Raw genomic sequence first — 57,671 nt, forward strand, 5'->3', positions numbered from 1 at the left:
GGACCCGATCGCCGACTCCGCGCGCGCCATTCTCGATGGCCACATTGTGCTGTCGCGCCGCCTGGCAGAATCCGGCCACTACCCGGCTATTGATATTGAAGCCTCGATCAGCCGCGTCATGGCACACCTGATCGATGAGACGCACTACGCCCGCGTGCGCCAGTTTAAACAGCTGCTTTCCAGCTACCAGCGCAACCGCGATCTGGTCAGCGTGGGGGCGTATGCCGCCGGGACCGACCCGACGCTGGATAAAGCGATCAAACTCTACCCAGAGCTGGAGGCCTTCCTGCAGCAGGGGATGTTTGAGCGCAGTACGTTTGATGATGCCAGCCTGCATCTGCAGGCGATCTTTGGTTAAGTCTGAACAGCGGAGAACTTATGGCTAAGACAGCTTCCCCGATCGATACCCTGCGCGATCTGGCACATAAAGATGTGGAAAAAGCCGCCATTCAGTTAGGCGACGTACGCCGGGCGCAAAAGCAGGCAGACGATCAGCTGACAATGCTGCTCAACTACCAGGACGAATACCGCAGGAATCTCAACACCACCATGAGCGAAGGGATTGCCAGTACGCGCTGGTACAACTACCACCAGTTTATTCAGACGCTGGAAAAGGCGATTGAACAGCATCGCGCCCAGCTGATGCACTGGAACACCCGGGTGGAAAATGCCCTGCGCTTCTGGCGCGACAAACAGCAGCGGCTGCACGCCTATGAAACGCTTCAGGCGCGGGCGCTGGCAACCGCACTCTTACAGGAAAACCGTCTCGATCAGAAACGGATGGACGAATTTGCCCAACGGGCATCATTGAGGAAAGGCGAATGATTACCTTACCAACCGCAGTGGCGACCACCAGCGCCAGTAGCAAAACCGGTGCGGCTGCCACCACCCCTGACAGCACGCTGGACGCGACTCCCGGCGGCGACAGCGCCGCCAGCGGTGAAAATTTGCCGCAGGGGTTTCTCACTCTGCTGGGGAACCGACTGCTATCGCTGGCGCAGCAGGGTGCCAGCGCCGCCCCTCAGGATGACACGGCGCAAAATGTTACCGCCGATGGGAAAGCACCGGCAAAAACCAGCATCAGCGATCTGCTGGCCGCGCTGGATAAGCCCGAGACGCTGACCGCGCTGCTGCAACCGCAAAAAGCCAGCACGGAAAAAAGCCCGGACAGCGAGGAGAAAGCCGCGCCGGTGGAGCTGAGCAGCAGCGATTTGCAGGCGTTACAGGCGCTGTACGCCATGCTGCCCAACGCTGCCGCAGTGCCCGTCGCCAGCGGTAACAGCAGCAGCAAAAACAGTGACCTGCTGAGCAGCGATCTGAGCAAGAGCAGCAAAGGCTCGACGCTGAACGCGTTAAGCGCGGCGTTGGGTAAAGTGAGCAGCGACGACGCTGACGCCGCGGGCACAGCCACCACGAAAACCGGCAGCGCTGGCGTACTGCTGCCGGGCAACTCCGACAGCGCGACTGCTGCGGCAAAATTCAGCGCTAACCCGGGTGCGCAGACGCTTGACTCAGCTTTTCAGCAGGTTATGAGCCACGTCAGCAAAGATAACGACAAAGAAAATTCAAGTTCTGCCCTCAACGCGACGATAACCAATAATGTGATCAGCGCCGCTTCTTCCGCGCAGACCCCGACTTCAACCTCGGCGGTCAGCGCGCCGGCAACGCCACTGCTGAATTCTCAGCTTGGCAGCCCGGAATGGCAGCAGGCACTGGGACAACAGATCCTGATGTTCAGCCGCAACGGGCAGCAGACCGCCGAGTTGCATCTGCATCCGCAGGACCTGGGCAGCATCCAGATCTCTTTGAAGCTGGATAATGACCAGGCCCAGCTGAGTATGGTGTCGAACCATAGCCAGGTCAGGGCCGCGCTTGAGGCCGCTATCCCTCAACTGCGTACCTCACTGGCTGAAAGCGGCATCAGCCTGGGTCAAAGTAATGTCAGTAGCGATGCATTCCAGCAGGGTCAGTCCTTTAATGGCCAGCAGGAACAGCAGCGTAATAACAACGGAAACCCGTTTAGTCTTGCTAATGAAAATGACAGTGATGTGACGCAAATTGCCGTACCTGCCGCCCTGCAGGCGCGTGCAGCTGGCTCCAATGCTGTTGATATTTTCGCCTGACGGCAACAAACGCGCAAGCTGATGGCAAAACTCGCGTCTTTTCTGCCTATTGTTTGGCGCAAGACGCGGGATAATTCGCTCATAAAGCCGTGGGACAGTGAGAAATATGACGTGGCACCGCCCCTCGAAAATAATCACAGGAAGTTACAGCTAATATGACTGATAACGCTAAAGCCAAAAGCGGCAAACGTAAGCTCCTGATACCCGTGTTACTGATCGTGACTCTGGTCGCTTGCAGCGTGGCGGGATATACAGTCTGGCACATGATGAAGGCGCCGAAAGATGCCGCTGCGGCTGCAAAGCCTGAGCCGCCACCTGCCCCGGTCTTTTTTGCTCTGGATACGTTTACGGTCAACTTGATCAACCCAGACAACGACCCGGATCGCGTGCTTTATGTCGGCTTCACCCTGCGCTTGCCGGATGAAGAGACCCGTCGTCGCATGAACGATTATCTGCCGGAAGTACGCAGCCGTTTACTGCTGCTGCTGTCGCGTCAGAATGCTACGGGCCTCGCCAATGAGCAGGGCAAGCAGCAGTTAGTGACACAGATTAAACAGGTACTGGCACCTCCGCTGGTGCAGGGACAACCACAGCAGGTCGTGACAGATGTACTGTTTACGGCCTTCATTCTGCGGTGATGGATATACATGGGCGATAACATTCTTTCTCAGGCAGAAATTGACGCACTACTCAATGGCGACAGCGATAGTGCGGCAGAAGATAAGGTCAGTACCGGGGGCGAAAGCGATATTCGCCCTTACGATCCCAATACTCAGCGCCGCGTGGTACGCGAGCGTCTGCAGGCACTGGAGATCATCAACGAACGTTTTGCGCGTTCTTACCGTATGGCGCTGTTTAATCTGCTGCGTCGCAGCCCGGATATTTCCGTCGGTGCGATAAAGATCCAGCCATACCATGAGTTTGCCCGCAATCTGCCGGTACCTACCAACCTTAACCTTATCCACCTCAAGCCGCTGCGTGGCACGGCGCTGGTGGTATTTTCGCCGAGTCTGGTGTTTATCGCCGTTGATAACCTGTTTGGTGGTGACGGCCGTTTTCCGACCAAGGTCGAAGGACGCGAGTTTACCCACACCGAACAGCGGGTGATCCGCCGTATGTTAAAGCTGGCGCTGGAAGCCTACAGCGAAGCGTGGAAGCCGATCTATCCGCTGGACGTAGAGTACGTGCGTTCGGAAATGCAGGTGAAGTTCACCAACATTACTACCTCACCGAATGACATCGTGGTCACCACGCCGTTCCAGGTGGAGATTGGTAACCTGACCGGTGAGTTCAACATCTGTATCCCATTCAGCATGATCGAGCCGCTGCGTGAAACGCTGGTGAACCCACCGCTGGAGAACTCGCGTACCGAAGATGAGAACTGGCGTGACACGCTGGTGAAACAGGTTCAGCACTCGGAGCTGGAGCTGGTGGCGAATTTTGCCGATGTCTCAATGAGAATTTCCCGTCTGCTGGAGTTAAAGCCCGGCGACGTCTTACCGATTGAAAAACCGGACCGCATTATCGCCCATGTCGATGGCGTGCCGGTGTTGACCAGCCAGTACGGAACACTGAATAAACAGTATGCACTGCGCGTGGAACACCTGATCAACCCGATTTTGAATTCGCTGAATGAGGAACAGCCCGATGAGTGATACCAATAAGCCGTCCGACGACGACATCTCTGCGGACGACCTGTGGGCTGACGCAATGAACGAACAGGTAAAATCCTCTTCAACCGGCGGCGTGTTTAAATCGCTGGAAAATGGCGATATTGCTGCTGGTTCGCAGGATATCGACATGATTATGGATATCCCGGTGAAGCTCACCGTGGAGCTGGGCCGTACCAAAATGACCATTAAAGAGCTGCTGCGCCTGTCGCAGGGTTCGGTAGTGGCGCTGGACGGCTTAGCCGGGGAGCCGCTGGATATCCTGATCAACGGCTATCTGATTGCCCAGGGTGAAGTGGTGGTGGTCGCCGATAAATATGGCGTGCGCATTACCGACATTATCACCCCGACCGAACGTATGCGTCGTCTGAGCCGCTAAATGAATACCACCCAGCAGCAGCCAGCCATCGGGCAGCCGGCCATTTCTACCGGTTCAATGCTGACTCAGGTGAGCGGGGTACTGGCGGCGATTATTATTCTGATCCTCGCCTGCGCCTGGGTGGCAAAGCGCTTCGGCTTTGCCACTAAGCGCAGCGGCAGTGAGAAACTGAATATCAGCGCCAGCTGCCAGCTGGGACAGCGTGAACGCGTGGTCGTGGTTGATGTGGATGATGTGCGTCTGGTTCTGGGCGTCACCGCTCAGCAGATCACCCATCTGCATACCCTGCCGGCGAAACCGCAGCAGGAACTCCCGGAAGCACCGGCTGTGACGGCAGATTTCCGTCAGGTTCTGCAGTCGTTAATGAAAGGTTCCGGGAAGAAAAAATGAAACGTCTCCTTCCACTGTTAGCACTGGTTTTGCTGATGCTGACTCCGAACGTCTACGCGCAGCTGCCTGGGCTTATCAGTAAGCCGATGGCTAACGGCGGCCAGAGCTGGTCGCTGCCGGTGCAGACGCTGGTATTTATTACCTCGCTGACCTTCCTGCCGGCAATATTGCTGATGATGACCAGCTTTACGCGCATCATCATCGTTTTCGGCCTGCTGCGTAACGCGCTGGGTACCCCCTCTGCGCCACCTAACCAGGTGCTGCTTGGCCTGTCGCTGTTCCTGACCTTCTTTATTATGGGCCCGGTGTTCGACAAAATTTATACTGATGCCTATCTGCCGTTCAGCGAAGATAAGATCAGCATGCAGGAAGCCATTGATAAAGGTGCGCAGCCGCTGCGTGAGTTTATGCTGCGCCAGACGCGTGAAGCGGACCTTGCGCTGTTTGCCCGCCTGGCTAACACGCCACCGATTGCCGGGCCGGAAGCGGTGCCGATGCGTATTCTGCTGCCGGCTTACGTCACCAGTGAACTGAAAACGGCTTTCCAGATCGGCTTCACGGTATTTATTCCATTCCTGATTATCGACCTGGTGGTCGCCAGCGTGCTGATGGCGCTGGGGATGATGATGGTGCCCCCCGCCACCATCTCCCTGCCCTTTAAGCTGATGCTGTTTGTGCTGGTGGATGGCTGGCAGCTGCTCATCGGCTCACTGGCCCAAAGTTTCTACTCTTAAGCGAGGCCACAAAAATGACTCCTGAATCGGTAATGGTTTTGGGCCACGACGCGATGCAGATTGCGCTGGCGCTGGCCGCCCCGCTGCTGCTGGCAGCGCTGGTAAGCGGCCTGTTAATCAGCCTGCTGCAGGCGGCTACCCAGATTAACGAACAAACGCTCTCCTTTATTCCGAAGATCCTTTCCGTGGTGGCAACCATCGTTGTGGCCGGTCCGTGGATGCTCAATCTGATCCTCGACTATATGCGTACCCTGTTCTCCAACCTGCCTTATCTGATCGGATAATGATTCTTTTTGACAGCAGTCAACTTTTATTCTGGATAAGTCAGCTATTCTGGCCGCTTGCTCGCGTGCTGGCTTTGATCATGACGGCGCCGCTGCTGAGCGAAAAATCGATTAGCCGCAAGGTGAAAATTGGTCTGGGCCTGATGATTACCTGGGTATTGATCCCGTCGTTACCCCCGACCAACGTTACGCTGTTTTCGGTTGGCGGCTTCTGGTTGCTGATTCAGCAGATACTGATTGGCGTAGCGATTGGTTTTACCATGCAGTTTGCCTTTGCGGCGGTGCGTACCGCGGGGGAAGTGATTGGTTTGCAGATGGGCTTATCCTTTGCCACCTTCTTTGACCCGGCCAGCCGACTGAACATGCCGGTTCTGGCGCGCTTTCTCGATATGCTGGCGATGTTGCTGTTTCTCTCCTTCAACGGTCACCTGTGGCTGATTTCGATGGTTGCGGACAGTTTTCATACTTTGCCTATTGGTGGCGAGCCGCTGAACAGCAATGCGTTCCTGGCGCTGACCAAAGCCGCCAATTTAATTTTCCTTAACGGCATGAGATTAGCGCTACCGTTAATCACCCTGTTACTCACCTTAAACCTGGCCCTGGGTTTGTTAAACCGCGTTTCACCACAGCTGTCGGTTTTCGCTATCGGCTTCCCGGTCACCTTATCGATAGGTATGGTGTTCATGAGCCTGATGATGCCCCTGCTGGCGCCCTTCTGCGAGCATTTATTCAGTGAAGTGTTCGACTTACTGTCGACATTACTCAGTGAACTACCCGGCAAGTAAACTTTAGTATTCCCCCTCTTATACAAAAGCATTGTTAAGCCATCGAAATATATCAGAGCATTTTTCGCGCCATTATTTGCAGAATAACCTTAAGGAAATTCTGATAAATGGGCTAGCACGATGAAAATAATTCTTATTAAAACCCAGTTAGCGTATTTTAAATCCTCAAACCGGTGATTTGTTGCGAAACAGTTAACGGTTAAAAAATGGGCAAATGTCTGTTTTTAATGAAGATTTTATTTTTCTCGGTTTTTCTTGTTTTAAAATTCATTTTACGGCATTGTCAATACTCCCCGCATGCCTACACTTTCGGGGAATGAATGTTTTTAGGATTCGTCCTATCAGAGTTTTCCTGATTCTGCGCGATAGTGTCGACGTCAGCGGAAAACTGTGTCAGGTGCTGTACTAACTCAGATGTCTAAGCAGTCTCGCTGCCAGCCCTCTGAAGTGGGTGACTTGTCAGAGCATCGCTCTGTCAAAAGCCAAATTAGCAGTCAGCAAGGACGCATGAGTACTCTCGCCGTAGATGGCAAAGCTTTATTCAGGCTGGGTAAAAATAACAAGATCGTGATTAAGAACTCTTTGCTCTCGTACCGCAAGCACGTAATTCATCGTTGATTTAAACGGAAAACAAATTTGGTGAGGGTAGCTATTATGCCAACGATTATTATGGATTCATGTAACTACACACGACTAGGCTTAAGCGATTATATGGCGGTAAAAGGGGTTAAAAAGAAAAATATAACCTCCGTTAACGACATGGACCAATTGCAAATTAAATGCCAGCAGCTTCAACCTGGCGTGGTTTTTATTAATGAAGACTGTTTCATTCATGAGTCCGATGCAAGTCAGCGTATCAGAGACATTATCATGCAGCACCCTGATACCCTGTTCTTCATCTTCATGGCTATCTCCAATATCCATTTTGAGGAATACCTCTACGTTCGTAAGAACTTGATTATTACATCAAAATCGATAAAGCCGGCGACTCTTGATACGCTGCTTAGCAGCTACTTTCAAAAGAAAGTCAGTATGTCACCCCGCTACAATTCAGGCTTCGACGTCCATCCATTAACGCTCAGCCAGACTGAGTCTAATATGCTTAAGATGTGGATGTCAGGTCACGATACAATACAAATCTCAGATAAAATGCAGATTAAAGCCAAAACGGTTTCATCGCATAAAGGCAATATAAAACGTAAAATTAAAACGCATAATAAGCAGGTTATTTATCATGTGGTTCGTTTAACTGATAATGTCACCAGCGGTATTTACGTCAACGTAAGATAACGCACCGGGCAGGTCCGCCTTCGCTGACCTGCCCGTTCTCCATTTGCAGAATGCTCATTCTGTGAGCCTGCTCCCACTTCAAGACCTAATCCTTTTCACTTCTTTGCCGATGGTTTGTAGACGACCGGAGCGTTCCTTCGTCCCTACTGACAGAGAGCAAGGATATGAAATCACCATTACAATCTCACGAGCAGCCGACCATCAGCTTTTGGCAACATTTGCGCCTGGTCCCCCTGTTCGCCGCCATTCTTGGCGGAATTCTGCTGTTGTTTGCCCTGTGTATCGGCCTCGCCAGTTATTTTTTAGTCCAGAGTAATAAGTCGCTGAATGATATTACGCAAGAAATTGCTATCCGCATGGCGATCTCAAACAGTTCTAATAATCTGCGCGCTGCGCGTTTGACGGTGATCCATGCCGGTGCCGCTGCACGTATCGGTGAGATGGATGAATTCAAAGCCAATCTCACCAGTTCAGAAAAGCGCATCACATCGGCACGCGACAATTTCAATATCTATCTCAACCGCCCGGTCAAAACCCCGGCAGGGATAGCGCTGGATGTGGAGCTGAAAAAACGCTTCGACGCTTATATTAAGCAGGGGCTTGAGCCGATGCTGAAAAGCGCGGGGGATGGCAGCTTTGAAGGGGTTATCGCCCAGGAGACGGATTACACCCGCAAACTGGATGACGCTTATAACGACGTGCTGTTTAAAGCGATCAAGCTGCGTACTGAGCGTGCCGACGGGCTCAATCAGCAGGCCGCTGCACAAACCCGCCTCGGCTTTATTATGATGGCGGCGGCATTCGGCCTCGCCCTGCTGCTGACGCTGGCGACCTTTATCTTCCTGCGCCGGGTGGTGATTACGCCGCTGCGCCAGGCGGTAGAAAGAATTGAGCAGATCTCCCACGGCGATCTGACCGCGCCGCCGCAGGTCTGGGGACGCAGTGAGATCGGCAGCCTGGGGAATAACCTGCAGCTGATGCAGCAGGCGCTGGTTAAAACCGTAGGAACCGTGCGCGAGGGGGCGGTGGCGATCTATCAGGGATCGAGCGAGATCTCCGCAGGCAATACCGACCTCTCCTCACGCACCGAACAGCAGGCTTCCGCGCTGGAGCAGACCGCTGCCAGCATGGAACAGCTGACCGCCACCGTGAAACAGAACGCCGAAAATGCCCATCACGCCAGCCAGCTGGCTGCCGATGCGTCGGGTAAAGCGCGCCAGGGCGGAGAGATTGTCACCGGCGTAGTGAATACCATGAACAACATCTCCAGCAGCTCGAAGAAAATTGCCGAGATCACCACGGTGATCAATAGCATTGCCTTCCAGACCAATATCCTGGCGCTGAATGCCGCGGTGGAAGCCGCGCGAGCCGGTGAACAGGGGCGCGGCTTTGCCGTGGTCGCCAGCGAGGTGCGCAACCTGGCGCAGCGCAGCGCCGGAGCCGCGAAAGAGATTGAGGGGCTGATTGCCGAGTCGGTAGACCTGATTGGTAAGGGGTCGTCGCAGGTGGGGCACGCGGGCAATACCATGGGTGAAATCGTCGATGCGGTGCGCCGCGTGACCGATATCATGGCCGAGATTGCCGCCGCATCCGACGAGCAAAGCAAAGGGATCCAGCAGGTCAGCCATGCGGTCACCGAGATGGACAACGTCACCCAGCAGAACGCTTCACTGGTGGAGGAAGCCTCATCTGCCGCAGCGTCGCTGGAAGATCAGGCGGCGCGCCTGACTCAGGCGGTGTCGGCATTTAAACTGAGTGGTGGCGCGGTTGCTGCGGTGAAAAACAGCAGCGTCAGCAGCAAACCCGCCGCGTTAGCCGCCACGCGCCCGGCGCTGGTCAGTCATGAGAATTGGGAAACGTTTTAAGCGGGGTTGAGATGGATAATCAGGGCGAGGCAGGCCTCGCCCTGACGAGAGTTGAGGGGTTCGTTGTCGGGTCGACCTGTTACCGGTCGGCCCGTTGTAACAACTCTGTAGCCTTATCCAACGCTATGCCCTCTTTATTACGGATAATCACTTCGCCAATCTCCTCTGCACATTGCAGAATATTATGGTGGTGGCACGCCAGCGGGATCACCGTCAAATCTTCGCAAACTTGCTGCAATCCATTATCCTGCACTGCCAGAAGCTCTCGCATTACGTCATCCGGCAGCTGTGGGTTGGGCTGGGTCGCTTTGAACAATGTCACGCGTGTGGTCATCAGCCTGCGCGAAATAACACCTTGTGCAAGCCGCTGTTCCGTTCCTGCAATGGCCATTGCCCGCTGTGCCGCCTCCGCAGTAATGCCCAGGGCGGACAGCAGATCGGATGATGGCTGTTCTCCCACGGCTTGCTGATAGAAACTGTCGAGCAGATACAGTGACACCTGGCCGACGCCCCTTGCTTCCAGCAGCGCGGCAACCTCCAACGCGATCAGTCCCCCCAACGACCATCCGACAATCTGTACTGGCGAACTTCCGCTTAACAGCCCGTGTGCCGTCATCTCATCAAGATAGCGAGCGGCAAGCGTGGGCAGAGAATCAATCGGCGGCCGATGATAAAGATTGTAGTTGTCGATACCGAAGCAGTTTATGCGGCCCTGGAAGGCCTGCGCAAACGGATAAAACGCTTCAGCGCCAACCAGTGCCGGATGGATCATCCATAACGCAGATGCACCGGGCGCAGGAGTGTTGAGCGCTATCACCAGGCTGTTGTGCTGGCTGGCTAACAGATTTTTCAGGGTACGGCACTGGAACAGTTTCACCACCGGGACCGGTGACCCCAGAATGTCAGCAAGCCTGATGCACAAAGAGATCGCGATAATTGACGTTCCCCCGGCGCGGAAAAAATCATCGGTCATACCGATGCGTTCGCAGTGCAGCGTTTCCTGCCACAGCGCACACAGCTGGGCCTCCAGCGCATTTTTCGGGGCAACATAATCAGTTTCGCTACTGCTGGCCGGGGCAGGCAGTGCTTTGCGATCCAGCTTACCGCTGGAGCTAAGCGGCAACGCATCCAGCCTTACCAACGCGGTCGGGATCATATATAGCGGCAGTTGCTGACTCATGAATTCCAGCAGCTCAACTTCCACCAGCGGCTCCTCACAGACGTAGTAAAGGACCAGCCGTTGCTGGCTGTCGTCATTTCTGACAATCGCGCAGCAGGACTTGATGGGACTGAATGCCATTGCGCAGTCTTCGACTTCCCCCAGCTCAACGCGATAGCCATTCAGCTTCACCTGAAAATCCATACGGCCTAAAAATTCAAGGTTGCCATCAGGCAGATAACGCCCAGCATCCCCGGTACGGTAAAGCCTCTCCCCCAGCACCGGATGCCAGATAAAACGCTCATCGGTAAGGGTGCGATTACGGTAATATTCGCGCGCCACGCCTGCCCCACCGATATACTGCTCACCCGGCAGACAAGGCGGTAGGATACGCATATGGCGGTCAAGCACGTAAAAGCGCTGGTGCGCCATCGCTTTGCCGTAAGGCACGCTGGGAGCAAGTATCGGTCCGTCAGGAATCTCATAGATGATCGACCATATAGAACTCTCGGTGGCCCCCCCCGTACTGCTAATACGACAGTGCGGCTGCCACTGGCGAATACGCGCGGGAAGCTGTCGGGAGATCACTTCCCCCACCAGCACCACATTGCGCAAGGCGGGCCAGCTGGCGCCGGGCTGCACGCCGGACTCAAGATACTCAACCAGCAATGTCATCACTGACGGGGCAGAGTTCCAGAACGTCACGTCGTGCTCAATCATCAGGCGATGCCAGGCATCTGGCTGATAACGCTGGGCTTCCGACGGTATCACCATCGTTGCACCAGCCGACAGAATGCCAAAGATATCAAATGCAGAAATATCAAAGCTCAACGCGCTCAGCGCCAGCCCTCGATCGTGCGGGCCAATGCTCAGCTGCCGCAGCGTATCAACAATACTGTTCACAGCGCCGCGATGCTCAACTGCCACCCCTTTGGGTGCCCCAGTAGAACCGGAAGTGAAGATGACATACGCCAGTTCACCCGACGCCGCGAATACCGGTTCGCCCGGCTGCGGCTGCGGAAGTTCCGCGACGCAGCCGTGACTATCTATCGCCAGCAGGCGAGCATTGTCGGTGGACTGCCAGGGGGCACTGCTAATAATGACCCGTGTTTGTGACTGGCTGATGATGGCGCGCCGTCTGCGCTCCGGCCAGGAGCCATCAAGCGGCAGATACGCCCGGCCGGCCATCAGGATAGCCATTACGGCAATAATCTGCGCGCGCCCTTTATCCACCATCACTGCAATAGTCTCCGCCTCCATATCGGTAAACTGCCGTAGTTGCAGAGAGAGATGCAGCGCCGCCTGATACAGTTCGCCGTAGCTCAGTGCCCCGTCGCTGTCTATCAGCGCCACCCTCTGCGGCTGCCGCCGGGCATGCTGGATAAAGTCATGATGAATGGCACGCTCAAAGTCATACTGCGGCAGGCTGGACTGCCACTCTGCTCGCTGACGCAACACGTCGGCTGGGTCGATCAGATGCATCTCTTTAATCTGCAGGCGGCTATGATTCACCAGCTGTTGCAGGATGCGCAGATAGTAACGCGCCAGGTATTCAATGGTTTCAGCACTGAACAACGCCGTGGCGTAGTTAAATATCAGCTGCGTCCCCTCCGTTTTTTTCTGTACGCTCAAGGTCATATCAAACTTGGCTACCTGATAATTTTTGTTCAGGCTTTGTGGGATAAGCCAGTCAGGGAATGACGGATTAACGTCCTCATCTTCCAACAGGAACATCACCTGGAACAAAGGGTGAGAAGCCAGGTCGCGCGGCACCTTCATCATATCGATCAGCTGGTCCAGAGGCAGGCCCTGATACTGCTGAATTTCCATCACCTGGTCGAACACACCCTGTATGTACGCGGCAAGCGTGATGTCATCATCGATCTGCGAGCGTAGCGGCAAGGTATTAACAAAGAAGCCAATAACATTATGCACCTCCTCCGTCGGGCGGTTAGCGACAGGCGTACCGACCAAAATATCCTGCTGACCGCTGAAGTAGCTCAGCAGCAGGTTAAAACTGGCGAGAAACAGCGCGAATGGCGTTACGCCATGCTGCTGAACAAAATGCTCACATTGAGCACCCAGTTCTGTTGGTAACCTGATGCAATAATTGGCCCCCCGATGATCAACCTTTGCCGGGCGGGGGTAGTCGAGCGGCAGCTCAAGAGGTTGCCAGTTGTGCAGCTCATCCCGCCAAAAGTTTTTCAGCGCCTGCGCCCGCCCGGAGTCAAGATACTCTCGCTGCCAGCAGGCATAGTCACCATACTGTAACGCGGGTGCGGACAATGGCAGCGTGCTGCCTAAACAGCAAGCGGGATACAGCTCGGCCAGCTCGCGGATAAACAACGCTTGCGACCAGCCATCGAAAGCCAGGTGATGGATAACAACCAGGCAGTAAACGTCCAGCGTATTCCCCTCATACACCTGGTAAATCGTGGCGCGGGTCGGAATTTCTGTGCTGAGATTAAATGGACGGTCGATATCCTGCTGCAGCTGCCGCGGCCACTCACCCGCAGCCAGCATCATGCGAGCCACCTCGAGCGCTGCATCAGTTCGCACTGACTCGGCTAGCTGCGCCTGCTGCTGATGGATCACGCTGCGCAGCACTTCATGACGGGCAACAATCGCCTGCAAACTGTGGCAACAGGCGTCAATATCTGTGCCTGGCGCCAGCCGGAACAGCATCGGAACATGGTACAGATTGCTGCCACCGTTAAGATTTTCAATAAACCACAGCTGCATCTGTGAGTAAGAGAGGGGCCAGCGGTCGCGTTGCTGGGCCGGGATAGAAATACCCGCTGTCTGCGGCCCACTCTGCGCCAGGTAAGCGCACAGCGATCTGATCGTGGGGTACTGCCCTATTTCGCTCAGCGTAACCTGCTTTTTCAGCCTTCGGCTAAGCTGGTAGCTGGCCTGGATAGCCAGCAGGGAATTGCCCCCCAGCGCAAAGAAGTTGTCCTCTACGCCGATTGGCTCCACGTTAAGCAATTCGCGCCAGATATCGCAACAAATCGTCTCTTCATGACTCGCTGCCTCCACAAAAGCCTGCGCCTGAGGCACTGCTGGCGGCAGTAAATCGCGCGCGACTTTGCCATTCAGCGTCAGGGGGATCTGCTCAAGCTGCATAATGGTTTTTGGCACCATGTACTGCGGCAGCTGGGCGCGTAACTGCTGAAGCAATAAGACAATATCAATCTCTTCACTGGCAGTGATATAGGCGACCAGAACCCTTTGGGGAGCGGAAGTCAATATCACGCAACAGCCCGTTATCCGCGGATAAGCCAGCACCACGTTTTCAATTTCACCCAGTTCAACCCGGTAGCCATTGATTTTGACTTGCTGGTCAATGCGCCCCATGAATTCGATATTGCCATCGCTGAGGAAACGCCCGTAATCGCCAGTACGATACACGCGCTGCTGCAGCTGGTGATGCCAGAAGAAACTGGCGTTGGTTCGCTCTTCATCATGATAGTAACCGCGCGCTAATCCCTCTCCGGCAATAAAGAGCTCGCCTTTAACCCCTTCGGGCACGGGCCGCAGCCAGCGATCCAGGACGTAAAATTGTTCATGGGGCAGCGCCCGACCATACGGGATACTGACCGTCAGCACCTTTTCAGGTGGAACTTCGTACAGAATTGAGAAAATGGCGGCTTCTGTCGCGCCGCCTGCACTGCAGAACTGGCAGTCAGGTGCCCACTGGCGACAGCGCTCGGGTAAGGATGTGGCAATCCAGTCCCCTCCCACCATGACCAGCCGCAACGCCGGACGTGGGCGATCGAGGGATCCGGCATTAATAACGTAATCCAGCAACAGCTCCAGCAAGGCCGGAGCACTGAGCCAGAGGGTCACCCGATGCGACATCATCAGCTGATACCATGCCTGCGGACTGGCGCGATGTTGCTCGGCAGGCATCACTACGGCGCCACCGACGGAAAGCGGGGCAAAAATGTCCCAAATGGCAAGGTCAAAACTCATTGCGCTGAGCGCCAGGCTGCGATCGTGCTTATCAATGCTGAAGCGACGCTGTACCCCTTCCAGGGTATTCACCGCGCTACGATGTTCAATCGCGACCCCTTTCGGCGTACCGCCAGAGCCGGAAGTGAAAATAATATAGGCCAGGTCATTCGCGGCCACCTCCACCGGCGGCAGTAGCTGCTCTGCCAGCGGCAGTTCCGATGCCAGCCCCCTGCGGTCCAGCAGAATGACCTTGACGGCTTCAGTGGCCCACGCTTCGCTGCTCAAAACGGTGTTAATCCCGGCCTGCGCCATGACCGCCAGTCTGCGCTGCAGCGGCCAGGCCTTATCCATTGGCAAAAAGGCTTTACCACACATCAGCACCGCGAGTATCGCAACAGGCTGCTGTCGCCCCTTATCCGCAAGGATAGCGACAGCTTCTCCAGTCACTTCCCCCTGTAATCGTAACTGGGTCGCCAACATTTGTGCGGCCTGATACAGCTCACCGTAGCTCATCTCGCCCCGATCATCGAACAGCGCTGCTGCCTGCGGGTTTTGCTGGGCATGACGAATAAAGTCCTGATGTAGCGGACGTTCAAAGTGATAGTCAAATGCTGCTTTCGGCGGCGATAGGGCGATACCCGCCCCCAACCCGGCTGCCGCTAGCGGCCGTTCCTCATGCTCTATCAGCTGTTGCAGCATCTGCAGATAGTAGTGGGCGAGCCGGGAAATCGTTGATTTTCTGAAGAGTGCACTGGCAAAGTTGAAGCGCGCACGCATCCCCTCCTGGCAAGGCTTGAGCGTCAGAGTCAGATCAAATTTCGCCGTTCTCTCTTTCTCACTCAGATCCACCAAAGACAGCCACTGCGGCACAGCGTCAGAGTGCTCCTCGCTTTCCAGGCTGAACATCACCTGAAACAGCGGATGATGGGAAAAGTCACGCGCAATGGCAAGATGGTCCACCAGCTGCTTCAGGGACATATCCTGATGCTGCTGCACCTGACGGGTGTTGTCCGCCACCTGACGGATAAATTCAGCGACAGAAAGTTGATTGTCCAGCTGGTGGCGCAGCGGCAGGGTATTCACAAAAAAGCCGATAAGATTTTCCAGCTCCGCCTGTCCGCGATTAGCCAGCGGCGAACCCACCACCACGTCGTCCTGCCCGGTATAACGGGATAACAGCAGCACAAAACCGGCCAGGGTCACGGCATGCAGCGTCACGCCCTGCCTGCGGGCCAACGCGCGTAACGCCTCGATAAGCGCCGCCGGCAGCAGCACTTCAACATTGTCACCCCGCACATCGGCAAAGGCTGGCCGGGAAAAATCCATCGGGATATCAAGTGGCTGAAGCCCGTCAAGCGCCCGAAGCCAGAAGTCCAAAGCGCTTTGCTGATTCGCCGCCTGCTGCTGCTGCCACAGGGCGTAATCCAGATATTGCCGTTCAGGTACGACGGGATCCGCTGACGCTGTCTTAGCGAAGTGCTGATATAAATCGTCGAGCTCCCGCATCACCACATTCAGCGACCAGCCATCAAAGGCAATATGATGAAATACCAGCAGGCAGGCGATACGTGCAGTGCCCGACACATCCTGATAATGATAAATCGTGGCCCGTATCGGAATCTCACGTTTCAGATCAAAGGGTTGCTGCAGTGCCTGCTCGACGCTGGCTGTAACATGGTCTTCCGTTGGCAGATGTTTCTGCGCCACTGTCAGAGTCTGTTGGGTAACTTGCTGGCTCGCTTCGCCCTGCTCATCCTGCACTATCAGGCTGCGTAATACCTGATGTCGCGCAACCAGCGCCTGCAGGCTGATAGCCAGCCGTTCGCAGTCAATTGTCGGGTCAAGCTGGAGCATCAGCGGCGTCAGATAATGTGTTGCCTGCGCAGACAGCTGCGCCATAAACCAGAGCTGAGACTGCTGGAAAGAGAGCGGTCCGCTGTCACGTCCCATGGCTGGAATAGTGACCTGTGGCACCGTTTCGTTGCTCAATGCCAGCTGATGGCTCAGCGTGGCAACGGTAGGATACTCACTCAGGGTTAAGGGCGACACATGCAGGCCAGTCCGCTTGTAAATCTCATGGCAGTATCTGATCGCCAGAATGGAGTCGCCTCCGAGAGCGAAGAAGTGATCGTCAGTGCCCGCCTGGCATTTTAATAGCTGATTAAGCAGCGCCAGAAGCTGGCTTTCCAGGGCATTGGCAGGCGCCCGATAGTGAGTATAGCTGTCAACGCTCTGCGGTTCGGGCAGCGCCTTATAGTCCACTTTGCTGTTGAGCGTCAGCGGGATCGCCGCAATCGCCCTCATTGCGCCAGGAATCATATACAGCGGCAGCTGAAGTTTAAGCACCTGTAAGATCTTTTCTGCCGTGAGAGTGCTGCCTGGCGACAACACGTACCAGGCTCGCAGCTGGAGCACAGGTTCGCTCTGCACGGCCGCGACCGCCCCCTGCACGCCTGGGATAGCGCGCATCACACTTTCGATCTCACCCAGTTCAATGCGATGACCGTGAATTTTTACCTGCTGATCTTGACGCCCGCAATACTCCATACTGCCGTCAGGCAGGCGGCGCGCCTTATCGCCGGAACGGTAAAAACGTTGATAATTTTCACCCTCCTCCAGCAGATTGTCCGTAAAGGTGCTCGCCGTCAGCTCCGGTAGGTTGAGATAACCGCGGGCCAGCCCAATCCCCGACAGGCAAAGATCGCCAACCACGCCAGTCGGCAATATGTGCCCCCGTTCGTTAACGACATAGCAGCGCATATTGTCTATGCTGCAGCCAATATTACGCGCGCCATTATGCTGATAGAGGTTCACACTCACGCTGACCGAGGCTTCCGTGGGGCCATAGAGATTTGAGACGCGCATTCCCTGCGCCAGATAGTGGTTCAGTACCTCCTCCGCCACCGACTCGCCGCCCATACCGATGTAGCGCACAGATTCAGGGAACGCCGGGCAGGTACTGAGCAGGGCCGGTGGCAGGAAGCAGAAATGAATCTGCCAGGCGGCCATTTGCTGCGTCAGCTGCTGTAAATCTTTGCGCTGCTGTTCGCTGGCGATGTGCAGGCTGTGCCCGTTATGCAAAGCGATAAAGACTTCATAGACATGCGCGTCAAAAGCCAGGGTGGCAAACTGCAGGCAATTCAGCACGCCGCGCTCATCCGCAAGAATGCGGCGGGTGTGGCCGAGAATGGTATTGATCGCCCCACGGTGCTCACAGAGGGTCCCTTTGGGGCGCCCGGTGGTGCCGGAGGTGTAGATGACATAAGCCAGCTGTCGGTTATCAATCCGCGGCAGGTGTACCACTGGCTCATCGTCGTTGCACGGCGCCAGCGCATCTATCAGCAGGCAGTGTATGTTTTCTGCCCCTGTGCGAGCACGGTCCTGCAGGCTGGTTTGTGTCAGGATGATTGGGCTAGCCACATCCTGCAGGATCCAGCTCAGCCGCTGCTGCGGGGTGTGAGGATCAAGCGGCACATAGGCTCCTCCTGCTTTCATGATCGCCAGCATACCGATGACCGCATCGTTGGTTCGCTCAATAAACAGCGGGATCAGGGTCTCCGACAGCATCGGCTCCCCCGTCAGCTGCCGGAAGGCGGTGTGCAGCTGGCTGGCCAGACGGTCAACCCGCTGTGACAGTTCGCCATAGCTAAGGGAACCCTGTTCGTCGCGCAGGGCAATCCGCTCGGGATGGCGGCTGGCGTGCAGTTCAAAACCGGATAGCAGTGTGGTAGAGCTCTGTATGACCACCTCGGGCTCGCTGCTCCACTGGTCGCGCAGTCGTGATTCCTGCTGGGCCGTGATCAAAGGGAAATCGGACAGCGGCCTGTCCGGCTGCTGCAAAGCCGCGTTCAGCAGATCGCAATACTGTTCCGACATCTCAATCATCTGATGCTCATCGAACAGATCTGTACGATATCTCAAGCGAAAATCGAAGCCATCATCAGCGGGTTGATACTCCAGAAGCAGCTCTGAACCGGATAGATCAATATTAAAACGATTGTTGATGCTGAGCTGGCAACCTTCCAATGAGAAAGGCGCATCCTTGAGATAAGCCTGGGAAAAGTTAACATTCAAATGTTGAATGCCAGTCTGTCTGATAACTTCATAAATCGGCAACTGAGTATGGCGCAATTTTCCCGACGCTTTAATTTTTCGGATATAATTGATGCTTAGCTGATATATATCACGAAACGTCGACTCAGCAGAGAGGCTCAGAGGAAAAATCCCCATATTCACCTGAGCACCGTAATACATCTCACTGCCGCCATCAATAGACACCGGATAGCCAATACAGACCGATTTTTCCTCTGACATTCTGGCAAGAAGAGTTGCCCATAATGTTTTAAAAATCAGGAAATGGCTCGCGTATTTCACACCGGACTTAAGACTATTCCACTGAGTATAAGAGATGTGAAAACGGACCTCAGACGAGTGTATCTGACCTTGCAGGGGGTTCTGATGGATTTTTGGAATATCATTAACTTTTTGACAACCCGCCAGCATCTCTTGCCAAAAATCTACTGAATTAAATTCAGTGCGCAGGCGTGATATCTCTTGCCTGAAACGGGCATTCTGTTCATCGAGGGTTTCTCTGTTTTTGCGGCCGAACGGCTGTTGGCCCCGGTGATTATAATAGTGAGATAACGCGTCAATGAACTCCTGCCCCGAAAGGCCATCGAGGAGGGTATGATGCAGGATGACAATCAAATCATGGTGATGCGCATCATGCCTTACCAGCAAGAAGCGGCAGAGTGGGCCACTACGCAGGTCAAAGGGGGCCTTTACTTGCGCGGACAGATCGCTCGACGGGTCAAGCTGCTCAAGTATGATACTTTTATTACCCGGCACCCAACGGAGTTGGTCGCCGCTATCACTCAGCACGTGACTAAACAGAATATTTTCTTCGACTAACTTTGCAATCGCATTTTCCAGACGTGCGATATCTAATGGCCCATTTATCGCCTGGTCGACGACTAAATTATACTCACAGGATTTTGGATTGATTAAGAATTCATTCCAGAAAGTTTCAGTATATGGCGATACCGAAAAACCAATCATATTAACTCCATTTAAATAAACACAAACTTTTACTCTCGAATTGCTACCGGAGTATATTTAGAAATTAACAATAAATACGCCTAATTTCACACGAACAACTTATCTCAAAAAACGATGATAAATAAAATTATTTTTTAAAAAAATGAAGAAAAGAGCAGAGTTCACCAATGCCATAAAATTGATTAACATAAAATGACGTAGGTTATGGTGATTTTTCCGATTTACAGAGAGGGGGGTGATCATTTTCGGTCAAAGTAGTGAGCTAAAAAACCTTCGTCAGGGTATCAACGGGCACGGCAAGCCCCGCCCCTGCACTCGTTGAGGGGGTCAATAGCAGAGGTCGGGCATGCCCGACCCGCTGTTAAAATTCAACCTGCGTATGGCGAGCGATCAGCGAGCGTAGCGGCACGCTGCTTTTCATAATCGGTGACTTGATCACGATATAGCTGAAGTACTTGTCGATGCCGACCTTGGCATCCAGCAGCCCTTCAATAACTTCCTGATAGTGCTCAATACTGCGGGTGATAAAGCGCAGCAGATAGTCGTAGCCGCCGGTGATCAGATGGCACTCCATCAGCTCGTCCACTTCGCGGATCGCATTTTCGAACTTGAGGAAATCTTCGCGTCGGTGGCCGGAGAGCGTCACTTCGGTGAACACCGTGACTGAATCGGTGATTTTAGTCAGATTAATATGCGCTTCATAACCGGTGATAAAGCCCGCAGTTTCCAGACGCTTCACGCGTTGCAGGCAGGGGCTGGGCGAAAGCCCGACGGCGTCGGCAAGATTGACATTGCTGATACGGCCATCTTTCTGTAGCTGTACCAGAATGTTGATGTCGATACGGTCCAGTTTCATTAAGCCGTTCATAAAACCCCTCATTGGTTCACGTCACCCAGATGGTATAGCACGCTTAATCACTGCTACGCCAGTGATTTAACATCGCGTGCTATCCGGGCGTAATTATCAATAAAAGCAATAATATCAATGAGGAAGAGTGGTCAACCCAGGCGTCCGGTGGCGCGTGCCAGAGCGATATCAAAGATATGCAGCGCCTCTTCCAGCTGTGAGTCGCTGGTCACCAGCGGGGCAAGGAAGCGCACGGTATTACGCTGCAGGCCACACTTGATCAGCAGCAGCCCCTCCTGGCAGGCGCAGTCGAGGATCTTCTGCGTCAGCGCCGCATCGGGCTGCTTGCTTTCGAAGTCGATAATCTCCACCGCCTGCATAAAGCCAATGCCGCGCACCTCGCCGATGCAGGCATATTTATCCGCCAGCTGCTGCAGGCGCGCACTCATCTGCTCGCCGAGCTGGTTCGCACGCTCCAGCAGGTTGTCGTGCTCAAACAGATCGAGCACCGCCAGCGCAGCCGCGCAGCCCAGCGCGTTACCGCCGTAGGTGCCGCCGAGGCCGCCAGGGGTTGGCGCATCCATAATTGCCGCTTTACCCACCACACCGGAGATCGGCAGCCCGCCGCCGAGGCTTTTCGCCACGGTCACCAGGTCCGGCACCATCCCGGTGTGCTGGAAGCCAAACATCTTGCCGGTACGACCAAAGCCGGTCTGCACTTCGTCACAGATCAGCAGAATGCCGTGGCGGGTGGTGATCTCGCGCAGCGCCTGCATAAACGCCGGGGAAGCCGGCAGGAAGCCGCCATCGCCCTGCACCGGCTCGATGATGATTGCCGCTACGCGCTCCGGCAGGATCTGCACCGCAAACAGGGTATCCAGCGCTTTTAAGCAGTCCGCTTCGGAAACGCCGTGGAACGCGTTCGGGAACGGCACGCGGTAAATATCGCCGGGGAACGGGCCGAAGTTCTGCTTATACGGCTGGCTCATGCCGGTTAAGGTCACCCCCAATAAGGTACGGCCGTGGAATGCACCGTCAAAGGCAATAATGCCGGGGCGATTGGTGTGCGCTCGGGCAATTTTCACCGCGTTCTCTACCGCTTCCGCGCCGCTGGTAAAGAACACGCTTTTGAACTCTTCACCGCCGCCAATCAGCTTATTCAGGCGTTTTGCCAGCTCGATATAGCCCGGGTACGCAGCCACCTGGAAACAGGCGTGGGAAACCAACTGCAGCTGCCGGGTGACGGCATTAATCACTGCCGGATGGCTGTGGCCGACGTTTAATACGCCGATGCCGCCAACGAAATCTAAATAGCGATTACCTTCCACATCCCACACTTCGGAACCTTTGCCTTTGGCAATCACAATCGGGTGCGCGGTGACCACGCCGCGCGGCACGTTTTCGGCACGGGCGTCCAGTAACAGGGCGTTATCAGAAAATGTCTGCTGCTCAGCCAGTAAATTATGCATTGTATGCCTCATTGACGTGAAAATGATGAATTGCCCCAGCGGGCATCTGCCAAGTATCGCAATAAGCCGGACCATTAAGCTGCCGTTCCGGGAGCGGCAGCAGCATTAACTTTCGTAATTCGGGCTAATCTTTCGGTTAAATTTCTGGCCCGAGCGTTTCCTGCACCAGCGCGCAATACCAGCGGATGCCGAACGGGATCAGCGCATCGTTAAAATCATATTCGGAGTGGTGCAGCGGGCGGCTGTCGGCACTGCCCAGCCACAGATAGGCACCGGGTTTTGCCTGCAACATAAACGAGAAATCTTCCGAGGTCAGCGCCGGTTTAGGCGCCTCGGCGTGCGCCAGCCCGGCACGCGCCGCCGCACGTAATGCGGTGGCCGCCTGTTCAGCGCCGTTAATGGTTGCCGGATAGTAACGGTCATATTGCACCGCAGCCGTCAGGCCGTGGGCGGCGGTGACGTGCTGCGCCAGCTCGCGCATGCGCTGCTCAATGCGGTCCTGCACGGCGCTGTCAAAGCTGCGCACCGTGCCGCTCAGCGTGGCCTGCGCCGGGATCATATTGTGCGAGAAGCCGCCGTTGATGCGCGTGACCGTCAGCACCGCCGGGTCGCACGGGTCGAGATCGCGGCTGACGATGGTGTGCAGGGCCACCACCAGCTCGCTGGTCGCCAGCAGCGTGTCCGGCGTCAACTGCGGCTGCGCGGCATGCCCGCCGCCGCCCTCAACGCGGATAGAAAACGCATCGCCCGCGCCCATGATAGGCCCCGGGCGCGTCTGCACCACGCCGAGCGGCAGCTGCGGCCAGTTGTGAATGGCGTAAACCTCGTCGCAGGGGAAGCGCTCGAACAGGCCGTCGTCGATCATTGCCTGCGCGCCTGCCAGCCCCTCTTCTGCCGGTTGGAAGATGAAATTCACCGTGCCGTCGAACTGCGCATCGGCGGCGAGCGCCTGCGCCGCGCCGAGCAGCATCACCGTGTGGCCGTCATGGCCGCAGGCGTGGCAGACGTTCGGCTGCTGGCTTTTCCACGGCTGGGTGCCGTTATCGGCCATCGGCAGCGCATCCATATCGGCGCGCAGGCCGACGGCACGCGGGCTGGTGCCGCGCTTCAGCACCCCGACTACACCGGTTTTACCGATGCCCTGATAGACTTCCAGCCCCAGCCGGGCCAGGAATTCCGCCACCAGCCCGCTGGTGCGGTGCTCCTGATAGCCCAGCTCCGGGTGCTGGTGCAGATCGCGCCGCAGCGCCACTAATGCCGCAATATCCATCTCAATATCCCTGTTCGCGGTCGACCACGCCGACCATGGATTCACCGCGTTCATAGCGGCGAATATTGTCCAGCAGCGCTTTTACCGCGCTCTCCGGCTGGGTCTGGCTGGCAATGTGCGGCGTCAGCCAGATGGCCGGATGCTGCCAGAAGGCGTGCCCGGCGGGCAGCGGTTCCGGGGCGGTAACATCAACCACCGCCGCGCTCAGCTGCTGACGGTCGAGGGCAGCCACTAAGTCGTCATGATTGAGCTGCGCCCCGCGCCCGACCTGCACCAGCGCCGCGCCGGGCGGCAGCTGACTGAAAAGGTCGGCGTTTAACATCCCTTCGGTGCTGGCGGTGAGCGGCAGCAGGCAGATCAGGATATCGCTGCGCGCAAGAAACTCAGCCAGCCGCTGGTTACCGGCAAAGCACTGCACGCCGGGCAGATCGCGTGGGGTGCGGCTCCAGCCTGCGCAGTCAAACCCGAGCGCCACCAGCGGTTTCAGCACCGCCTCGCCCAGCGCGCCGAGGCCCATCACGCCAACGCGCCGCTTGCCGGCGGTCTGTACCGGGTGCGTCTGCCAGATGCCCGCGCGCTGCTGTTGCAAATAGCGCGGCATATCGCGATGCAGGCCAAGCACGGCAAAGGTCACATACTCCACCATGCCGCTGGTCAGGCCCGGCTCGATCATGCGCACCACCGGCAGCTGCGGCGGCAGGCTGGCGTAATCGAACTGGTCTGCACCCGCCCCTACGGAAAACAGCACCTTCAGGTTGGGAAACTGCTGCATGATATTGTCCGGCGGCACCCACGCGACCAGGTACTCCACCTCATGCGGGTTGCCAAACTCCGGCCACAGCCGGAAGCTAGCCGCCGGGGCCATTTCCGCCACCAGCGCGGCCCACTTCTGCCCGCGCTCGGGCTCTGATTTGTAGACAATATTCATCAGGCCATCGCCTGGCTCATTAGCCCGAATGCCTGCATGCCACCGCTCTCCGGCTGCCAGGGTTGCCCTTTGACCATGGTGGTTGGCGCATCCACTTCTACCAGCCCCAGCGTATTCAGCCACGGGCCAAGCCCGGCCGAACGGTCGCTATCAATGCGCACAAACTGCCCCGCTACGCCGCTTAGCAGCTCGCTGACCAGCAGTTTAGCGTTAGCGAGATTGCGCGCCACAATCGGCCCGATGGCATAGCCGTGGCCGAAGCGGCGCAGGCTGGCGAACCCGGCAGCGGTACCGTTCTCCTCCAGCACCAGGAAGCGTTCGGCGCGCTCAAGCAGGTGAGTGATCAACAGCGGGCGCTGCTGGCCGTGCGCCTGGCGGTCGAGCGCGGTCAGCAGCGCGGCATCCTGGAGGCCCGCGCTGCGCATCCGCTGCTGCGGCCCGCAGGCGATGGCCGCTACCGGAGCCAGTTCGCGACACTGGTGCTGCTCAACGTGGCCGGTGGCGACAAATCCGAGTTTTTCATACAGCGGCTGTCCGGCAGCGGTGGCGTGCAGGCGCACGTTGCTGCCTTCAAGCCTGGCCAGCGCCGCCTGCATCAGCTGTTTGCCAATGCCGCGCCCCTGCTGTGCATCATCGACAATCACCAGGCCAAGGGTGGCGTAATCCTTGCCCCAGCGCCAGAACAGGAGGGTACCGACCAGCGTCCCGTGCTCTTCCGCCGCCAGCCCTTCCCCCAGCAGCAGAGCCTGCTGCCAGTCCGCGCGCCGGTGCGGCCACTTAAGCTGCTGAGTAAGCGCATAAGCCGCATCCAGATGGGTTTCGTTCATTGCTTTGATTTCAAGAGTCATCACTGTTCCTTACATCATGCCCGGCGCATCAAGGCCGGAACCGTCAATCAGGCGTTCATAGCGGAACGGCTTCGCATCAACAATCGGGCTATCGTGGGTGGCGAGATCGGCGGCAAGGCGCCCGGCACCGGGACCGATGCCAAAGCCGTGCGCGCTGTAACCCGCCGAAATAATCAGGCCCGGCAGCTTGCCAACGGGGGAGATCACCGGCACCGCGTCCGGCGTGCTGTCGATCATCCCGCCCCACGCCTGCTCAAGGCGCACGCCCGCCATCGACGGGAACTCGCTGCGCATCGCCGCCAGCCCCTCCTCCACCATCGCCATATCGGGATGCGGGTCGAGGATGCGGACTTTCTCGAACGGCGACACGCCATCCAGCTGCCAGCGCGCCAGCGCTTCCGGGCCGCGGATAAACGGGCTGATACCGAAGTTAATCGTCAGGTTTTTACGCCGCGCCTTAAAGGTCGGGTAGAACTGGCGGGCGTAACGCAGCCCCTGCGCGCCAGGCTCAAGGCGGCCACGGCCGGAAACAGAGACGGTATAACTGCCGTCGAGCTGCGGGCGGCAGGCAAAGCCCGGCGTATACAGCGGCAGGGCAATTTTTTGTTCAATCGGCGCGGTGCGAAAAGCGGTGCCGATCACGTTGCCGAGCGGCAGATCGATACCGTGACGACGGCAGAACATAGATGTCCACGCCCCGCCCGCGCAGATCACGCTGCTGGTTTTGATCAGGCCGCGTTCGGTCACCACGCCGCTAACCTTACCGTTAGTGATATCCAGACCGCGCACCGCGCACTGCTGAAACACCAGCCCGCCAAGGCGCTGCGCCGCTATCGCCAGGCCCGGTGCCGCCAGTGAGGGTTCGGCATGACCATCGGTTGGCGATGACACCCCGCCCAGCCAGCGGCTGGAGCTGCCCGGCGTCATCTCTTTAGCGCGCGCGGCGGTGAGGATTTCGCTGTGAAAATCATAGCCTTTCGCCATGGTGTTCCACGCTTCCCAGGCGTTGATGTCAGCCTGGTTTTGGGTGGCGTACACCAGCCCGCTGCGGCGGAAGCCCAGCTCTTCGCCGGTCTCTTCGCCCAGTTCGGCCCAGCGCTGCAGGGCGTACTTGATCAGCGGCAGTTCGCGCTCGTCGCGGTTCTGCTGGCGGCACCAGCCCCAGTTGCGGCTCGACTGCTCACCGCCGACCAGGCCCTTTTCAATCAGCACCACGCTGACGCCTTTTTTTGCCAGTTCATAGGCCGCAGCCGCCCCGGCGATCCCGGCACCAATCACCACCACATCCGCTGCCGGTGGGAAATGCGGGCTGTCCTGTACGTATCGAATCGGTGCTGGCATGTTGTTCCTTACCTGAAAATTTTTTTATTGCGGGCGAGGCATGCCTCGCCCCTACAGAGTGTGGCGTAGGGGTCAGGCATGCCTGACCCGCTCCGGGTCTACAACGCGATATCGCTCTCCTGGTGCTCGTCGAGCCAGCCCTGGCGCAGCTCCGGTACCGCGCGCTTCAGGCGCTCATAGTACAGCTCGCTTGACGGCTTGTCGTAATCGGCGCGCGCCACCTGGGTGACCATGCGGCCATTTTTTACCACGATAATTTCGTCGCACACCGAGCGCACCGCGTGCAGGTCGTGACTGATAAAAAGCACCGACAGGCCCAGCTCGCGGCGCAGCTCGGTAATCAGATCCAGCACCGCCGCCGCTACCACGGTATCCAGCGCCGAGGTCACCTCATCACAGAGGATCAGGTCCGGCTCGGCGGCCAGCGCGCGCGCCAGATTGACGCGCTGCTTCTGCCCACCGGACAGCGACCACGGCTTGCGCCACAGCACGTTGCGCGGCAGGCGTACCAGGTCGAGCAGCTGGAACATCCGCCGCTCCAGCGCTGCACCGCGCAGCCCGTGGAACAGCTTCAGCGGGCGCTTGAGAATGGTCTCGATAGTGTGCGCCGGGTTGAGCGCGGTATCCGCCATCTGGAACACGTACTGAATGCGGCGCAGCTCGTTTTCCGGGCGCTGGTGCATATCCCCGGCAATATAGTGGCCGTTAAACAGAATATGGCCGCCGCTCGGCTTGTTCATTCCGGCTATCGCGTGCGCCAGCGTGGTTTTGCCGGAGCCGGACTCGCCGATAATGCCAATCGCCTGGCCGCGATAGAGCTTGAAGTTAATCTCTTCGAGGATCTTAATCTTCGGCTGCCCTTCACCGTCGAGCGGGCCGTACCCGGCGCTGAGGTCGCGCACCTGCAGCAGCGGCTGCACGTTCTCATCCTGCTCCTGCCACGGGCTGGGGCGCGTTTTCTGCTTCGCCGCCTCCAGCAGCAGATGGCTGTACTCCGCCACCGGGGCGCGCAGCAGCTGCTCGGTGGTGCCGTATTCGGCGATATTGCCCTTTAGCAGCACCAGGATTTTATCCGCCATCTGCGCCACTACCGCCAGGTCGTGGCTGACGTAAATGGCGGTGGTGCCACGCTGGCGCACCACGCGGCGGAAGGCCTTCAGCACCTCCACCTGGGTTGTCACGTCGAGCGCGGTGGTCGGTTCATCGAGGATCACCACCTCCGGGTCGCTAATCAGCGCCATCGCCGTCATCAGGCGCTGTAGCTGCCCGCCGGAGACCTGATGCGGATAGCGGTCACCGATGGTTTCCGGGTTGGGCAGCGCCAGTTCGCGGAACAGCTCAATCGCTTTGGTTTCGGCTGCGGCGCGGCTCATCACCCCGTGGGTCACCACCGGCTCGACCACCTGGTCCATGATCTTCATCGCCGGGTTAAACGAGGCGGCGGCACTCTGGGCGATGTAGGCCACTTTGTTGCCGCGAAACTGGCACAGCTGCGCGGGGGTTAATGAGGTGACATCGGTTCCGGCCACGTGCACGGTGCCGCCCGCAATTTTGCAGCCGTGGCGGGCATAGCCCATCAGCGCCAGCGCAATAGTGGTTTTGCCCGAGCCGGACTCGCCGATCAGCGCCAGCACTTCACCCTTCTGTACGGTAAAACGAATATCGGAAACCAGGCTTATTTCATGACCATCGTCGGCGCTGGCGGTGACGCGCAGGTTCTCGACCGACACCATCGGCGTGGAGGCGTGTGGCGTAATATTCATGCAACCCCCTTAGCGACCACGGTTAATGAACGCATGGACTGTAAGCTGTCGATAAACAGGTTGGCGCCGATAGTCAGGCTGGCAATCGCCACCGCCGGCATCAGCACCGCCGGGGAGCCGTCAAACAGCCCCTGCAGGTTTTCGCGCACCAGCGTGCCCCAGTCGGCATAAGGCGGCTGAACCCCAAGGCCAAGGAAGCTCAGGCCGCTGAGCAGCAGCACGATATAGACGAAACGCAGGCCGAAGTCGGTGAGCATCGGGTGCAGCATATTCGGCAGGATGTCGTGGATAGCAACGTACAGGCGGCTTTCACCGCGCAGGCGCGAGGCCTGCACGTAGTCCATTGAACGCAGGTTCGAGGCCATGGCATAGGCGATACGGTAGGCGCCCGGCCAGTAGGTAAACACCGCGGTGATAATCAGCATCGGCAGCGACGAGCCAAACACCGCAACGATCATCAGCGCCAGAATTTTGCCCGGCAGCACCAGCATCGCGTCGTTGATGCGCCCCAGCACCTCCTCCAGCCAGCGCCCGGCGACCGCCGCCAGCAGCGCCAGCAGCGTACCGACCAGGCTCGCCAGCAGCGCGGCACTGAGCGCCAGGCCGATAGAGTAGCGCGCGCCGAAGAGAATACGGCTGAAGATGTCGCGCCCGAGGTAATCGGTGCCGAACCAGAACTCGCGGCTGAAGTCGCCGAACAGCGGACCGCCGCCGATATCCTCAAGATTGTGCGGCGCCAGCGCGGTGCCGAATACCGCCATCACGATCCAGAACAGGGTGATCAGCAGGCCAATACGCCCGCTGACGGAGAGAGATTGAAAAAAGCGCCACGGCAGCGTGAGTGTGTTCATCAGCCCCTCCACTTAGGATTGAATGCAATAGTCAGGACGTCAGCAATCATCAGCAGTACCAGGTAGCAGACGGCGAAGAACATCACGCACAGCTGCACCACCGGCAGGTCGCGGTTACTCACCGCATCAACCATCTGGCTGGCCAGCCCCGGATAACTGAAAATACTTTCGATAATTATCACCCCGCCAAACAGGTAGGAGAGGCTGAGGGAGATGGCGTTAGCAATCGGTCCGACCGCGTTGGGCAGCGCATGGCGCAGCATGGCACGCAGTGGGGAGACGCCTTTCAGCAACGTCATCTCCAGGTACGGGCTGTCCATCTGGTTGACGATCGCGGCACGCGTCATGCGCGCCATCTGCGCCACCACCACGCAGCACAGGGTCATCACCGGCAGCGCGAAGGTGCGCAGGAAGCCGAGAAAATCCTGATGCGTGGAGCCGAGCGACATCGCCGGCACCCAGTGCAGCTTAACGGCGAAGATGATCACCGCCACGGTCGCCACCAGGAACTCCGGCACCGCGACCACCGCCATGGTGCTGACCACCAGCGCCCGGTCCAGCAGCGAGCCGCGCTTCATTGCGGCAGTGATGCCGATGATCAGTGCGACCGGCACCGAGACCAGGGTGGTGGTCGCCGCCAGCTGGAAGGTGGCAGGAATACGCTGCGCCACCAGCTGGGTCACCGGCAGGTTACTGGCAAACGATGTACCGAAATCACCATGAAGCATTCCGAATAGCCAGCTGAAATAGCGCATCAGCAGCGGCTGGTCGAGCCCGAGCTGCTGGCGCAGCGCCGCCACCGTTTCTGCGGTCGCCGACTGGCCAAGGATCATCTGCGCCGCATCGCCCGGCAGCATGCTGGTAATGAAAAATACCAGCGCTGAGACGATAAAGAGCGTAAGTAAACCCGACCCTATTCGCCGGAGTATCAGTGTGAGAATGTACCGGTTCATCGCCGTTCTCCTGCTCAGTGTTTAGAGATTAAGCCGACAGCCACGCGAACTCATGGAAGCGGTAACCCATCATCATGCCCGATGGCCAGGCCTCCACCCCTTTCACCTTATTGCTACAGCCATCCATGGTGCTGATAAAGGCCGGGATCAGGGTGCCGCAGTTGTCGTACACCAGCTGCTGCATGTCGCCATACATCTGCTTGCGCTTCGCCTGGTCGCTTTCACCGCGGGCGGCGCTCAGCAGCTGATCGAACTGGGCGTTTTTCCAGCCGGATTCGTTCCAGGGCGCCGAGGACTGGTAAAACTGCGAGAACAGCATATCCAGCGTCGGGCGCGGGTTAATTGAGCCGTAGCCAATTGGATCTTTCATCCAGTGCGCAGACCAGTAGCCGTCATACGGTACGCGGCGCACCGCAACGTTGAGACCTGTATTGCGGGCAATCTGCTGCAGCAGCTGGCCCCCTTCCACTGCCCCTTCAATATTTGGCGTGGTGATCACTTCCACCTTCGCGCCGACCATATTGGCTTTTTTCAGGTGGAATTTCGCTTTGTCGAGATCCAGCGGGCGCTGCGGGATATCCTTATTGAACATCGGGTGCCACGGCGGAACCGGGGTATCGTTACCGACGGTACCAAAGCCCTGCAGCACGGTTTTCACAATCATTTCACGCGGCTGCAGATACTTCATTGCCAGCACGAAATCTGGGTTGCTGCCCGGCGCTTTATCGGTGCGAATAATCAGGTCGCTGTACATGCCGGACTTGCTCTCCATGATGGTGAACTGCCCGTTCTGCTTCAGGCGTTTCACATCGTTAGCGGAGAGCGTAGAGACGATATGCAGGTCGCCGGACATCAGCGCATTGACGCGCGCCGCCGGATCGGTGACGCCCATCAGCTCCACTTCGTCAAGGTGCGGCAGGCCCGGCTTCCAGTAATTTTTGTTCTTCGTGCCCAGGGTACGCACACCCGGCTGGAACGCCTTCAGGACGAACGGCCCGGTGCCGATGGCTTTGCTGAAGTCTTTGGTGCCGTCCTGCACAATCAGGAACGAGCTGGTGGCGAGAATTGACGGCAGGTCAACGTTGGCCTGCTCCAGCACGATCGAGACCTCGGTCGGGCTGACCGCTTTAATCTCTTTCATCTGGCTGGCGAGGGTGATCACCGTCGAGGCCACCGCCGGATCTTTATGGCGGCTGAGCGAGTAAACCACATCGGCGGCGGTCAGGGCCTTGCCATCGTGGAAGGTGACGCCCGGGCGCAGTTTGATGTTCCAGCTGATGCCGTCGGTGCTGTCAAAAGATTCCGCCAGCGCGGGCTGCGCCTTGAGGTTTTTATCCAGCTCGGTCAGGCCGCTGTAGAACATAAACTGGCGGCAGTAGTCGCCGCTGTTGCTGCCTTTGGCCGGGTCGAGGGTATCGCTGGCTGAGGCATTCGCCACCGCCGCACGCAGCTTGCCGCCCATTACCGGGGTTTCCGCCGCGAAGCTGAACTCCGGGAAGCCGATCAGGCCGGTACTCATCACCGCGCCGGCGGACAGCAGCTTCATCATGCCGCGTCGTGAAATGGCAACATCCGTTATCGCCTGGGTCAAATTCGGGTTAACGCGGCTAAATTCTTTGCGAAATTTACTCATCTGCACACCCTCAAATCGTTATGGTTGAAATCGTTAAGAGAAGCGATCCTTCGCCTTATAGTAGAGACCCGCGACAGGCAGGAACCACGGTTTGCCAAAGTAGCCGGGAACCGCAGGCCAGGTGCTGCGCTGCCAGGGATTGTTATTGGCTTTTTCTGCAACCAGGTCCGCCATGACCCGGCCCATCCACACTGACATCTGGGTACCATGCCCGCTGTAGCCGAGCGAATAGAACACCCCTTCGTGCTCACCCGCGTGCGGCAGGCGGTCGGCAGTCATATCCACCAGCCCGCCCCAGCAGTAATCAATCGGTACATCACCTAACGCCGGGAACATCTTCTGCATGCCGGCTTTCAGCACATCGCCGCTTTTGGCGTCGGAGGTCGGGCTGCTGACGGCGAAGCGCGCCCGTCCGCCAAACACCAGACGCCGATCGGCGGTGGTGCGGATATAGTTGCCGAGATTGAGCGACGTGACGTAGGTACGGTCACCCGGCAGGATCTGCTGTAATAAAGAGTCGGGCAGCGGTGCGGTGACGGTGACAAAGCTGCCGACCGGAATAATCCGGCGCTGGAACCAGTCAAACGGACCGATGTTGGAGCAGCCGGTGGCCATCAGCACTTTTTCAGCGACGATATCGCCCTGCGCGGTGCTGACGCGGTGACGGTAGCCGTTGAGGCGCGTCAGGCCGGTAACGGCACGCTGCGGATAGATGGCGGCGCCGGCGCGGGCAGCGGCTTCGGCCAGCCCCACGCCGAATTTGCCCATGTGCATCTGCCCGCCGTGGCGCTGTAACAGCCCGCCGTGGAAGGCGGGCGAGTCGATCTCCCGCTTCACATCGTCGGCACTGAGGATTTCAACATCCGGGTCGACGTGGCGTTTCATCATCTCGCACGCCGCCACCAGCGACGGCAGGTGTGAGGCCTTGCTGGCCAGCTTCAGTTTGCCGCAGCGGCGGAAGTCGCAGTCGATCTGCTCGTCAGCCACCACGCTCTGCACGTAGTCGACCGCATCGGCAAACGCCCGGTAGTAGCGCGTCGCCTGCTCCACGCCCTGGCTCTCCACCAGCGCCGAAAAGTTCTGCGCCACCCCGGTGTTACAGTGGCCGCCGTTGCGGCCGGATGCCTGGCTCATCACCTCGCCCGCTTCCAGCACCACCACGTTCACTCCGCTGCGCGCCAGGTTCAGCGCCGCCGAGATGCCGGTAAACCCCCCGCCAATGACCACCACATCGGCGGTGGCAGGCAGGTCGCCTGTCGCTGCACCGGTGAATGCGGGTGCCGTTGCCTGCCAGAATGATTCCAGTTTCATCGCTCCGCTCCTCTGAGGCTTACAGCCCGACGACGCCAGGAAGTCCGCCAATATCTTTAATCTCGGTGTACTCGTAGGCCGGGTTGCCCGGGCCGTGACCGCGATTAACATAGACTTTATTTTTGATGCCGAGGTCATACGCGGTCATCAGGTCATAACGCAGGCTGCTGGAGACGTGCAGGATCTCTTCCGGCCCGCAGTTCAGCTTGTTAAGCATGTACTCGAAGCCCTTCATCTGCGGCTTGTAGGCGCCCACTTCTTCGGCGGTGATAGTCATGTGGATCGGGGCACCGAGGCGCGGTATATGGTTTTTGATCAGCTCATCGGTGGAGTTGGTCAGCAGCACCAGCGGAAACTCTTTGGCAACCTCCGCCAGCCCAGCCGGAACGTCGGGATGCGGTCCCCAGGTTGCGCAGGCGGTCATCACTGCAGCACAATCCTGGTCAGTACACTCCACGCCCCATTTGTTGCAGGTGCGGTACAGCGCGTTAGCCACCACCAGCGGATAGAGTTTGAATGCCCCCAGCACTTCGTCCAGACGGTAGTTTGAGAAGTCGGTGGTGAAGGCCGCCATACGGTCCGGGCTGACGCGATCGGCGAACACGGCAGCGGCGGCACCGGCCATATCGAAGTTGATCAACGTGCCATAACAGTCGAAGGTGATGTATTTCGGTTTAAACACAGCCATTACGCTACCTCTTTAGAGTTCGGTTTAAGGATGAAATCAGTGATTAGAAGTCGATCAGTACGCTTTTATATCGCTGGCAAGCTTCGAACGCCTGGCGGCCCAGATCCTTGCCGATGCCTGAGCCGTGGAAGCCGCCGGTCGGAATAATAAAGTCGCCGGAGCGGCCGTAACGGTTGATCCACACGGTGCCAGCGGCAATGCCGCGCATCGCCCGCAGGGCACGATCAATATTTTTGGTGTGTACCCCGGCGCACAGGCCGTAGGTGGGGTGGGAAGCCAGCGCAAGGCCTTCGGCTTCCTCATCGAAAATCTGTACGGTGAGCACCGGGCCGAAGATCTCCTCCTGCACCGCCGGATTATCGTTGGTCACCCCCGCCAGCAGCGTCGGCTGCCAGAAATAGCCCTCTCCGGTATCGGCAAAGCGCTGCCCGCCCACCAGCACTTCCGCACCCTGCTGGCGTGCACTGCTGACCAACGATTCGACCTTCGCCGCCTGGCGCTGGTCAATCATCGGCGCATAGCGGCTGCTTTCGTCCCAGGTCACCCCGGCGCGGAAGTCCTGGCACAGCGCAATCAGCTGGCTAATCAGCGCGTCGTGCACGCCGCGCTGCACAATCAGGCGGGTGCCGGCCACGCAGGCCTGGCCGCCGTTGGCGGTGAAGCCGCGCAGGATGCGCCCGGCCACTTCGCCAATGTCGCCGCAGTCGTCAAACACCAGCTGCGGGCTTTTGCCGCCCAGCTCCAGCGTGACCGGCTTCATCCCGTTAAACGCCGCGTCGCTCATAATGCGTGCACCGGTGGCGGTTGAACCGGTAAAGGAGACTTTGCGCACCAGCGGATGCGCCACCAGCGCGCTGCCGGTAACCGACCCGCCGCCCTGGATAATATTCAGCACCCCGGCAGGCAGGCCCGCCTGCACCGCCAGCTCCGCCATGCGCACGGTGGAGAACGGCGTCAGCTCGGAAGGTTTCAGCACCACGGCATTTCCTGCTGCCAGCGCCGGACCGCATTTCCATGAGGCCATCGACAGCGGGAAGTTCCATGGCGTAATCGCCCCAATCACCCCGTAAGGCTCCGGCACCAGCATGCCAAGACTGGCATCGCGCGTCGGCAGCACGTCACCGCTGTATTTGTCGGCACACTCGGCGTAGAAGCGAATCGCTTCGGCAGTAAAGGGGATCTCGTGATTAACCACGTCATGGATCGGGCGGGTCGAGCCAAGCGACTCCAGCTGTGCCAGCAGCGGATCGGACTCAATCAGGTCCGCCCAGCGCGACAGTACTGCAGCGCGCTGGCGCGGCGGGCAGCTGGCCCAGCCGCTGGCGCGTGCGGCGCTATCCGCCACGCTGACCGCTTCATCAACCAGCGCCGCATCCGCCTGGTACAGCTCCCCCGCCAGCAGGCCATCGGAAGGACGCTTGACCGCCAGCTGCTCACCCTGCCCGCGAATATGCTGACCATTAATGAAATGTCCTGCGGGAAGTGCAATGTTATCCGGGTTAAAACTGAGCATGGTGTGTTCCTTATTTAGCCTGCTAACTAATGCTTTCTGGTACTAAGTAATATTGCATTTGTATTAAGCAATGCAGAAAGTATGCCAGCCCTGGGAAAAAATAATAATGCGTAAAAGCGGGGTGAAAAAAATTTTGTGCCGTAATGACGGTGGTTTTTTTCCAGTTAAGCCGACTATTTAAATAGATGATTTTCATCACAAAACGAATGCACCAGCGCGGTGAATCCGGTACTAAACTTGCACCAATTCAGCGCGGACGTTTTGTCAGGCTTTCATTAAGCCACGGGTTTATTTATAAAAAAGGCCCGCACCTTTTCGGGGTGCAGGCCTTTTTTAACGCTTAAACTTTATTTAGCTTTTAAAGACTGCCGAAATGAAACGCTTTTGATTCGAGATATTCTTCAATGCCGTAGCGCGAGCCTTCGCGCCCGACGCCGGAGAGTTTAATTCCACCAAACGGCGCCACTTCTAAAGAAACAGAGCCGGTATTAAAACCGACCATACCAAATTCCAGCGACTCTCCTACACGCCATGCGCGGCGAATATCTTCGGTGAAGAAATAAGCCCCAAGACCGTAAGGGGTATCATTCGCCATATTTATCGCTTCTTCTTCTGTGTCAAAAATAAACAGCGGTGCGACCGGGCCAAAGGTCTCTTCATGGGCAATGCGCATGGCGCGGGTAACGCCGCCAAGTACCGTCGGCGCCACGAAGGTGCCGTTACCGTTGCTGATGCCGCCGGTTAACAGCTCGGCGCCGTGGCTGAGCGCATCTTCAATATGGCCATTCACTTTGCTTACCGCCGCCGCGTTGATCAGCGGGCCGATGGTGCTGCCGTCGGCAAAACCATCGCCCACTTTCAGCTTCGCCACCTCTTCCAGCAGGCGGGCGGCAAAGCGCGGGTAGATAGTACGCTGAACCAGAATGCGGTTGGCGCAGACGCAGGTTTGCCCGGCGTTGCGGAATTTACTCATCATCACCCCGCTGATAGCAATCTCGAGGTCGGCATCGTCAAAGACGATCAGCGGCGCGTTACCGCCCAGTTCGAGGCTCAGGCGCTTAATGCTGTCGGCGCTCTGCTGCATCAGCAGCTGGCCGATGCGCGTCGAGCCGGTGAAGGAGATTTTCCGCACCGTGCGGCTGCCGGTCAGGGTTTCGCCAATCTCTTTGGGTAAGCCGGTGACAATCTGCAATACCCCAGCCGGGATGCCTGCGCGCTGCGCCAGTGCGATCAGCGCCAGCGCCGACAGCGGGGTCAGCTCCGACGGCTTAACGATGATCGGGCAGCCTGCGGCCAGCGCCGGGGCAACCTTGCGGGTGATCATCGCAATCGGGAAGTTCCACGGGGTAATAGCGGCGGCGACGCCAACCGGCTGCTTCAGCACCAGGATACGGCGGTCATCGCTCGGTGCCGGAATGGTGTCGCCATAAATGCGGCGAGCTTCTTCGGCAAACCACTTCACAAAACCCGCGCCGTACAGCACTTCGCCCCTGGCTTCCGCCAGCGGTTTGCCCTGCTCGGCGGTCATGATGGTGGCCAGGTCGTCAGCATTGTCGAGGATCAGCTGATGCCATTTCTCCAGCAGCAGCGCACGCTGCGCGTTCGGCGTCTTCGCCCAGCTTTTACGTGCCGCATCGGCAAAGGCTATCGCCTGCTCGGTTTCCTGAGCGCCGAGCGCCGGAATAGTACAGAGCACTTCGCCGGTTGACGGGTTGGTGACCGGCAGCGTTTCGCCGTTGAGCGCGCCCTGCCATTCACCGTTAAAAAAAGCCTGCTGGCGCAGCAGAGTAGCGTCATGTAAACGTTGTGCGAGCATAGCGTCTCCTTAATAAGTTCATTTCACTTTAACGGAGGCGCGGCAATCAATGCTGCGTTATCACAGTGTGGGGAGCGCGCGGAAAGGGGTTTTCGCCGGGGAAACGAAATTTTATGCCGTGGCCGGTGTCATCGCCATGACCTGTAGGGGTTGACCTTCTTTTTCGGTCAACCCGCTGTGTGAAAGGACTGTCTGTTAACACCGTATTTTTTGTAGGGGTTGACCTTCTTTTCCGGTCAACCCGCTGTGTGAAAGGACTGTCTGTGAACACCGTATTTTTGTAGGGGTTGACCTTCTTTTCCGGTCAACCCGCTGTGTGAAAGGGCCGACCGAAAAAGAGGATCGGCCCCTACTGTCTGTGCACCGTATTTTTGTAGGGGTTGACCTTCTTTTCCGGTCAACCCGCTGTGTGAAAGGGCCGATCGAAAAAGAGGATCGGCCCCTACTGTCTGTGCACCGTATTTTTGTAGGGGTTGACCTTCTTTTCCGGTCAACCCGCTGTGTGAAAGGGCCGATCGAAAAAGAAGATCGGCCCCTACTGTCTGTGCACCGTATTTTTGTAGGGGTTGACCTTCTTTTTCGGTCAACCCGCTGTGTGAAAGGGCCAATCGAAAAAGCGGATCGGCCCCTACTGTCTGTGCACCGTATTTTTGTAGGGGTTGACCTTCTTTTCCGGTCAACCCGCTGTGTGAAAGGGCCGATCGAAAAAGAAGATCGGCCCCTACTGTCTGTGCACCGTATTTTTGTAGGGGTTGACCCTCTTTTTCGGTCAACCCGCTGTGTGAAACGGCCAATCGAAAAAGCGTATTGGCCCCTGCTGTTCTGCGATTTGCCGTTAAATCTGGAAATCGATCACCGTTTCCTCTTCGTTCAGCGACAGTGCCTGGCGCTTGATCTCTTCCAGTGACAGATTGGCGTTGCACAGCTCGAGGAACTGCCAGACAAAATTACGCTGCAGCTGGCCGCGCTTCAGGCCCAGCCACACGGTGTTTGACTCAAACAGATGGCGCGCTTCCAGCCGGGTGAGCTGCGAATGCTCATCCAGCTGGCAGGCCTGATCGGCCAGAATCCCCACCCCTAATCCCAGCTCGACATAGGTTTTCACCACGTCGGAGTCCTGGGCGCTCAGCACAATATCCGGCTTGAGGCTGGCACTGTGGAAGGCGCGATCCACGCGCGAGCGCCCGGTGATCCCCTGGCGATAGGTGATCAGCGGATAACGGCTGAGCGCCGCCAGGGAAACCGGCTGCTGCTGCTCGAGCTCGTGCCCTTTCGGCACCAGCAGCGCGTGATGCCAGCTGAACCACGGGAAAGCCGCCAGCGCCGGGTTGTTGACCACCTGCTCACTGGCGATGCCGATATCCGCCTCCCCCGCCACCAGCATTGAGACGATCTCCTGCGGAGAACCCTGGTTGAGTTCGAGACGGACATTCGGATAGAGCGCGCGGAAGGCCTTGATCACTTTCGGCAGGCTATAACGTGCCTGGGTGTGGGTGGTGGCGATGGTGAGGACGCCGCTCGATTCGTTAGTAAAGACATCGGCGAGGCGACGCACTTTTCCAGCTTCATCCAGAATGCGTTCGGCAATGGTTAGCAGCGCTTTACCCGGTTCGGTCATGCCGAGCAGACGTTTGCCGCGCCGGATAAAAATCTCTACGCCCAGTTCATCTTCTAAATCACGTATATGGCGGCTGACTCCAGACTGGGAGGTGAACAGCGCATTAGCCACTTCGGTGAGATTAAACTCGCAGCGTGCCGCTTCCTTAATGATTTTAAGTTGCTGAAAATTCACGTGCGTTCCTCTCTCGGTTATCTGCTGGTTTACATCATGTTAAGGATGCAAATTGATAGCAACAAATAATAAAAAGAGGTTTTATATGCTTTTTAGCGATAAGGCGGGCGGTGAGGCGCGCGACTGCGCGCCCGGCACAAAGGGGAGTTAACTGACCAGCATCAGCTCGCGATCTTCCACCACCGGCTTATTAAGCAGCGACAGCAGAATGTTTTTCACCGCCTGCGCCGACGGCGACAGGGGTTCACGGGCAGAGACGTTAAGAGAGAGCGGCAGGTTCAGCGTCGGGCTGGTAATCCGCGCCATCCAGGCATTGGTCGAGCTGACCAGCGCGCGCGCCGCGGACTCTGGCAATACCGTCGCCCCCATACCGCTGGAAACTGCCGAGGTCAGCGTGGCGATGGACTCTATCTCACCGATAATACGCGCGCTGAGGCGGCGCAGGGAGAACGCTTCATCAACCCGTTTGCGCACGGCGCTGTAGTCACGCGGCAGGAACAGGTTCATCTCGGCAACGTCGGCGAGATCGATGCTTTGCCCCGGACAGGCGCTGGCGCCCACCAGATATAATTCCTCTTTCATCAGCGCAATGCTGGTGATGCCGGCCGTCGGCGCACGATCGTACAGCACCGCCATGTCAAGCTGCCCATTCATCACTTTTTCGTTTAGTGAAGCCCCGCTGTTTTCGTGTAAGTACACCAGCACGTCCGGGAACTGTTCACGCACGGTTTGCAGCAGCGGCATGGTCAGTGAGGAGGCGGCCGTACCCGGCGCGAGGCCAATCGAGACCTGCCCGCTTAGCGCCTGCCCGGCATTAATTACCGCAGTCTGTGCCTGCTCGCACTGGCGTAAAATCGTGCGAGCGTGGGAATAGAGGATTTTACCCGCTTCGGTAGGCGTCACGCCGCGCTTGGTGCGGATCAGCAGCTGCTGGTCCAGTTCATTTTCCAGCGTGGCCACCTGCTGGCTCAGCGCAGGCTGTGCAATATGCAGGACTTCTGCAGCCTGAGTCAGGCTGCCGATGTCGACGATTTTTACGAAATACTTCAGTCGTCTTAAGTTCATAATGCCTCCGTCGCGTATCCCCGAATGCCAGCAGCGCTGGCGGTTTATAATAAGTTTTCACTCTGACCCAATCAGGATTGCAAGCGGCGTGCCAGAATTTTCCTAACGGCCTGCGGGTCAGCTAACGGGGCGCTAACAGGCGGTAAAATAAGAGAATCTGATTACCGCTGGCGCAGAGATTAATGAGATTGATATCTGGCAGGTCAGAGCAGTTGACGGGGTTGCACGCCGATGGTGCAGAAAATGCGTTGAGGATGTGCAGGTCTCTGGCGTATGCGTAGAGAGGGAGTCTCCATCTTAAGGGTCGACCGGAACAAAAGGTCGACCCCTGAGGTATCCCCATAAAAATTGATTTGGATATTGTTGCGGGACGTCAGGCGCCAGGTTTCAGGAGGGAGGGCTGCTTACTGCACCGGCATGAATACATCCCTGTAGCCTGGCTCACGGCCATCCCTGGCCGTGGGCCTGCTGCAATCAGCCCTCCCTCATTGCACCCAAAGCCGCAGCGTTGCGGTTTAAAACCCACAGCGAGCATGATGCGAGTGGGGGATGAGCTTGGCCTGAGGTAAGTCGGACGTCACGCGGCAGGGATGCCGCGTGCCGAGGCCCGCAGGGAGCGTCTTTTGCCGTTCCGGCGTGCTCAGGCTGAGCTCAGACCGGTTTGCGGATGTTTAGCGATGGAAGTTATTTCTGGGGATACCTCAGCGGTCGTCCCCCTGCAATTTTGTAACCTGTTAGCGTTTTTTACGGTTGCGGTACATATCAATCGATACCGCGGCGACAATAATCATCCCTTTGATGATGTCCTGCACGTAGGCATCGACACCGACGAAGGTAAAGCCGCTCTTGATCAGGCCGAGGATCACCGCCCCGATCAGCGTGCCGGTAATGCGCCCGACGCCACCCATCAGGCTGGAGCCACCAATCACCGCCGCAGCGATGGCATCCAGCTCGTAGCCCAGGCCCATACTTGACTGCCCGCTGCTGACGCGCGCCGCCAGCACCACCCCGGCCAGGCCGGACAGCCCACCGGCGATGGTGTAGACAATAATCAGATACTTATTGACGTTAATCCCGGAAACTTTGGCGGAAACCATATTGCCGCCGATGGCGTAGACATATTTACCGTAGCGGGTGTGTTTCAGCGCGATATGGAAGATAACCGCGACCACCAGGAAGATAATCACCGGCATTGCGCCCTGACCGATGGAGGTAAAGCCGTCGGAGAGGAAGCTGATAGGGTTACCCTGAGTGTAATACTGTGCCAGACCGCGAGCGGAAACCATCATCCCCAGCGTGGCGATAAACGGCGGGATGCCGGTTTTGGTGATCAGCACGCCGTTAACGATACCGCACAGAATGCCCACCCCGATCCCCGCCCCTATCGGCAGTACCGCCGGCATATCCACCAGTGACGGGAACATGGGCGAGAGGCTTTCCGAGGTTTGTGCCAGGCTGGCCGCAACCACCGCCGTCAGCGCAATGACCGAGCCGGAGGATAAATCGATACCGGTAGTAATAATGACCTGCGTTACCCCCACCGCGATAATCCCGATAATGGCTACCTGCAGCACAATCAGCACCAGGCGGTTCGGGTTCATCAGAAATGACTGATCGCGTACATACCAGCCGAAGGCTTCAAAAATCAGCGCGATACCCACCATCACCACAAAAATACCGGTATCTTTGGGCAGCTTGCTTTTAACATTATCAAAAAACGATGGCGCTTCAGCCGACTGTTGCGTTGTCATTTTCATCTCACTCATGTTGTTTACCTCACGCCCTTATTCGGACGCCAATGACAAAATGGTTTCCTGGTCGGCGTCTTCTTTATCGAGGATGCCGGTAATACGTCCACCGTGCATCACCATCACGCGGTCACTCATACCGATGATTTCCGGCAGTTCAGAGGAGACCATAATGATGGCGACGCCCCGGCTCGCCAGTTCGCTGATCAGGCGATAGATCTCCGCCTTCGCACCGACGTCAATGCCACGGGTAGGTTCGTCAAGGATAAGGATTTTCGGCTGTGCCAGCAGCCAGCGGGCGATTAACACCTTCTGCTGATTACCGCCGCTGAGGTTGTTAATAATCTGGTCCATGGTCGGCGTCTTGATATTCAGGCGCTTAATCTGTTCCAGGCAGTCTTTCGCCATATTGCCATGATTGACGAAGCCGCCTTTGGCGCTGTAGTCAGTCATTTTGACGATGCTCATGTTCTCCATCACCGACAGCACAAGGAACAGGCCCGACTTCTTACGGTCTTCCGTCAGGAAGGCGAGGCCTTTTTCAATCGCGCTGGCCGGGGAATCGATGGTGGTCGGTACGCCGTCGATCAGGATCTCGCCGCTGTCTGTCGAGGTCATACCAAACAGGCTTTCCATCACTTCACTGCGGCCGGCACCCACCAGCCCGGCGACGCCGAGGATCTCACCGCGGCGCACGCTGAAGCTGATGTCCTGGAATACGCCGTTGCGCGTCAGATTGCGCACCGTCAGCACATCTTCACCGATATTGCTGTCAGTTTTCGGGAACAGCTGAGTGAGCTCACGCCCGACCATCTGGGTAATCAGCGACTGACGCGTGTAGTTGGCCGTCTCGTTACTGCCGACCCATGCGCCGTCACGGAACACGCTGACTTCATCGGTAATGGCAAAAATTTCATCCATTTTGTGGCTGATATAGATGATGGCTTTTCCCTGCGAACGCAGGTCACGAATAATGGTGAACAGATGCGCCACTTCGGTTTCCGTCAGTGCCGATGTCGGTTCATCCATGATGACGATGTCTGAGTTCCACGACACCGCTTTGGCGATTTCCACCATCTGCTGGGAGGCGATACTGAGATCGCCCACCATCTGCTCGGGACGCAGGCGAATATTCAGCTTAACCAGCAGATCTTTGGTTAGGCGGTTGAGCTTGCCGTGGTCAACGAAGCCGAATTTCATCGGCTCGCGACCCAGCCAGATATTTTCGGCGACCGTCATATGCGGTACCAGATTCAGCTCCTGGTGGATCATGGAAATTCCCGAACGCAGCGCATCCAGCGTGTCGGTAAACTGCACGGGTTCACCCTTAATGCGGATCAGCCCCTCATCGGGACGGTAGATCCCAATGAGGCACTTCATTAAGGTGGATTTCCCCGCACCATTCTCCCCCATCAGAGCATGCACCGTTCCCGGCTTGATTCGAAACGAGACGTTACTTAACGCCTTAACGCCCGGGAAAAATTTGCTGATGCCTTCGGCTTCTAGCGCATATGCGGTCATTTACTACCTCCGTACAACCGGTTCAGAGAACGTTATTTCTGGTTTTTACTGGTGAACTTCTCGTAGTTCTCTTTGGTGATCAGCTGGAAGGGAATATCAACAATCGGCTGCACTTTCTCACCTTTCACCAGCTTCACAGCGGTCTGTACGGCACCTTCGCCCTGACCTTTAGCGTCCTGGAATACGCTGGCAACCATCTTGCCGTTCTTAATCATCTGCAACGCATCCGGTGTGCCATCGACGCCCGCCACCAGGATGTTATTAGGGTTTTTACCTAATGCCTGCAGCGCACCAATCGCCATTTCGTCGTTGTTTGACGCAATCGCCTGGATATCATCACCCGCGGTCAGCCAGTTACTGGTGACGTCTACCGCATCGTTACGGGTGAATTTCGCGGTTTGTTTCTGTACCACTTTCAGGCCAGGATATTTCGCCACAATGGCTTCCACGCCTTTGGTACGCTCGCGCGTGGCTTCGTTGGCGAGGTCACCTAACAGAATGGCGACGTTACCCTTGTAGTTCATGCGTTTTGCCAGCGCTTCCATCTGCAGGCGGCCTGCCAGCTCGGAGTCAGAACCGACGAAGGCCATTTTGCCGGTCAGGGTAGTGGCGGGTTTGCGGTTGACGAACACCAGCGGGATGCCGGCTTTAGTGGTGAGATCAACAATGGGTTTAACGGCGTTGGTATCTACCGGGTTAACGATGATGGCATCGACGCCCTGGCCGATGAAGTTTTGAACCTGTTGCAGCTGCTGTGCGACGTCGCCTTTAGCGTCTTCTACCTGGCCTTTAACATTCTCTGCCTTCATCTCATTGTTGATTGAGTTGCGCACGATAGTTAAAAAGTTGTCATCAAACAGTGCCATAGAGACGCCAATCTGGAGATCTTTGGCAAAGCTGGTGACAGGTAACATACACACTAACAGTGACGCTAGAATTGTTTTTTTCACGTTCATGGCAAAGCCCTTATTATCGTTAGCATGCGAAGGTTCGCTGATACGGCGAATGAAAAATTTCTTTTACATCCACTCAACTTCACCGACGGCTTTATTAAAATGTAGGGGGTGACTATTTCGGGTAATACTCTCTTTCAGGGTACGGCTAATCGGGTCTGTCTTTTATTTATATAAACAACGGGTTAGTTAAAACTCACACCACCTTCTTTGTGCATCCCCGCTGGCGTCATCGCAAAACAGTTTTTTTGTTTCATAATCACACCAACTGAAACTTTAACTATGAAAGCATCGAAACGCATGTTTTAAAATCAGCAAATAACAAAAATTTGACACACCTCTAACATCGGCAAGGGAAAGGCGGGAAAGTGAGATCTGGCGCAGAGATTGAGGAACGAGCAGAAATAAAGGGAAAGTATCAGAACGCTGCTTTTGTCAGCAAACGCACTCAGGTTGTCGATTGGTACTTTGACATTTCGCAGGCACGCCGTTAACATGCGCCCCGTTCACACGATTCCTCTGTAGTTCAGTCGGTAGAACGGCGGACTGTTAATCCGTATGTCACTGGTTCGAGTCCAGTCAGAGGAGCCAAATTCTTGTTTTCATGCCGCTTTGCGAATCCTTATGTGATTCCGATTCAATGAGTTAGCGTGAAAAGTCTTCCCGATGCATTTTCAGTTTTCCCTCCGCATCGGGAGAATTTGGTGGTCAGATTTGGGGTCAAGTTGGTTCGATGACGGAGTGACCCCCAAATGTCTCTTAACGACTCAAAAATCCGCAACTTAAAATCATCCGCTAAACCCTTCAAAGTTTCCGATTCTCATGGTCTATATCTGCTTGTTAATCCAGGCGGTTCACGTCTCTGGTATCTCAAATACCGCATCAATAGAAAAGAATCCCGCCTCGGCTTAGGTGCTTATCCTGATGTCTCTCTGGCTGATGCTCGTCAACAGCGTGGCGGTATCCGTAAGCTACTGGTGCAGAATATCAATCCAGCACAACAACGCTCCGCTGAAAGAACCACTGCGTTGCCAGAAGAAACCTTCAAGTCTGTTGCACTGAGCTGGCATAAAAGCAACAGAGCATGGTCTGAGAATCATGCCGTCCGTCTGCTCGCCAGCATGAATAACCATATTTTTCCGATCATTGGGCATCTACCTATCTCTGAACTAAAACCACGTCATTTTATCGACCTGCTGAAAGGGATTGAGAAAAAGGGCCTACTGGAAGTGGCGGCACGTTCCCGGCAGCATATGTGCAACATCATGCGCCATGCCGTGCATCAGGAGTTGATAGATAACAATCCGGCGGCAAATCTGGACGGTATCATCACCCCTCCCGTTAAACGCCACTACCCTGCCCTTCCACTGGAACGACTATCGGAGCTGTTGGCTCGCATAGAGGACTATCAGCAAGGACGAGAACTAACCCGCCTGGCAGTATCACTCACCCTGCACCTGTTCATACGTTCCAGCGAACTGCGTTTCGCCCGTTGGTCTGAGATCGATTTCAGGAACAGAATCTGGACCATTCCTGCCACTCGCGAGGCAATCCCCGGTGTCCGCTATTCCGGGCGTGGAGCGAAAATGCGCACACCGCATATCGTTCCTCTCTCCAGCCAGTCCATCACTATTCTGAAACAAATACGGGAAATATCCGGGCATCAGGAGCTGGTATTTCCGGGTGATCATAATCCGTATAAACCGATGTGCGAAAACACGGTCAACAAGGCACTGCGGCTGATGGGTTATGACACGAAAGATGAAATCTGCGGCCACGGATTCCGGGCAATGGCCTGTAGTGCCCTGATGGAGTCTGGCCTATGGGCACAGGATGCGGTTGAACGGCAGATGAGTCACCAGGAGCGTAACAGCGTTCGAGCGGCTTACCTCCATAAAGCAGAATATCTCGATGCCCGTAAAGCGATGATGCAATGGTGGTCGGATTATCTGGATATGTGCCGGAAAGCGTATGCTCCACCTTATATTTGTGGGAAGGAAATCAGTTGCGCAATGGGATAACCCCTCTGACAAAATAAACCACAGAAATAGCCGTATCAGTCTGTACTGGTACGGCATTTTTCTGGCTTCAACTCGGAGAAATTGTTAAGCCGTTTATGAGCATCTTCAACCGAATCGACCTGCGTGAATCGAAAGTGTGAGGTCCGCTTATCATTTAGATCTATCCACGGGCTTTGTTGAATAAATCGAACTTTTTGCCGTAATCAGGATCAGATCACCACATTCTCGATCCTGTAGCGGTATCCCGTGGCAAAACAAACGTTCAAAATCACCAACTGGAACGTCTACAACAAAGCCCTCGTCAATCGGGGCTCACTGACATTCTGGCTTGATGAGTCGGCCATTCAGGCCTGGTATGACGAACCCAAAACCTCTTCACGTGGTCGTCCGCAACATTATTCCGAGCTGGCCATTTCCACCGTTCTGATGCTCAAACGCGTCTTTCGCCTCACGCTGCGCGCTGTGCAGGGATTCATCGATTCCATTTTTATCCTGATGAAGCTCCCGCTCCGTTGCCCGGATTATTCCTGCGTCAGCAGGGGGGCTAAGTCCGTCAGCATCCCTTTCAAAAGCCCCACACGCGGTGAAATTGCCCACCTGGTTATCGACTCCACCGGCTTAAAAGTTTTCGGTGAGGGTGAGTGGAAGGTGAAAAAACACGGTAAGGAAAAGCGCCGTGTCTGGCGGAAGCTGCACCTGGCTGTGGACGCCGGTACGCATGAGGTTATCTGTGCTGACCTGTCCCTGAACAACGTGACTGATGCTGAAGCATTCCCGGGACTTATCCACCAGACACACCGGAAAATCAGGGTCGCTTCAGCCGACGGGGCTTATGACACCAGAACGGTGCCACGACGAACTGCGGCGTAAGAAAATCAAAGCACTTATCCCGCCGCGAACCCGGGCGGGTTACTGGCCGGCTGAATATGCCGAAAGAAATCAGGCGGTTGCCCGGCAACGGCTCACGGGAAGCAATGCGTACTGGAAATGGCACACGGCTTACAACCGACGTTCGGTGGCTGAAACTGCAATGTATCGTGTCAAACAGCTGTTTGGTGGGCATCTTACGTTGCGGGATTATGATGCTCAGGTTGGGGAGGCTATGGCCATGATCCGTGCATTAAACAAAATGACGCGTGCAGGCATGCCAGAAAGTGTAAGGATTGCCTGAGAAAGTCAGCGACGAGGGGAGCATTTATCTAAATCCGATTTATTCAACAAAGCCCTGGAGGAACTGTTTAATGCCGGTTTCAGCCTGGGTAAAAAAGGCGAAGGTGCTGACTTTTACCGTATCGCCGACCGTCGCGCAGCCAGAAATACGGCAGCTATTTACGAAAAGGGAATGACGTTACGCGACTTATTTAACACTGACTTTGTGAAATCCCTCAGTGAAGATGTGCCTGCTTTTTATGGCGAGCTTGAGGAAATAGCTTTAGTGAATTCCATTAATGCGCGTAACGGATTTTCCTTAAAGACCATTTTTGATGAAGGCGGATGCTGCTACATCATCGGCTCGATGCGTAACCAGAAAATCATATCGGCTCAGCGAATGATTTTAACTCGCCTGATACAGGTAGCTGAAACGCGTGATCGAATAAAAGGCAAACCTCGTCCGGTCGCTATTTTCCTTGATGAACTCAAGTATCACCTATCACGCCCTGCGCTTGAGGGACTTGGCGCAGCGCGGGATAAAGGTGTGCATATCATCATGGCCCACCAGTCGGTAAAAGATTTATATGACTGCCCGGCAGATCTGGAGGGTGATGCCGTTGCAGGTTCGGTGATTGAGAACTGCAAGTTTATGCTGGTTTATCGCCTTCGCGATCCGGACACTGCCGACTGGGTGGCAAGGATGACCGGCTCTATTCTGGTTGACGATGAAATGAGGAAAGTGAAAACAGATATATCCCTGACGGAGAAGATGGAAACGGACAGGATGATCCGCCAGGCGGAACGCTATTATATAGACAGCAATATGCTGCTCAATTTGCCGAAATTTGTCGGTTTTGTTTTTACCCAGAATGATCTGGCGAAGGCAACCAAACTTTTCCACATTCCAGCGAAAAAACAATATATCGACCTGCTCTCATTTGAGCATAAAAAACCTCCGCATACCGAAAAAGAAAATCCGATTCGCAAACCCTCCATTAACCTGTGAGGCTATCAATGCTTATTCATAACGTTGCTAAAAGAAATGAAGCCGCAAAACGGAGAATGCGGACATTGCTGTATTTTCTCAAGGAGGAAACGTTCTCTGATTTCCAGACCTTAAAAAGAGTTGTCGGCTATAAAGGGAAACATAACCATGCGATGTATAAACTGCTCAATAAAGTGGCTGCGATGGGCTTCCTGATTAAACATGAATACCCAGTATTGACCGGGAGAAAATCATTGTGGGGGATCACCATGCAGGGACTGGCAATGGTGGTTAGCGCTAATGACAAGGTTTTCCCTGCCTATTTTGAGCCGGGCAAACTCAAAAACTCGACGCTGGAACATCGACTGTTAAACCAGTGGGTAAGGATCGCCCTTGAGGAAAAAGGTGGCACAGGCTGGCTGAACGGCGACCGGGGAGAGTTTATGTCGCGATACCCGGGCGTCCGGCACAGACCGGACGGCATTATTACCTTAAGCAGCGGTGCCATCGTTGCAGTGGAAACAGAGCGGTCGATGAAAACCCGCGTCCGTTACATCAGCATCATTAACAGTCATCTGGCAGCCAGCGACGCCGGACGCTGGCACTATGCCATGTATGTGATGCCGGATGATAAAACTAAGGAGTCGCTGGTCAGGCTGTTTGGCAGCATCAGAACGGTGATTAGAAACGGTGTTCCCGTTCCGTTTGATGCGAAGCACCGCGAGATGTTTCTGTTCCGCACAATTGATGAACTGGAAGGGAGTATCAGTTATAAGCAGGAAGCTCTTTCTTCATCAGCTCATGGAGATGACGGGAGGGAATATCATGCATGACGTTCTGAGCCATGGCGACTGCTTTGACGTTCTGCGCAGTATGCCGGACAACTCTGTGGACAGCATTGTGACCGACCCGCCATATGGTATTAAATTCATGGGGAAGACATGGGACTACGATGTCCCTTCACCGGCCATCTGGTAAGAATGTCTGCGCGTACTCAAACCCGGTGGTCATCTGCTGTCCTTCGCGGGATCCCGCACTCAACACCGTATGGCAGCGCGTATTGAGGATGCGGCATTTGGAAATGGCGGAATGCTGGGCTGGATATACGGTTCGGGTTTTCCTAAATCTCACCACGCGTTAAAGCCCGCACTGGAGCCGATTACCCTTGCCCGTAAGCTATTCAGGAGGTCTATAGAATCGAATCTGTGCGCGCATGGCACCGGCGCTCTGAACATTAGCGAATGCAGGATCCCGCTGGCAGAGGGGGAATCCCCCTATAATTATCCAAATGGACCGGGAGGTTCCGAACCTAACCACATGTGGCGAGGCAGAAATAATGGTGATGGGAGTGTCGCCAGGCAAGGAAACCCCGATGGCCGATGGCCTGCCAATCTTATCCATGATGGCAGCGGTGAAATACTTGCTATGTTCCGGGATACCCCTCAACAGTTAAAAATTAGTAGCGCAAGTAGGTTCTTTTATTGTGCGAAAGCCAGCAGAAAGGACCGTGGTGAGGGTAATAATCATCCATGTGTAAAGCCCACCGAACTGATGCGTTACCTTTGCCGCCTAGTTACGCCCCCGAGAGGCACTGTACTTGATCCCTTCATGGGCAGCGGAAGCACCGGCAAAGCCGCTGCGATGGAAGGTTTCTGTTTTCATCGGTATTGAGCGCGAAGCGGATTATGTGGAAATCGCTTGAGGCGTATTGCGGCAGCACGTAGCACCATGGCTCGTTCTGGCGATGCAGAAAGGCACGTTGATAACTGAAATTAGTCTGAATGCCCATAAAAGGGTGTTAGTTCAGATTTGAGCTAACATTTTTATGGCTCAGGTCCATAATCTAATCTGACAGGCAGCTCTGTGCCGACTGCAGACCGTGAACTGAGGACTGAGGACTGAGGACTGAGGACTGAGGACTCAAAAATTGTGTTACTATACTAATTCATCAGGTAGATTACGGGTGAAAATTTAGTATGTCATTAGCGTTTTCATGCAAAAAAACTTTGATTGATTGTGTGATTACCTTATAAATAGGTAGTTTGTCGAGGTAAAAATGCTTAAAAATCACAAATCTATGATTAAATTGAAGCTTTATTAACCCATAATGTTAGTTAATGATAATTCCATTTTACACCCTTTGAAATAAATTATTTGTTACGGAGTTTAAATGACTTACATTAAAGATTTAGAAAATGAAATCCCCACAATAAAAAAATTATCCATTGGAGTTGGGGTTAATTCTTTTTACGCACAAGAGGTTTTGCGATTTTATTCTATTGCGGGAACACTATCAAATCAGTTCGACTTAAATAATTTATCTTTAGTAGAAGAACGATACATTAGCCACATTTTATCTCGTTCTTTACTTGAGAATTTTTTTTGGATTCTTTATATATTTGATGATAAAAATGAAAAGATAATTCGATATGAATCACTACTAGACTCCTTTAGAAAAGATTATTATAAACTCATGAATGAACCAATGATAAATAATCAGCCTGGGTTAGAGCCTGCTGATCCGTCATGGTCTAGTATTTCTCGTGGGCTAGATGTTAATAGTATGCTCGCGCAGATAAAAAATGATTACGGTGATCGCCTGAATTACTTATATTTTACTTATCGTATATCTAGTTTTGATACTCACGGAAAAAATCTTAGCACGGTGTTGGAAAGCGTTTTCGGGAAGCGAGTTAATTTCCCATACCTAAAATTGGAATATGCATTTGAATTGATATCAAATCAATATCTTATAATACTAGGGGAATTACGCAGTAACGGAGAGATACAGTGAATTATTATCTATGTCTAAGTAATTTGCTGTAGTTATGGGAAGAAGAGTAAAGTCTGCTCCTCTTTCAAAGCTGCCCTTGGGCCTTACCTATCATAGCTTCGTATCAGAAGCAGAAATAACTAACATAAGGGCGTACTAGTCAATGGGGAGTAGGTCAGAGCATCTTCCCAAAAAATCGCGTTTTAATGCTCTACTCTCAAGCACCATGACATTTTTTATATTTTCTACCTGACCCACATGGGCAGGTGTCATTTCGGCCAACTTTGCCAAAAATATTAATCATTCTGGCCCCGTTTTCTTGCTGATAGAGATGCTCAATGTAAGCTGCCTGTCTAGCAACCTCAAAGCACTGATCATCCGTGAGACCATTCATATACGGTGTTAGACGTTGAATTTCGGCATGAGCTTGCCGATGTTGTCCTGCCAGTGCCAAGATTACAGCATACTGGCTCCTGACCTGAACCAGTCGATGTATCAGTCCGGCATTATTGACCACAGGTAGTACATGCTGCTCCATGACCTCTCTTGCACCTTCGAAATCTTTAAACTCGACGAAATCATCCGCCAGGTCCTGTCCTACCCGGACCATAGATTCAGGGGCCATGGCTAGATTGTAGAATTTCATTGCATGGATACGCAGAAACGGATCTAGTTTTCCCTGTCTGCTTTTAATTATGGCTAATAGCTCAAGTGCATCAGCTAGATGTTTAAAATGTTCATGGTTGTTCTCGTCATAATTGATAATTTTCAGCAATGCCTCAGCGTTTTTCCCCATGACATCTTTTGGGCTGATTCCAAAAAAGGAGTTGAATCGCCACGGGTTTAACAGACACCTCAGAGTCATTTAAGATGGCTTAAAGAGAGGTGCCCATGAGCGGTAAGCGTTATCCCGAAGAGTTTAAAATTGAAGCAGTCAAACAGGTTGTTGATCGCGGTTATTCTGTTGCCAGCGTTGCAACACGTCTCGATATCACCACCCACAGCCTTTACGCCTGGATAAAGAAGTACGGTCCGGATTCTTCCACTAATAAAGAAGAGTCAGATGCTCAGGCCGAGATCCGCCGTCTCCAGAAAGAGCTGAAGCGGGTTACCGACGAACGGGACATATTAAAAAAAGCCGCGGCGTACTTCGCAAAGCTGTCCGACTGAGGTACGCCTTTATCCGTGACAACACCTGTTGCTGGCCTGTTCGCCTGCTCTGTCGGGTGCTGGATGTTCATCCCAGTGGTTTTTACGCCTGGCTTCAGCAGCCGCATTCACAACGCCATCAGGCAGACCTGAGACTGACAGGACAGATTAAACAGTTCTGGCTGGAATCGGGATGCGTCTATGGTTATCGCAAAATCCATCTGGATCTGCGGGACAGCGGGCAACAGTGCGGAGTGAACAGAGTCTGGCGACTGATGAAACGTGTCGGGATAAAGGCTCAGGTCGGATACCGGAGCCCGCGGGCACGTAAAGGCGAGGCCAGTATCGTGTCGCCCAACAGGCTCCAGCGACAGTTCAGCCCGGATGCTCCGGATGAGCGTTGGGTAACGGACATAACCTACATCAGGACCCACGAAGGCTGGCTGTATCTTGCCGTGGTTGTTGATCTGTTCTCACGCAAAATTATCGGCTGGTCCATGCAATCCCGGATGACAAAGGATATTGTCCTGAACGCACTGCTGATGGCTGTATGGCGGCGTAATCCCCAAAAACAGGTGCTGGTTCATTCGGATCAGGGCAGTCAGTACACAAGCCATGAGTGGCAGTCGTTCCTGAAATCACACGGCCTGGAGGGCAGCATGAGCCGTCGCGGTAACTGCCATGATAATGCGGTTGCAGAAAGCTTTTTCCAGTTGTTGAAACGCGAACGGATAAAGAAAAAGATCTACGGAACGCGGGAAGAAGCCCGCAGCGATATTTTTGATTACATCGAAATGTTTTATAACAGTAAGCGTCGGCATGGTTCTAGCGATCAGATGTCACCGACAGAATATGAAAACCAGTATTATCAACGGCTCGGAAGTGTCTAGATTATCCGTGGCGATTCATTTGATGCCGCACCAGCAGCTTTGAAAATATAGCGTTTGTCGTTTTTCAGCGCTTTCAGCCAGGAAGCAATATAGCTTTCATGCTGTACCTCCCCATCGATCCCCAGATCCGCCATCAGAAAAGCACTTCCCAGCTCCGCTACCAGTTCTTCCTCTGCATAATCCGTACTGCCAAACTTGCCTTTCATTTCACGATTCAGGCGTTTTTTTCCCACAGTCCAGTGAACCAGCTCATGCAGGCCGGTAGCATAGAAATTAGCCGCGTCCGAAAACAGATGGCGCTCCGGTAACCAGACTTCATCGGTTGATGGGCTGAAAAAGGCGTTTTGTCCTTTCTCGATGATGTTTGCGCCGCTTTTCTTGAAGAGGTTTTCAGCCTGCGGCAACGGGTCAAAGGTTGCTTCTGGGCTGACTGTTTCAGTTGTCAGTGGAAGTCCATGAATTTGTTCAACATTGAACACATTGAAGGTTTTCAGCATCGGGATCTGGTCGATTTCACCGTCGTCGTTTTCTTTCTCCAAGGTTATATAGAAAATGGTTGTCGTGCCGTGCTCGCCTTTACGAACCTGCCCGCCGACTGCCTGTGCTTGTTTGTAGGTCATCCAGCGTGAATCACCGAAGCCCTGTTCTGACGCACTGCACCACAACAGCATAATATTCATTCCGCTATACGCGATACCGGTTGTGAAGTTGGAGGGCAACCCAGACATGCCCGCCATTCGTTTCCACGGGCAAGACCACGGTTTTACACTGGCTTCAAGCGCTGCAATGATATTGTTGGTGACAGTCTGATAAATATCTGTTTTGGCTTTAGAAAATTTCGTTTTTGAGGAGCCTGACTGCTCCAGCGGGGATACGCTGGTCGCCGCTGCGGTGTTAGGGGCGCTAGTCTGGGTATGCAGGGAAATGGTCATGTTTTTTCTCCGTCAGTGGTGTGATTTTCGTCTTCGTATCGCCTGACGGTTCGCTTTCCCGGCATCGTTCCGGCACGCAAGGGCGCAGAATGCGTGCCATATAACCTTGCGGGACGGGTTGTGTTGGGAAACGATTAACCGGAAGCTGATACGGGAACGGAAGTCACGCGGGAGAAAAAAATCTGACTCTGTATAGCCGGGCGTAGCGGCCCTTAGGCCGCAGCGGTGAAATGGGTTTGGGTGTGATCTCTGTTTTACCCTGGCACCGATATTAGGACAGGATAAAAATTGACTAAAATCTCAAAAAGGACATAAAACTTGGAAAGGGCTACTTGCACTATGACAACGCTGGTGCAGAAAACTTCTTCCACTTGCTGGCATCGCCACGGAGCCTGTAGTGGCCTCAGCCAAGAAAAGTTTGAAAAGCAGCCCCTCGCTTAGCATAATGTCCTCATTACGTGGATAAGATCAGCGTAAGCCGAAAAAGTATCATGGACTCAACAGGGTGTATGCGGTACTACGTTCTTCAAGCTTTGAGAATCCTTTTGTATCGTTTTTCAAATAATTCTCTGCCGCCTTCCATGATTTCACATACGTGCTTCTTGATGTTATTGCCCTGAAGGCCACCAAAGGCATTGATATAGGATTGTCCTTTTATATTCACTAATGCAATAACGAGTTCGGAGTCTCCATTAACCACGATATTTGCGTTATGAGTTACGATGATAACTTGACGACGAGTCTTTAGCATTTTCAAACGGTCGACAATCAACGTTCCAATCAACTTATTGTCAAGATCATCCTCTGGTTGATCAAGTATTAATGGCTCAGAGCCGAGTGAAAGGATAAGGGATAGTATTGCAGCGCTTCTTTGACCGGCAGAGGCATTTGCAATGCTCCTAAATTTTCCGCCTTGATCTTTGAATGACACCTCCAACTTATCTTCTGGGAACCATTTAAGAATGTTGACTTCGATTTCGCCTCTAACAAAATTTATTCGGTCTTGGATATGGCTTGGGATTGGTTTTCCAAAGGTTGTTCCAGATAATAAGTTTTTTTTAAAGTCTTTGATTACTTTAATTTTATCGGAATCATTTTTGGATTTTTTAATTATCTCAATCAGATGCTCAATAGTATCCTTAATATAAGGGTGGTGGTCTACATTGAAATTTATTTGTCTTTTTTTCTCTTCGAAAATTTGACTAAATGTCACCAAGGACGCAGAAACATCTTCAAATGGTAATATTCTTATGCATATTGACTCGATACCAGAAAAATACTTTGAAATAAAACATTGGCGTCTGGTTGTTATAAGCTGTCGAATCTTTATAAGATTGCCTTCTGATTCGTTCAATAAACAGGATAATGTATAGCGTTGGTCTTCTAGTTCCTTAATTTTCGCTAGGTTAATTTCAATATTTTCTAGTTTGGTTTGCAGTGAATGTTGCTGACCAAGTTGGTTTTCAACATTGATGGACTTCTGAACATCGGGTATAGTATCGTATATTTTTTGCATAAATGCTGAATTATCAATCCATTCAGAGAATTCTGATAAAGCATTTAAAGCGTTTTCCATTACTTTTCGGGTTTGCTCTTTACTATCTATCAGAATATTATCAATATTTAGCAGTCGGTTGTGCATCTCTTTTTCAGCAGAAGAGTTGCCTTTGATGTAATCAGGAATGTATAGTGGTCGTAGAGCTTCGATGGATTTGAGCGTGCTCGTTATAGTGCTAATGGCATTGGGGTGGTGGCCGCGAATAAACCCTCTTACGGTGTCAAGACGTCGATAGAGAGCAAGTGCAGGATTGTCAGACAATTTACTAATTTGTGAGATTCGACTGAGAATATCGGCACGCTCACCTTCAAATTTTGATTTGTTGGCGATTTCTGTGCAGTGTTGTGAGATTGTGTTTTTTAAGTTTTTGTAGTTATTCGATTCTCGCTTTAAACTTATAATCCAGTTAGCCAGATCAATTTCTTCCGATTTATCAATAAGATTTAGAAGTGTGTTGGTGTTCTTTGATATCTCGAATATTTGCTTTTGGCTAAAAATCCTAATAGGAAATCGCTCCGCAATCACGCCGTCTTCAGCGATCCAGTCTGTACCTTGTTGTTTGTGGATTTCAGTCTTTTGATGGGTCCATGTGATACGGTAGGCCTCACCATTTTTGGTGTAATTTATACTAATTTTAGTGTCTTTCTTAAATAGACCCGGAGCGTCTTTTTTTTCAGGGATTCGTGTTGCGTTCCTAAAGGCTGTATTTATTTCATGATGTTGGGAGAGTTCTGTTTCTCGATCCAGTGCAATACGCATGAATTCTATGAGAGACGACTTCCCTGTTCCTCTACCTCCTATTATAGAATTGAGCCAAGGATTAAAATTAATTTCAAGTGGTTCTCTAGTTCCAAGATATTTAGTATTTTCCACATGCAAATTATTTATTACGCATGCAGGTGCTTCGTTCAGCGAATGCGGGAGAACAATGTCTGAGCGTATGACTGAACTGGCACCGTCAATAAGGGCATTTTTCAGACCACTGATATCGGGGATGTCCATCTTCAACCAACTGAATTTTCGGCCCACCTTGCTCGGATGATGACTGTCTGAACCGAGAAGCTCAGGAATATCTATATTGTATGATCGGTAAGACTTAAGAGTTTCAGATTCAGGATTGATAACTTCGACCGCGTCTACACTTGTGAGGGCTTGCTCTAGGGTTTTACCGGTAAGCTCCTTGCAGTAGCCTGCATCCATATCTATATGTGCAGGTATTGCCACGCCATCATACTTATGAATCATCTTGATGACTTGCTGAGGCGAACATTCTGTGACACTGTCCGTTTTCCCGTACTCGCTGTGGTATTGTACGGCCCCCAGTAAGGACGCTATGTCTGCAGATGTTTTTGATGGGTCGAAAATCGCAAGGATATGCACTCCTCCTTGGACTGAAATCTCAACTCCAGGGAAGATTGTTATATCTATTCCCTCATTTCGCAAATCTTCAGCGGCGGATTTGTATAAATCGATGGCGGCTCCGCTATTATGGTCAGTTATTGCAACACATTGAATTCCTTTTTCGATGAAGTGGTACAGCCATTCCGTGGGGCGGATGCGATTTTTAAGATCAACGTCTAATTTTGCATAGTCATATGAGTATGGTGTGTGTGTATGAATATCGAATTTATACCATTTAGAGCCAGGAACCATTTTTATTTCTCGAAAAAGTTATATAATGTATGGATGCCTCAAGGGTGTAATCTTAAACCGAATCTACAATATTTCAAAGGTTACTCCTTGTTTCTCATCATTCTGATTGAGCATACGCCACCTCACGTCCTCTGATTTTAGCGGCTATACCTGCCCACAGAGGTGTATGGGTTTCCGGAGATCAGGTCACCTGATAACTCATCGCTAGTTCGAAAAGGCGAATGACCTTCTGCTCAATCTCGTCAGACAACGTGGTCTGGTGTTTTTTTAACCAACTGCGGTTCAAACGTCCCATTACGATCGCGTGACGTGACCAGTTCGAAGCTGATCCCTTCCCAATATTGATGCCAGGATAAATCAGAGATCCGGATCTGTTTGCAGGCTTCGGACAAATTCTTCCGGAGTCTGGTTATTTAATGAGGAATGTGGCCGGTACTGGTTATATTCCTGCCGCCAGTGCTCGATCTTCTCCTGAGCATCTTCCAGTGACAGGAACCAGTGCACATTCAAACACTCATCGCGCAGGCTCCCGTTGAATGACTCGACCAGAGCAT

Annotated in this window: 40 protein-coding genes, 1 tRNA gene and 4 pseudogenes (2 of these 45 cut by a window edge); 20 read left to right on the forward strand and 25 right to left on the reverse strand. The window is 54.6% G+C overall.

The features are described from left to right. The 12 genes from fliI to ACLI4M_RS22915 all read left to right on the forward strand — a co-directional run. Window positions 1-358 carry the 3' end of a flagellar protein export ATPase FliI gene (gene fliI / locus ACLI4M_RS22860; protein ID WP_048916355.1) on the forward strand. 1,004 nt of this gene lie to the left of the window's left edge, so only the last 358 of its 1,362 coding nucleotides appear in the window; its start codon lies beyond the left edge, outside the window; the stop codon is at window positions 356-358. Window positions 359-378: 20 nt separating this feature from the next. Further along, window positions 379-825 carry a flagellar export protein FliJ gene (gene fliJ / locus ACLI4M_RS22865; RefSeq protein WP_048916356.1) on the forward strand — a complete coding sequence of 149 codons (447 nt, stop codon included), beginning with the start codon at window positions 379-381 and terminating at the stop codon, window positions 823-825. Further along, complete coding sequence (locus ACLI4M_RS22870; protein WP_133623379.1) at window positions 822-2,123, forward strand: flagellar hook-length control protein FliK; 1,302 nt, start codon at window positions 822-824, stop codon at window positions 2,121-2,123. The genes fliJ and ACLI4M_RS22870 overlap by 4 nt, the downstream gene beginning before the upstream one ends. A 155-nt stretch (window positions 2,124-2,278) precedes the next feature. Then, entirely contained in the window at window positions 2,279-2,761 is a 483-nt protein-coding gene (fliL, locus tag ACLI4M_RS22875) for a flagellar basal body-associated protein FliL (protein ID WP_048916358.1), read from the forward strand. Window positions 2,762-2,770: 9 nt separating this feature from the next. After that, window positions 2,771-3,778: a flagellar motor switch protein FliM gene (gene fliM, locus ACLI4M_RS22880; RefSeq protein WP_048916359.1), complete on the forward strand. Its 1,008-nt coding sequence runs from the start codon at window positions 2,771-2,773 to the stop codon at window positions 3,776-3,778. Continuing rightward, window positions 3,771-4,172 (forward strand): flagellar motor switch protein FliN, encoded by a 402-nt coding sequence (fliN, locus tag ACLI4M_RS22885; RefSeq protein WP_048916360.1) that lies wholly within the window; start codon window positions 3,771-3,773, stop codon window positions 4,170-4,172. Before fliM ends, fliN begins: the two co-directional genes overlap by 8 nt. Continuing rightward, complete coding sequence (gene fliO, locus ACLI4M_RS22890; RefSeq protein ID WP_048916361.1) at window positions 4,173-4,562, forward strand: flagellar biosynthetic protein FliO; 390 nt, start codon at window positions 4,173-4,175, stop codon at window positions 4,560-4,562. It begins immediately after the preceding gene. Further along, on the forward strand, window positions 4,559-5,296 hold the full coding sequence (gene fliP, locus ACLI4M_RS22895) for a flagellar type III secretion system pore protein FliP (RefSeq protein WP_048916362.1): 738 nt from the start codon (window positions 4,559-4,561) through the stop codon (window positions 5,294-5,296). Before fliO ends, fliP begins: the two co-directional genes overlap by 4 nt. 14 nt (window positions 5,297-5,310) lie before the next feature. Continuing rightward, window positions 5,311-5,580: a flagellar biosynthesis protein FliQ gene (fliQ, locus tag ACLI4M_RS22900; RefSeq protein ID WP_048916363.1), complete on the forward strand. Its 270-nt coding sequence runs from the start codon at window positions 5,311-5,313 to the stop codon at window positions 5,578-5,580. Next, window positions 5,580-6,365 carry a flagellar biosynthetic protein FliR gene (gene fliR, locus ACLI4M_RS22905; RefSeq protein ID WP_048916364.1) on the forward strand — a complete coding sequence of 262 codons (786 nt, stop codon included), beginning with the start codon at window positions 5,580-5,582 and terminating at the stop codon, window positions 6,363-6,365. Before fliQ ends, fliR begins: the two co-directional genes overlap by 1 nt. A 654-nt stretch (window positions 6,366-7,019) precedes the next feature. Further along, window positions 7,020-7,655, forward strand: a complete 636-nt coding sequence (rcsA, locus tag ACLI4M_RS22910; protein ID WP_133623378.1) for a transcriptional regulator RcsA — start codon at window positions 7,020-7,022, stop codon at window positions 7,653-7,655. 164 nt (window positions 7,656-7,819) lie between these two features. Next, entirely contained in the window at window positions 7,820-9,520 is a 1,701-nt protein-coding gene (locus ACLI4M_RS22915; protein ID WP_133623377.1) for a methyl-accepting chemotaxis protein, read from the forward strand. Between the two features lie 79 nt (window positions 9,521-9,599). Here ACLI4M_RS22915 and ACLI4M_RS22920 read toward each other — a convergent pair whose 3' ends face one another. The 20 genes from ACLI4M_RS22920 to ACLI4M_RS23015 form a co-directional block, all read right to left on the reverse strand. After that, complete coding sequence (locus ACLI4M_RS22920) at window positions 9,600-19,694, reverse strand: non-ribosomal peptide synthetase (RefSeq protein ID WP_133623376.1); 10,095 nt, start codon at window positions 19,692-19,694, stop codon at window positions 9,600-9,602. Between the two features lie 361 nt (window positions 19,695-20,055). Further along, the gene (locus ACLI4M_RS22925) at window positions 20,056-20,562 is read right to left on the reverse strand and encodes an Lrp/AsnC family transcriptional regulator (RefSeq protein ID WP_048915662.1); all 507 of its coding nucleotides are present in this window, start codon (window positions 20,560-20,562) and stop codon (window positions 20,056-20,058) included. A 131-nt stretch (window positions 20,563-20,693) separates the two neighbouring features. Beyond that, window positions 20,694-22,010, reverse strand: coding sequence for a 4-aminobutyrate--2-oxoglutarate transaminase (gene gabT / locus ACLI4M_RS22930; protein WP_099754917.1), 1,317 nt, complete (start codon window positions 22,008-22,010; stop codon window positions 20,694-20,696). 136 nt (window positions 22,011-22,146) lie between these two features. Next, on the reverse strand, window positions 22,147-23,274 hold the full coding sequence (locus tag ACLI4M_RS22935; protein ID WP_253539569.1) for a M20 aminoacylase family protein: 1,128 nt from the start codon (window positions 23,272-23,274) through the stop codon (window positions 22,147-22,149). 7 nt (window positions 23,275-23,281) lie between these two features. Continuing rightward, window positions 23,282-24,208, reverse strand: coding sequence for a 2-hydroxyacid dehydrogenase (locus ACLI4M_RS22940; protein ID WP_133623375.1), 927 nt, complete (start codon window positions 24,206-24,208; stop codon window positions 23,282-23,284). After that, a complete protein-coding gene (locus ACLI4M_RS22945; protein ID WP_048915658.1) occupies window positions 24,208-25,056 on the reverse strand; it encodes a GNAT family N-acetyltransferase in 849 nt (282 codons plus the stop codon). The genes ACLI4M_RS22940 and ACLI4M_RS22945 overlap by 1 nt, the downstream gene beginning before the upstream one ends. A 9-nt stretch (window positions 25,057-25,065) precedes the next feature. Then, window positions 25,066-26,397: an NAD(P)/FAD-dependent oxidoreductase gene (locus tag ACLI4M_RS22950; protein ID WP_133623374.1), complete on the reverse strand. Its 1,332-nt coding sequence runs from the start codon at window positions 26,395-26,397 to the stop codon at window positions 25,066-25,068. A 98-nt stretch (window positions 26,398-26,495) separates the two neighbouring features. Further along, window positions 26,496-28,160 (reverse strand): ABC transporter ATP-binding protein, encoded by a 1,665-nt coding sequence (locus ACLI4M_RS22955; RefSeq protein ID WP_133623373.1) that lies wholly within the window; start codon window positions 28,158-28,160, stop codon window positions 26,496-26,498. Beyond that, window positions 28,157-29,011, reverse strand: coding sequence for an ABC transporter permease (locus ACLI4M_RS22960; protein ID WP_048915655.1), 855 nt, complete (start codon window positions 29,009-29,011; stop codon window positions 28,157-28,159). The genes ACLI4M_RS22955 and ACLI4M_RS22960 overlap by 4 nt, the downstream gene beginning before the upstream one ends. Further along, a complete protein-coding gene (locus ACLI4M_RS22965) occupies window positions 29,011-29,964 on the reverse strand; it encodes an ABC transporter permease (RefSeq protein ID WP_048915654.1) in 954 nt (317 codons plus the stop codon). Before ACLI4M_RS22965 ends, ACLI4M_RS22960 begins: the two co-directional genes overlap by 1 nt. Window positions 29,965-29,992: 28 nt before the next feature. Next, window positions 29,993-31,597, reverse strand: coding sequence for an ABC transporter substrate-binding protein (locus tag ACLI4M_RS22970; protein ID WP_133623372.1), 1,605 nt, complete (start codon window positions 31,595-31,597; stop codon window positions 29,993-29,995). 33 nt (window positions 31,598-31,630) lie between these two features. Further along, window positions 31,631-32,908, reverse strand: a complete 1,278-nt coding sequence (locus ACLI4M_RS22975; protein WP_133623371.1) for an NAD(P)/FAD-dependent oxidoreductase — start codon at window positions 32,906-32,908, stop codon at window positions 31,631-31,633. A 19-nt stretch (window positions 32,909-32,927) separates the two neighbouring features. Next, window positions 32,928-33,596 carry a haloacid dehalogenase type II gene (locus ACLI4M_RS22980; protein WP_133623370.1) on the reverse strand — a complete coding sequence of 223 codons (669 nt, stop codon included), beginning with the start codon at window positions 33,594-33,596 and terminating at the stop codon, window positions 32,928-32,930. A 43-nt stretch (window positions 33,597-33,639) separates the two neighbouring features. Then, window positions 33,640-35,109, reverse strand: a complete 1,470-nt coding sequence (locus tag ACLI4M_RS22985) for an aldehyde dehydrogenase family protein (RefSeq protein WP_133623369.1) — start codon at window positions 35,107-35,109, stop codon at window positions 33,640-33,642. A gap of 358 nt (window positions 35,110-35,467) precedes the next feature. Next, window positions 35,468-36,925, reverse strand: a complete 1,458-nt coding sequence (locus tag ACLI4M_RS22990; RefSeq protein ID WP_133623368.1) for an NAD-dependent succinate-semialdehyde dehydrogenase — start codon at window positions 36,923-36,925, stop codon at window positions 35,468-35,470. An 835-nt stretch (window positions 36,926-37,760) separates the two neighbouring features. Further along, window positions 37,761-38,717: an HTH-type transcriptional regulator Cbl gene (gene cbl, locus ACLI4M_RS22995; RefSeq protein WP_048915649.1), complete on the reverse strand. Its 957-nt coding sequence runs from the start codon at window positions 38,715-38,717 to the stop codon at window positions 37,761-37,763. Between the two features lie 147 nt (window positions 38,718-38,864). Continuing rightward, window positions 38,865-39,782, reverse strand: a complete 918-nt coding sequence (gene nac, locus ACLI4M_RS23000) for a nitrogen assimilation transcriptional regulator NAC (RefSeq protein WP_133623367.1) — start codon at window positions 39,780-39,782, stop codon at window positions 38,865-38,867. A 734-nt stretch (window positions 39,783-40,516) separates the two neighbouring features. Then, complete coding sequence (locus ACLI4M_RS23005; protein ID WP_133623366.1) at window positions 40,517-41,548, reverse strand: ABC transporter permease; 1,032 nt, start codon at window positions 41,546-41,548, stop codon at window positions 40,517-40,519. Between the two features lie 18 nt (window positions 41,549-41,566). Further along, complete coding sequence (locus ACLI4M_RS23010) at window positions 41,567-43,051, reverse strand: sugar ABC transporter ATP-binding protein (protein WP_048915644.1); 1,485 nt, start codon at window positions 43,049-43,051, stop codon at window positions 41,567-41,569. A 32-nt stretch (window positions 43,052-43,083) separates the two neighbouring features. Continuing rightward, a complete protein-coding gene (locus ACLI4M_RS23015; RefSeq protein WP_048915643.1) occupies window positions 43,084-44,007 on the reverse strand; it encodes a sugar ABC transporter substrate-binding protein in 924 nt (307 codons plus the stop codon). 512 nt (window positions 44,008-44,519) lie between these two features. Here ACLI4M_RS23015 and ACLI4M_RS23020 point away from each other — a divergent pair. The 7 genes and pseudogenes from ACLI4M_RS23020 to ACLI4M_RS23050 all read left to right on the forward strand — a co-directional run bounded on the left by ACLI4M_RS23020 (window position 44,520) and on the right by ACLI4M_RS23050 (window position 50,956). Further along, a tRNA-Asn gene (locus tag ACLI4M_RS23020) sits at window positions 44,520-44,595 on the forward strand. Window positions 44,596-44,756: 161 nt separating this feature from the next. Continuing rightward, complete coding sequence (locus tag ACLI4M_RS23025) at window positions 44,757-46,025, forward strand: tyrosine-type recombinase/integrase (RefSeq protein ID WP_133623365.1); 1,269 nt, start codon at window positions 44,757-44,759, stop codon at window positions 46,023-46,025. Window positions 46,026-46,271: 246 nt separating this feature from the next. Then, window positions 46,272-47,196 (forward strand): annotated as a pseudogene (locus tag ACLI4M_RS23030) (IS5 family transposase). A gap of 51 nt (window positions 47,197-47,247) precedes the next feature. Then, window positions 47,248-48,183, forward strand: a pseudogene (locus ACLI4M_RS23035) (type IV secretory system conjugative DNA transfer family protein); the annotation flags it as partial. A gap of 8 nt (window positions 48,184-48,191) precedes the next feature. Further along, window positions 48,192-48,995 carry a MobC family replication-relaxation protein gene (gene mobC, locus ACLI4M_RS23040; protein WP_133623363.1) on the forward strand — a complete coding sequence of 268 codons (804 nt, stop codon included), beginning with the start codon at window positions 48,192-48,194 and terminating at the stop codon, window positions 48,993-48,995. Window positions 48,996-49,176: 181 nt separating this feature from the next. Continuing rightward, window positions 49,177-49,833: a DNA methyltransferase gene (locus tag ACLI4M_RS23045; RefSeq protein WP_413449804.1), complete on the forward strand. Its 657-nt coding sequence runs from the start codon at window positions 49,177-49,179 to the stop codon at window positions 49,831-49,833. Window positions 49,834-50,332: 499 nt separating this feature from the next. After that, window positions 50,333-50,956, forward strand: a complete 624-nt coding sequence (locus ACLI4M_RS23050) for a hypothetical protein (RefSeq protein ID WP_133623362.1) — start codon at window positions 50,333-50,335, stop codon at window positions 50,954-50,956. A gap of 196 nt (window positions 50,957-51,152) precedes the next feature. On the opposite strand, the pseudogene ACLI4M_RS23055 reads toward ACLI4M_RS23050, so the two are convergent. Further along, window positions 51,153-51,788: pseudogene (locus tag ACLI4M_RS23055) on the reverse strand (YecA family protein); the annotation flags it as partial. Between the two features lie 38 nt (window positions 51,789-51,826). On the opposite strand from ACLI4M_RS23055, the gene ACLI4M_RS23060 reads away from it, so the two are divergent. After that, window positions 51,827-52,974, forward strand: a protein-coding gene (locus ACLI4M_RS23060) for an IS3 family transposase (protein ID WP_133623360.1) whose coding sequence is annotated in 2 segments (ribosomal slippage) — window positions 51,827-52,064 and window positions 52,064-52,974 — 1,149 coding nt in all. Because the reading frame shifts where the segments join, the coding sequence is not laid out codon by codon here. On the opposite strand, the gene ACLI4M_RS23065 is transcribed toward ACLI4M_RS23060, so the two are convergent. The 4 genes and pseudogenes from ACLI4M_RS23065 to ACLI4M_RS23080 all read right to left on the reverse strand — a co-directional run. After that, window positions 52,971-53,906 carry an ArdC family protein gene (locus ACLI4M_RS23065; protein WP_133623359.1) on the reverse strand — a complete coding sequence of 312 codons (936 nt, stop codon included), beginning with the start codon at window positions 53,904-53,906 and terminating at the stop codon, window positions 52,971-52,973. The two genes, ACLI4M_RS23060 and ACLI4M_RS23065, sit on opposite strands and share 4 nt — an antisense overlap. 526 nt (window positions 53,907-54,432) lie before the next feature. Further along, window positions 54,433-57,117: a TrlF family AAA-like ATPase gene (locus ACLI4M_RS23070; protein ID WP_133623358.1), complete on the reverse strand. Its 2,685-nt coding sequence runs from the start codon at window positions 57,115-57,117 to the stop codon at window positions 54,433-54,435. A gap of 190 nt (window positions 57,118-57,307) precedes the next feature. Then, a pseudogene (locus tag ACLI4M_RS23075) lies at window positions 57,308-57,443 on the reverse strand (IS256 family transposase); the annotation flags it as partial. A gap of 31 nt (window positions 57,444-57,474) precedes the next feature. Beyond that, window positions 57,475-57,671, reverse strand: a protein-coding gene (locus tag ACLI4M_RS23080) for an IS3 family transposase (protein ID WP_133623357.1) (it continues 903 nt past the right edge of the window). Within the gene, window positions 57,475-57,671 belong to an annotated coding region that runs on past the window's edge; the region does not span the whole gene.

The organism is Erwinia sp. LJJL01 (assembly GCF_047300805.2).
In the GTDB taxonomy this organism is placed as follows: domain Bacteria; phylum Pseudomonadota; class Gammaproteobacteria; order Enterobacterales; family Enterobacteriaceae; genus Erwinia; species Erwinia aphidicola.

Excerpts from the sequence above, each read along its gene's own strand:
- fliJ (WP_048916356.1), top strand. The coding sequence starts at position 379 with ATGGCTAAGACAGCTTCCCCGATCGATACCCTGCGCGATCTGGCACAT.
- mobC (WP_133623363.1), top strand. The coding sequence starts at position 48,192 with ATGCTTATTCATAACGTTGCTAAAAGAAATGAAGCCGCAAAACGGAGA.
- ACLI4M_RS22920 (WP_133623376.1), bottom strand. The coding sequence starts at position 19,694 with ATGATTGGTTTTTCGGTATCGCCATATACTGAAACTTTCTGGAATGAA.
- ACLI4M_RS23025 (WP_133623365.1), top strand. The coding sequence starts at position 44,757 with ATGTCTCTTAACGACTCAAAAATCCGCAACTTAAAATCATCCGCTAAA.
- ACLI4M_RS22950 (WP_133623374.1), bottom strand. The coding sequence starts at position 26,397 with ATGCCAGCACCGATTCGATACGTACAGGACAGCCCGCATTTCCCACCG.
- fliN (WP_048916360.1), top strand. The coding sequence starts at position 3,771 with ATGAGTGATACCAATAAGCCGTCCGACGACGACATCTCTGCGGACGAC.
- gabT (WP_099754917.1), bottom strand. The coding sequence starts at position 22,010 with ATGCATAATTTACTGGCTGAGCAGCAGACATTTTCTGATAACGCCCTG.
- ACLI4M_RS22970 (WP_133623372.1), bottom strand. The coding sequence starts at position 31,597 with ATGAGTAAATTTCGCAAAGAATTTAGCCGCGTTAACCCGAATTTGACC.
- fliL (WP_048916358.1), top strand. The coding sequence starts at position 2,279 with ATGACTGATAACGCTAAAGCCAAAAGCGGCAAACGTAAGCTCCTGATA.
- ACLI4M_RS23005 (WP_133623366.1), bottom strand. The coding sequence starts at position 41,548 with ATGAGTGAGATGAAAATGACAACGCAACAGTCGGCTGAAGCGCCATCG.
- ACLI4M_RS23070 (WP_133623358.1), bottom strand. The coding sequence starts at position 57,117 with ATGGTTCCTGGCTCTAAATGGTATAAATTCGATATTCATACACACACA.
- ACLI4M_RS23015 (WP_048915643.1), bottom strand. The coding sequence starts at position 44,007 with ATGAACGTGAAAAAAACAATTCTAGCGTCACTGTTAGTGTGTATGTTA.
- ACLI4M_RS23010 (WP_048915644.1), bottom strand. The coding sequence starts at position 43,051 with ATGACCGCATATGCGCTAGAAGCCGAAGGCATCAGCAAATTTTTCCCG.
- fliR (WP_048916364.1), top strand. The coding sequence starts at position 5,580 with ATGATTCTTTTTGACAGCAGTCAACTTTTATTCTGGATAAGTCAGCTA.
- ACLI4M_RS23065 (WP_133623359.1), bottom strand. The coding sequence starts at position 53,906 with ATGACCATTTCCCTGCATACCCAGACTAGCGCCCCTAACACCGCAGCG.
- rcsA (WP_133623378.1), top strand. The coding sequence starts at position 7,020 with ATGCCAACGATTATTATGGATTCATGTAACTACACACGACTAGGCTTA.
- ACLI4M_RS22955 (WP_133623373.1), bottom strand. The coding sequence starts at position 28,160 with ATGAATATTACGCCACACGCCTCCACGCCGATGGTGTCGGTCGAGAAC.
- ACLI4M_RS22960 (WP_048915655.1), bottom strand. The coding sequence starts at position 29,011 with ATGAACACACTCACGCTGCCGTGGCGCTTTTTTCAATCTCTCTCCGTC.
- fliP (WP_048916362.1), top strand. The coding sequence starts at position 4,559 with ATGAAACGTCTCCTTCCACTGTTAGCACTGGTTTTGCTGATGCTGACT.
- ACLI4M_RS23050 (WP_133623362.1), top strand. The coding sequence starts at position 50,333 with ATGACTTACATTAAAGATTTAGAAAATGAAATCCCCACAATAAAAAAA.
- fliM (WP_048916359.1), top strand. The coding sequence starts at position 2,771 with ATGGGCGATAACATTCTTTCTCAGGCAGAAATTGACGCACTACTCAAT.
- ACLI4M_RS22985 (WP_133623369.1), bottom strand. The coding sequence starts at position 35,109 with ATGCTCAGTTTTAACCCGGATAACATTGCACTTCCCGCAGGACATTTC.
- ACLI4M_RS22980 (WP_133623370.1), bottom strand. The coding sequence starts at position 33,596 with ATGGCTGTGTTTAAACCGAAATACATCACCTTCGACTGTTATGGCACG.
- ACLI4M_RS22940 (WP_133623375.1), bottom strand. The coding sequence starts at position 24,208 with ATGAATATTGTCTACAAATCAGAGCCCGAGCGCGGGCAGAAGTGGGCC.
- nac (WP_133623367.1), bottom strand. The coding sequence starts at position 39,782 with ATGAACTTAAGACGACTGAAGTATTTCGTAAAAATCGTCGACATCGGC.
- ACLI4M_RS22990 (WP_133623368.1), bottom strand. The coding sequence starts at position 36,925 with ATGCTCGCACAACGTTTACATGACGCTACTCTGCTGCGCCAGCAGGCT.
- ACLI4M_RS22870 (WP_133623379.1), top strand. The coding sequence starts at position 822 with ATGATTACCTTACCAACCGCAGTGGCGACCACCAGCGCCAGTAGCAAA.
- ACLI4M_RS22965 (WP_048915654.1), bottom strand. The coding sequence starts at position 29,964 with ATGAACCGGTACATTCTCACACTGATACTCCGGCGAATAGGGTCGGGT.
- ACLI4M_RS22915 (WP_133623377.1), top strand. The coding sequence starts at position 7,820 with ATGAAATCACCATTACAATCTCACGAGCAGCCGACCATCAGCTTTTGG.
- fliQ (WP_048916363.1), top strand. The coding sequence starts at position 5,311 with ATGACTCCTGAATCGGTAATGGTTTTGGGCCACGACGCGATGCAGATT.
- ACLI4M_RS22945 (WP_048915658.1), bottom strand. The coding sequence starts at position 25,056 with ATGACTCTTGAAATCAAAGCAATGAACGAAACCCATCTGGATGCGGCT.
- ACLI4M_RS22975 (WP_133623371.1), bottom strand. The coding sequence starts at position 32,908 with ATGAAACTGGAATCATTCTGGCAGGCAACGGCACCCGCATTCACCGGT.
- ACLI4M_RS22925 (WP_048915662.1), bottom strand. The coding sequence starts at position 20,562 with ATGAACGGCTTAATGAAACTGGACCGTATCGACATCAACATTCTGGTA.
- fliO (WP_048916361.1), top strand. The coding sequence starts at position 4,173 with ATGAATACCACCCAGCAGCAGCCAGCCATCGGGCAGCCGGCCATTTCT.